Annotated in this window: 46 protein-coding genes and 5 pseudogenes (1 of these 51 running past the window's edge); 17 read left to right on the top strand and 34 right to left on the bottom strand. The window is 68.3% G+C overall.

What is annotated here, in order from left to right:
• Positions 1-142: 142 nt before the first annotated feature.
• Both fixT and ABIC66_RS24310 read left to right on the top strand, forming a co-directional pair.
• A pseudogene (gene fixT, locus ABIC66_RS24030) lies at positions 143-424 on the top strand (oxygen-responsive sensory/signaling system negative regulator FixT); the annotation flags it as partial.
• Positions 422-572, top strand: a pseudogene (locus ABIC66_RS24310) (hypothetical protein); the annotation flags it as partial. The pseudogenes fixT and ABIC66_RS24310, both read left to right, overlap by 3 nt.
• A gap of 6 nt (positions 573-578) precedes the next feature.
• Here the strand turns inward: ABIC66_RS24310 and fixJ are convergent.
• From fixJ to cydD, 4 genes are all read right to left on the bottom strand, one after another.
• Positions 579-1,193 carry a response regulator FixJ gene (gene fixJ, locus ABIC66_RS24025; RefSeq protein ID WP_354073843.1) on the bottom strand — a complete coding sequence of 205 codons (615 nt, stop codon included), beginning with the start codon at positions 1,191-1,193 and terminating at the stop codon, positions 579-581.
• Complete coding sequence (locus ABIC66_RS24020; protein ID WP_354073841.1) at positions 1,186-2,673, bottom strand: PAS domain S-box protein; 1,488 nt, start codon at positions 2,671-2,673, stop codon at positions 1,186-1,188. The genes fixJ and ABIC66_RS24020 overlap by 8 nt, the downstream gene beginning before the upstream one ends.
• Positions 2,674-2,981: 308 nt before the next feature.
• Complete coding sequence (locus ABIC66_RS24010) at positions 2,982-4,565, bottom strand: amino acid ABC transporter ATP-binding/permease protein (protein WP_354073837.1); 1,584 nt, start codon at positions 4,563-4,565, stop codon at positions 2,982-2,984.
• A gap of 64 nt (positions 4,566-4,629) precedes the next feature.
• On the bottom strand, positions 4,630-6,261 hold the full coding sequence (gene cydD, locus ABIC66_RS24005; protein ID WP_354073835.1) for a thiol reductant ABC exporter subunit CydD: 1,632 nt from the start codon (positions 6,259-6,261) through the stop codon (positions 4,630-4,632).
• Between the two features lie 123 nt (positions 6,262-6,384).
• Between cydD and ABIC66_RS24000 the strand changes: the two genes are divergently transcribed.
• From ABIC66_RS24000 to ABIC66_RS23985, 4 genes are all read left to right on the top strand, one after another.
• Entirely contained in the window at positions 6,385-7,950 is a 1,566-nt protein-coding gene (locus ABIC66_RS24000) for a cytochrome ubiquinol oxidase subunit I (RefSeq protein WP_354073833.1), read from the top strand.
• Positions 7,951-7,963: 13 nt separating this feature from the next.
• Positions 7,964-9,115, top strand: a complete 1,152-nt coding sequence (cydB, locus tag ABIC66_RS23995; protein ID WP_354073831.1) for a cytochrome d ubiquinol oxidase subunit II — start codon at positions 7,964-7,966, stop codon at positions 9,113-9,115.
• Between the two features lie 14 nt (positions 9,116-9,129).
• Positions 9,130-9,249, top strand: a complete 120-nt coding sequence (cydX, locus tag ABIC66_RS23990; protein WP_035043223.1) for a cytochrome bd-I oxidase subunit CydX — start codon at positions 9,130-9,132, stop codon at positions 9,247-9,249.
• Positions 9,250-9,500: 251 nt separating this feature from the next.
• Positions 9,501-9,953, top strand: coding sequence for a chemotaxis protein CheW (locus ABIC66_RS23985; RefSeq protein ID WP_354073829.1), 453 nt, complete (start codon positions 9,501-9,503; stop codon positions 9,951-9,953).
• Between the two features lie 34 nt (positions 9,954-9,987).
• Here ABIC66_RS23985 and ABIC66_RS23980 read toward each other — a convergent pair whose 3' ends face one another.
• Together ABIC66_RS23980 and ABIC66_RS23975 are read right to left on the bottom strand one after the other, a co-directional pair.
• A complete protein-coding gene (locus tag ABIC66_RS23980; RefSeq protein ID WP_354073827.1) occupies positions 9,988-10,437 on the bottom strand; it encodes a nuclear transport factor 2 family protein in 450 nt (149 codons plus the stop codon).
• Positions 10,438-10,516: 79 nt separating this feature from the next.
• Entirely contained in the window at positions 10,517-10,993 is a 477-nt protein-coding gene (locus ABIC66_RS23975) for an ASCH/PUA domain-containing protein (protein ID WP_354073825.1), read from the bottom strand.
• A 101-nt stretch (positions 10,994-11,094) separates the two neighbouring features.
• On the opposite strand from ABIC66_RS23975, the pseudogene ABIC66_RS23970 reads away from it, so the two are divergent.
• Positions 11,095-11,214: pseudogene (locus tag ABIC66_RS23970) on the top strand (hypothetical protein); the annotation flags it as partial.
• Positions 11,215-11,230: 16 nt separating this feature from the next.
• Here ABIC66_RS23970 and yihA read toward each other — a convergent pair.
• The 13 genes and pseudogenes from yihA to tet form a co-directional block, all read right to left on the bottom strand.
• Positions 11,231-11,908: a ribosome biogenesis GTP-binding protein YihA/YsxC gene (gene yihA, locus ABIC66_RS23965; RefSeq protein WP_354073823.1), complete on the bottom strand. Its 678-nt coding sequence runs from the start codon at positions 11,906-11,908 to the stop codon at positions 11,231-11,233.
• The gene (yidC, locus tag ABIC66_RS23960) at positions 11,908-13,755 is read right to left on the bottom strand and encodes a membrane protein insertase YidC (protein ID WP_354073821.1); all 1,848 of its coding nucleotides are present in this window, start codon (positions 13,753-13,755) and stop codon (positions 11,908-11,910) included. The genes yihA and yidC overlap by 1 nt, the downstream gene beginning before the upstream one ends.
• Positions 13,756-13,762: 7 nt before the next feature.
• Entirely contained in the window at positions 13,763-14,221 is a 459-nt protein-coding gene (gene rnpA / locus ABIC66_RS23955; protein WP_502910405.1) for a ribonuclease P protein component, read from the bottom strand.
• Between the two features lie 93 nt (positions 14,222-14,314).
• Entirely contained in the window at positions 14,315-14,449 is a 135-nt protein-coding gene (gene rpmH, locus ABIC66_RS23950) for a 50S ribosomal protein L34 (protein ID WP_004622337.1), read from the bottom strand.
• A 229-nt stretch (positions 14,450-14,678) separates the two neighbouring features.
• A complete protein-coding gene (locus tag ABIC66_RS23945; protein ID WP_354073817.1) occupies positions 14,679-15,674 on the bottom strand; it encodes an NADPH:quinone oxidoreductase family protein in 996 nt (331 codons plus the stop codon).
• A 122-nt stretch (positions 15,675-15,796) separates the two neighbouring features.
• Positions 15,797-16,849: pseudogene (locus ABIC66_RS23940) on the bottom strand (alpha/beta hydrolase); the annotation flags it as partial.
• A gap of 166 nt (positions 16,850-17,015) precedes the next feature.
• Complete coding sequence (locus tag ABIC66_RS23935) at positions 17,016-17,651, bottom strand: TetR/AcrR family transcriptional regulator (protein WP_354073813.1); 636 nt, start codon at positions 17,649-17,651, stop codon at positions 17,016-17,018.
• A gap of 206 nt (positions 17,652-17,857) precedes the next feature.
• The gene (locus tag ABIC66_RS23930) at positions 17,858-18,109 is read right to left on the bottom strand and encodes a DUF2164 domain-containing protein (protein WP_354073812.1); all 252 of its coding nucleotides are present in this window, start codon (positions 18,107-18,109) and stop codon (positions 17,858-17,860) included.
• Positions 18,110-18,235: 126 nt separating this feature from the next.
• Complete coding sequence (locus ABIC66_RS23925; protein WP_354073810.1) at positions 18,236-19,636, bottom strand: flavin-containing monooxygenase; 1,401 nt, start codon at positions 19,634-19,636, stop codon at positions 18,236-18,238.
• Between the two features lie 113 nt (positions 19,637-19,749).
• A complete protein-coding gene (locus tag ABIC66_RS23920) occupies positions 19,750-19,896 on the bottom strand; it encodes a hypothetical protein (RefSeq protein WP_354073808.1) in 147 nt (48 codons plus the stop codon).
• Positions 19,897-19,947: 51 nt separating this feature from the next.
• Positions 19,948-20,250, bottom strand: a complete 303-nt coding sequence (locus tag ABIC66_RS23915) for a hypothetical protein (protein ID WP_354073806.1) — start codon at positions 20,248-20,250, stop codon at positions 19,948-19,950.
• A gap of 57 nt (positions 20,251-20,307) precedes the next feature.
• Positions 20,308-20,637 (bottom strand): hypothetical protein, encoded by a 330-nt coding sequence (locus tag ABIC66_RS23910; protein ID WP_354073805.1) that lies wholly within the window; start codon positions 20,635-20,637, stop codon positions 20,308-20,310.
• Between the two features lie 79 nt (positions 20,638-20,716).
• The gene (gene tet / locus ABIC66_RS23905; RefSeq protein ID WP_354073803.1) at positions 20,717-21,928 is read right to left on the bottom strand and encodes a Tet(A)/Tet(B)/Tet(C) family tetracycline efflux MFS transporter; all 1,212 of its coding nucleotides are present in this window, start codon (positions 21,926-21,928) and stop codon (positions 20,717-20,719) included.
• Positions 21,929-22,022: 94 nt separating this feature from the next.
• On the opposite strand from tet, the gene tetR reads away from it, so the two are divergent.
• A complete protein-coding gene (gene tetR / locus ABIC66_RS23900) occupies positions 22,023-22,646 on the top strand; it encodes a tetracycline resistance transcriptional repressor TetR (RefSeq protein WP_354073801.1) in 624 nt (207 codons plus the stop codon).
• Here the strand turns inward: tetR and ABIC66_RS23895 are convergent.
• Positions 22,630-23,958, bottom strand: a complete 1,329-nt coding sequence (locus ABIC66_RS23895; RefSeq protein WP_354073799.1) for a PQQ-dependent sugar dehydrogenase — start codon at positions 23,956-23,958, stop codon at positions 22,630-22,632. The two genes, tetR and ABIC66_RS23895, sit on opposite strands and share 17 nt — an antisense overlap.
• Positions 23,959-24,034: 76 nt before the next feature.
• On the opposite strand from ABIC66_RS23895, the gene ABIC66_RS23890 reads away from it, so the two are divergent.
• A complete protein-coding gene (locus ABIC66_RS23890; protein ID WP_354073797.1) occupies positions 24,035-24,703 on the top strand; it encodes an arylesterase in 669 nt (222 codons plus the stop codon).
• Positions 24,704-24,821: 118 nt separating this feature from the next.
• On the opposite strand, the gene ABIC66_RS23885 is transcribed toward ABIC66_RS23890, so the two are convergent.
• The 12 genes and pseudogenes from ABIC66_RS23885 to ABIC66_RS23830 all read right to left on the bottom strand — a co-directional run bounded on the left by ABIC66_RS23885 (position 24,822) and on the right by ABIC66_RS23830 (position 38,227).
• Complete coding sequence (locus tag ABIC66_RS23885; RefSeq protein WP_354073795.1) at positions 24,822-27,911, bottom strand: efflux RND transporter permease subunit; 3,090 nt, start codon at positions 27,909-27,911, stop codon at positions 24,822-24,824.
• A gap of 11 nt (positions 27,912-27,922) precedes the next feature.
• A complete protein-coding gene (locus ABIC66_RS23880) occupies positions 27,923-29,023 on the bottom strand; it encodes an efflux RND transporter periplasmic adaptor subunit (protein ID WP_354073794.1) in 1,101 nt (366 codons plus the stop codon).
• Between the two features lie 199 nt (positions 29,024-29,222).
• Entirely contained in the window at positions 29,223-29,696 is a 474-nt protein-coding gene (locus ABIC66_RS23875) for a hypothetical protein (RefSeq protein WP_354073792.1), read from the bottom strand.
• Positions 29,697-29,905: 209 nt separating this feature from the next.
• Positions 29,906-30,262, bottom strand: coding sequence for a hypothetical protein (locus tag ABIC66_RS23870; RefSeq protein WP_354073790.1), 357 nt, complete (start codon positions 30,260-30,262; stop codon positions 29,906-29,908).
• A gap of 195 nt (positions 30,263-30,457) precedes the next feature.
• Entirely contained in the window at positions 30,458-30,823 is a 366-nt protein-coding gene (locus ABIC66_RS23865; protein WP_354073788.1) for a hypothetical protein, read from the bottom strand.
• Between the two features lie 208 nt (positions 30,824-31,031).
• A pseudogene (locus ABIC66_RS23860) lies at positions 31,032-31,085 on the bottom strand (hypothetical protein); the annotation flags it as partial.
• 165 nt (positions 31,086-31,250) lie between these two features.
• On the bottom strand, positions 31,251-32,303 hold the full coding sequence (mgrA, locus tag ABIC66_RS23855; RefSeq protein WP_354073787.1) for an L-glyceraldehyde 3-phosphate reductase: 1,053 nt from the start codon (positions 32,301-32,303) through the stop codon (positions 31,251-31,253).
• A gap of 133 nt (positions 32,304-32,436) precedes the next feature.
• Positions 32,437-33,165, bottom strand: a complete 729-nt coding sequence (locus ABIC66_RS23850; RefSeq protein ID WP_354073785.1) for a FadR/GntR family transcriptional regulator — start codon at positions 33,163-33,165, stop codon at positions 32,437-32,439.
• 197 nt (positions 33,166-33,362) lie between these two features.
• Positions 33,363-34,934: a sodium/sugar symporter gene (locus ABIC66_RS23845; protein ID WP_354073783.1), complete on the bottom strand. Its 1,572-nt coding sequence runs from the start codon at positions 34,932-34,934 to the stop codon at positions 33,363-33,365.
• A gap of 25 nt (positions 34,935-34,959) precedes the next feature.
• Positions 34,960-35,571: a 2-dehydro-3-deoxy-6-phosphogalactonate aldolase gene (locus tag ABIC66_RS23840; protein WP_354073781.1), complete on the bottom strand. Its 612-nt coding sequence runs from the start codon at positions 35,569-35,571 to the stop codon at positions 34,960-34,962.
• A 5-nt stretch (positions 35,572-35,576) separates the two neighbouring features.
• Positions 35,577-36,491, bottom strand: a complete 915-nt coding sequence (locus ABIC66_RS23835; protein WP_354073780.1) for a 2-dehydro-3-deoxygalactonokinase — start codon at positions 36,489-36,491, stop codon at positions 35,577-35,579.
• The gene (locus ABIC66_RS23830; protein WP_354073779.1) at positions 36,491-38,227 is read right to left on the bottom strand and encodes an IlvD/Edd family dehydratase; all 1,737 of its coding nucleotides are present in this window, start codon (positions 38,225-38,227) and stop codon (positions 36,491-36,493) included. The genes ABIC66_RS23835 and ABIC66_RS23830 overlap by 1 nt, the downstream gene beginning before the upstream one ends.
• Positions 38,228-38,553: 326 nt before the next feature.
• On the opposite strand from ABIC66_RS23830, the gene ABIC66_RS23825 reads away from it, so the two are divergent.
• The 4 genes from ABIC66_RS23825 to ABIC66_RS23810 all read left to right on the top strand — a co-directional run bounded on the left by ABIC66_RS23825 (position 38,554) and on the right by ABIC66_RS23810 (position 47,954).
• The gene (locus tag ABIC66_RS23825; RefSeq protein WP_354073777.1) at positions 38,554-41,484 is read left to right on the top strand and encodes a TonB-dependent receptor; all 2,931 of its coding nucleotides are present in this window, start codon (positions 38,554-38,556) and stop codon (positions 41,482-41,484) included.
• A gap of 99 nt (positions 41,485-41,583) precedes the next feature.
• Positions 41,584-43,101 carry a tryptophan halogenase family protein gene (locus ABIC66_RS23820; protein WP_354073775.1) on the top strand — a complete coding sequence of 506 codons (1,518 nt, stop codon included), beginning with the start codon at positions 41,584-41,586 and terminating at the stop codon, positions 43,099-43,101.
• A gap of 354 nt (positions 43,102-43,455) precedes the next feature.
• Positions 43,456-45,090, top strand: coding sequence for a GH35 family beta-galactosidase (locus tag ABIC66_RS23815; protein ID WP_354073773.1), 1,635 nt, complete (start codon positions 43,456-43,458; stop codon positions 45,088-45,090).
• Positions 44,991-47,954: a glycoside hydrolase family 31 protein gene (locus ABIC66_RS23810; protein ID WP_354073771.1), complete on the top strand. Its 2,964-nt coding sequence runs from the start codon at positions 44,991-44,993 to the stop codon at positions 47,952-47,954. Before ABIC66_RS23815 ends, ABIC66_RS23810 begins: the two co-directional genes overlap by 100 nt.
• 147 nt (positions 47,955-48,101) lie before the next feature.
• Here the strand turns inward: ABIC66_RS23810 and ABIC66_RS23805 are convergent, their stop codons facing one another.
• Positions 48,102-49,001, bottom strand: coding sequence for a LysR family transcriptional regulator (locus ABIC66_RS23805; protein ID WP_354073769.1), 900 nt, complete (start codon positions 48,999-49,001; stop codon positions 48,102-48,104).
• 140 nt (positions 49,002-49,141) lie between these two features.
• On the opposite strand from ABIC66_RS23805, the gene wrbA reads away from it, so the two are divergent.
• Positions 49,142-49,741 carry an NAD(P)H:quinone oxidoreductase gene (gene wrbA, locus ABIC66_RS23800; RefSeq protein WP_354073767.1) on the top strand — a complete coding sequence of 200 codons (600 nt, stop codon included), beginning with the start codon at positions 49,142-49,144 and terminating at the stop codon, positions 49,739-49,741.
• Between the two features lie 565 nt (positions 49,742-50,306).
• Positions 50,307-51,128, top strand: a complete 822-nt coding sequence (locus ABIC66_RS23795; RefSeq protein ID WP_354073765.1) for a flagellin — start codon at positions 50,307-50,309, stop codon at positions 51,126-51,128.
• A 69-nt stretch (positions 51,129-51,197) separates the two neighbouring features.
• Here ABIC66_RS23795 and ABIC66_RS23790 read toward each other — a convergent pair whose 3' ends face one another.
• Positions 51,198-52,787: an alpha-L-fucosidase gene (locus ABIC66_RS23790; RefSeq protein WP_354073764.1), complete on the bottom strand. Its 1,590-nt coding sequence runs from the start codon at positions 52,785-52,787 to the stop codon at positions 51,198-51,200.
• 233 nt (positions 52,788-53,020) lie between these two features.
• On the opposite strand from ABIC66_RS23790, the gene ABIC66_RS23785 reads away from it, so the two are divergent.
• Both ABIC66_RS23785 and ABIC66_RS23780 read left to right on the top strand, forming a co-directional pair.
• Entirely contained in the window at positions 53,021-55,486 is a 2,466-nt protein-coding gene (locus tag ABIC66_RS23785) for a glycoside hydrolase family 3 N-terminal domain-containing protein (RefSeq protein WP_354073762.1), read from the top strand.
• Between the two features lie 141 nt (positions 55,487-55,627).
• A protein-coding gene (locus tag ABIC66_RS23780; protein ID WP_354073760.1) for a sialate O-acetylesterase crosses the window boundary here: on the top strand, positions 55,628-57,259 show its 5' portion. It continues 297 nt past the right edge of the window; only the first 1,632 of its 1,929 coding nucleotides appear in the window; the start codon lies at positions 55,628-55,630; the stop codon falls past the right edge of the window.

The following is a 57,259-nucleotide window of genomic DNA, read 5'->3' as shown; positions in this document are numbered from 1 at the left end:
TGTTGCTAGGGTCTTGCGCCTTTTCCGGCCGCCGCGACATTCGGGAGCCGCGCCTAAGGAAACCCCCTTACGCGGGCATGCGGACGACGCGGGCTTGAGGCGGATCAAGGTGTTGGCGAGCGCTCTGGCCCACCGTTGTGTCATGTCCAACCGCCCCCTGATCCTGCTGCTTGTCGAGGACGAGCCCCTGCGCGAGGCCCTGCGCTTCTCGCTGGAGACCGAGGGCTACGCGGTCAGCGCCCGCGCCGACGGCCGCGCGGTGGCGGCCGTGGTGATCGACGACGACGCGGCGGACTGGCCCGACCTCGGCGAGCGCCCGACCATCGTGCTGACGGGAGACGTGGAGCGCTTCCTGCGGCGCGGGGTGCGCGGCGTGTCCATCGTGGAAAAGCCGCTGCTGGGGGATGTGTTGGGAGAGCGGTTGGGCCAGGTGCTCAACAGGCCCTTACAAAAACCGTGTCATCCCGGCCGCAGCGCGTAGCGCGGAGAGCCGGGACCCAGGGCCGCCGCACCGCGCTTGGCTCCTGGGTCCCGGATCGACCTTGCGGGCCGTCCGGGATGACACGGATTTCCGCGATTTACGCGGGCCCCCGCACCGACAGCGTCATTCGCACCAGGGCGGCCAGATTGTCGGCCTGCATCTTGGTCATCAGCTTGGCGCGGTAGATCTCCACCGTCCTCGGACTGATGCCCAGCTCGCGGGCGATGACCTTGTTGGCGTGGCCGGCGACGACGCCGTCCAGCACCTGGCGCTCGCGTTCGGACAGGGTCTCCAGCCGGTGGAGAACGGCGGCCTGATCGTCGGTGACCGGCGCCGCCTCGGTCGCCTTCAGGGCGCGGGAGAGGGCGTCCAGCATCCGGGCTTCCGAGAACGGCTTCTCGATGAAGTCGACGACCCCCGAGCGCATGGCCTCGACCGCCATCGGGATGTCGCCGTGGCCGGTGATCATGATGATCGGCATGCGGACCTTCAGGGCGGCGAGGCGGGCGACCAGCTCCTGGCCGCTCATCTCGGGCATGCGCACGTCGGTGATCACCACGCCGGGCCGGGCGTCGGCCAGGGCGTCCAGGAAGGCCGGGGCGCTGGCGTAGGTCACAACCTCGAAGTCGGCCGACTCCAGCAGGAAGGCCAGGGACTCGCGGGCGCTTTCGTCGTCGTCGACCACATGCACGACGGGGGGAGCGTCACTCATCGACGGAGTCCTTCTGATAAGCGGGGTTGTCGGCGGGCGGCAGGGTGAAGCGGAACAGGGCCCCGCCGCCGGGATTGGCCTCGGCCCAGATGCGCCCGCCGTGCGCCTCGATGATCGAGCGCGAGATCGACAGGCCCACCCCCATGCCCTGCGGCTTGGTGGTCATGAACGGCTGGAACAGGCGCTCGCGCACCTCGTCGGCGATGCCGGGGCCGGTGTCGGCGACGCTGACCCGCGACCAACCCTCCTCGGTCACCTCGCTGGTGATCAGCAGGGCGCGGCGGCGGCTGGCGCCGTCATGCATGGCGTCGATGCCGTTGCGGATCAGGTTCAGCAGCACCTGCTGAACCTGCACCCGGTCGGCGAACACCGCGTCGGCGGCGGGATCCAGGGCCAGGCGCACGTCGACCTGGCGGTCCTTCTCGCCGATCAGGGCCAGGGCCGAGGCTTCCTCGATCAGCTTGGACAGGCTCTCGACGTCGCGCTCGCTGGCTCCGCGGCGGACGAAGTCGCGCATCCGGTGGATGACGTCGCCGGCCCGCAGCGCCTGGGCCGCGGCCTTGTCGATGGCCTCACGCACCTTGACCTGGTCGGCTTCGCGGCCCCGGTCGATCAGGCGGCGCGAGCCGGTCAGCAGGTTGGCGATCGCCGACAGCGGCTGGTTCAGCTCGTGGGCCAGGGTCGAGGCCATCTCGCCCATGGCCGTCAGGCGTGAGACGTGGACCAGTTCGTTCTGCAGCTCCTGCAGGCGGGTCTCGGTCTCCTGCGTCTCGGTCAGGTCGCGGATGAAGCCGGTGTACGAGGGCGCGGCGCCCTTGGTCTCGCCGACCGCCAGCTCCATCGGGAAGGTGGAGCCGTCCTTGCGCTGGCCGACCACCACGCGGCCCATGCCGATGATCCGCTTGTCGCCGGTGCGGTGGTAGCGCTGGATATAGCCGTCGTGGGCGGCCGCGTGCGGGTCGGGCATCAGGATGCTGACATTGCGGCCGATGGCCTCGGCGGCGGTCCAGCCGAACATCCGCTCGGCGGCGGGGCTGAACGAGGTCATGATCCCGGCGCGGTCGATGACCACCACCCCGTCGGGCACGGTGTCGAGGATCGAGCGCAGGTGGTCGTTGATCGCCGCCGCCCGCCGTCGCGCGGCGTGGAACCAGCCGCCGCCCACGGCCATGCCGAAACCGACCGACAGGAAGATCGCGGCGCTGAGGCCGCTGACCAGATCGAACGGGATGTCGCGCGTCACCCACCAGACGCTGCCCCAGGCGAAGGTGGTGGCGAACACGCCGGGGGCCAGGCCGCCCAGCGCGGCGCTGACCAGCACGGCGGGCACGAACAGCAGGAACGACGATGGCGCGGTGAAGGCTTCCGGCAGGTACAGGCGCGCCACCGCCGTCGCCATCACGGCCGCGAAGGCCGCCAGATAGGCGGTGGGGTGGGGGTCGCTGAACAGGGTCGAGGACAGGCCTCGGGCCGGCTTCATGGGTGCTCCAGATCGTAGGCCCTTATAGCCGTCGCCGTTTGAGCGAGGTCAAGGACGGGCCATTGCGTAGGTTCGATGCTCCGCTCGCCAATCAAAGGGAGAACCGCGATGTCGGGTGGGCAAATGGCGTATCTGGGTCTGGTGGTCACGGCGTTCACGGCGTTCGCCGTGGTGCTGTTCGTGACCTATGTGCGGGTGAACATGAAGTAGCTGGGGCGGCGCGGCTGTTTCCCTGTCATCCCGGAAGCCTCGCAGAGGCTATCCGGGACCGCCGGAAGCGCCGAGCATGCCGCGGTCCCGGCTCTACGCTACGCTTCGGCCGGGATGACACGGTTATTGACCGGCGCGCCCATCACAACCCTAACCCCACACACCGCCGCCGGCGCCGCGCGGTGGCTGACCAGCACGAGGCCCTGGCCGGTGCGGTCCAGACGGCGCTCCAGCCGTTCCACGACCAGCGCCTCCGTCGCCGCGTCCAGCCCCTCGGTGGGCTCGTCCAGCAACAGCCAGGGGGCGTCGCGCAGATAGGCTCGGGCCAGGGCCAGACGCCGCCGCTCGCCGCCGGACAGGCGCTCGCCGTCGTCGCCGAGATAGGCGGCTAGGCCTCCTGGCGCGGCGCGGACGCGGTCGGCGAGGCAGGCGTCTTCCAAGGCTTGCCAGAGCTGCGCGTCGGTCGCGTTCGGCGCGGCCAGGCGCAGGTTGTCGCGCACCGTCCCGGCGACCAGGCCAGCGTCCTGCGGCAGCCAGGCGAAGGCCGATCGGGGATAGGACGACGGCGCGCCGCGAAGGCCCAGCAAAGCCTCGATCGCTGTGGTCTTGCCGCAGCCCGACGGACCGAGGACGGCCATGCGCTCGCCCGGCGCCAGGGTTCTGCCGAGGATGGTCAGGGCGGGCGCGGTCTCCGGCTTGCGTTCGGCGGCGCGAGGCGTATGGCGCAGGATCGCGTCCAGCCGGGCGCGGGCCTCCGTCGCCGCGCCGTTTTGGTCGAAGGCCTGGGCGAGGCCCGAAAGCGCATCGATGCTCATGGCGGCGGCCAGGCCCGCGAGCGCGGCCAGGGGCGCGCCGGCCGGGGCGGCGCAGCCCACGGCGGCGGCGACCGCGACGCCGAGGATCGCCGCCTGGCCGGCGACGATCAGGCCCTGGGCGTGGGCGGCGGCCAGCCGCGCGGCGTCCAACTCGGCGGCCTTGGCGTTCAAGGTCTCGCCGGCCCAGGCGTCCAGGCCGTAGGCGCGCAGCTCGGACGAGGCGGCGACCAGCGCGGCGGCGGCCTCCTTCAACGCGCCGACCTTGGCCTGGACGGCGGCGCGGGCGGGGGCGGAGAACCGCCTGGCCAGGGCGCGGGCCGTGACGATCGCGATCCCGGCCGCGACCAGGATGACGACGGCCGGGACCCAGCCGGCGAGGGCGGCCAAGGCCACGCCCGACCCCAGGCCGGCGACGGCGCTCCACGGCGCGGACAGCCGGACGAAACGGGTCTCGATCGCGTCGACGTCCTGCACCAGCCGGGCCGAGGCCTCGCCGCGCGACAGGGCCAGGGCCTGCTCTGGCGGAGCGGCGGCCAGGCTTTCGAACACCGCCGGGCGGATCGTCGCGAGCGCGCGCAGGGCGGCGGCGTGACCGGACAGGCGCTCGCCGTAGCGGGCGGCGGTGCGCAGGATGGCCAGCAGGCGGATCATGGCGCTGGGCAGCAGCACGTTGAACGCATGGGCCGTCGCCAGCCCGGCCAGGCCGGCGGCGGCGCTGGCGACGATGAACCAGCCCGACAGGCCCAGCAGCAGCGTCGAGGCCGCCCCGACCCCGACGGCGCTGACGATCGCCAGCAGCAGGGCGCCGGCCCGCTCGCGCTTCTGGGCGCGGATCAGGGTGTCGAGGGGGGAGGGACGGGGAGGCATCAACTCACACCCATAAAGCGCGGGATGACGGTTGAAGTTGGAGGTTGAACACCAGAAAGCACCATCACAGCCGCACCACCTTGTCCGCCAGCGCCGCCACTGCTTCCGAATGCGTCGCGATCAGTGTCGTGCGACCTCCGGCGGCTTTGCGGATCGCACCCAGAAGCGCAGCCTCAGACGCGGCGTCCAGATTGGCGGTCGGTTCGTCCAGCAGCAGGATCGGGGCGGGCTTCAGCAGGGCGCGGGCCAGGGACAGCCGCCGGCGCTCGCCGCCGGACAGGCCCGAGCCGCGCTCGTCGAGCACGAAGTCGAGGCCGCCGGGCCGGTCGAGCAAGAGGCCCACGGCCTGGGCCGCCGCCGCGATCTCGGCGCGGCTGGCGTCACGGCGCGACAGGGCGAGGTTGTCGGCGATCGAGGCCGGGAGGATCAGCGGCGACTGACCGGCCCAGGCGATCTCGGTCGATAGATCCGTATACGGATTACCATCGACCAGGATGCGGCCGCCGGTCAGCGGCGCGAGGTCCAGCAGCAGGTTCAGGATCGAGCTTTTGCCCGCGCCGCTGGGGCCGAGCAGGGCGGTGATGGTCCCGGCCGGGACGGTGAGATCGAAGCGTTCCAGCGCCGGCGCGTCGGCGTCGGCGTAGCGGACCGTGACCCCCTCGAAGCGGATCGTCGGAGCCTTGCTCAGCGGCGTCGCGGCCGGCCTCGGCGCCGGGGCCTCGAACGTCGCCAGGCTGGCGGTGGCGGCCTCGGCGGCCTGGCGGTCGTGATAGGCGGCGGCGAGGCGGCGCATCGGCGCGTAGATCTCGGGCGCCAGGGCCAGGACGAAGAAGGCGCGCTTCAGGTCCAGGGTCTCGGGAACGGGGAAGGGCAGCAGGCGCAGCAGGTTGAAGCCGCAATAGACCGCGACCAGGGCCACCGACAGGGCCGCGAAGAACTCCAGCGCGGCCGACGACAGGAAGGCCACGCGCAGCACCCGGATCGTACGCTCGGCTAGGTTCGAGGCCGAGCGGCGCAGGGCCGCCGTGGTCGCCGCTTCGGCCTGGAAGGCCAGCACCACGGGCAGGGCGCGGACGCGGTCGAGGAACAGGCCCGACAGCCGTTCCAGGGCCACGAACTGGGCGCGGCTCTCGGCGGCGGCGGCCGTCCCGGCCAGGACCATGGCGACGATGAACGGGATCAGCGTGGCCAGCAGGATCGCCGCGCAGATCGGGCTGGCGATCGCGGCGACGGCGATCATCGCCAGCGGCAGGACGGCGGCGGCCAGCCGGGCGGGCAGGAAGCGGGCGACATGGCCGTCCAGCGCCTCGACGCCCTCGACCAGGGCGGTGGTCGCCTCGCCGGCCGGCCGGCGTCGACCGCCGAAGATGGCGCGCGCCAGATCGGCTCGGACCTTGACCTTGGCGTCGGCGGCGGCCCGCGCCCCCGCCGTACCGGCCGCGCGAGCGAGTAGGCCCCGCGCGATCATGGCGCTGGCGATGAGAAGCAGCCAGAGGGCGAGCGTCGGGGCGCCGCGCCGCCCGGCGATCGCGTCGATCCCGAACGCCAGTCCCGCCGCGAAGCCGATCGCGGCCAGGCCATCCAGCAGGACGAACAGCCGCGCGCGGCCCGCGGCGGAGCCTCGCGTCCGACCGATTTGGTCCAGCCACGCCTTGGGCGCCGAGAAACGATCGATCTGTACTATGCCGGAGCCCATAAGTTGAGTGTAGGCTGGTTTCGTCCGGAAACCTTGATCCCGATCAAGGACTGGGCGGTCGGGTCGGTCCAGAGCTTGGCTCTCGAGCGGCGTGATCATCGGCCGTTCGTCTCGGAGCTGTCCATGGACCCCGCCGTCATCGACCTGTCGCGCCTCCAGTTCGCGCTCACAGCCCTGTACCATTTCCTGTTCGTGCCGCTCACCCTGGGGCTCAGCTTCATGCTGGTCATCATGGAGAGCATCTATGTGATGACCAAGCGGCCGATCTGGCGGACCGTCACCCGGTTCTGGGGCGTGCTGTTCGGCATCAATTTCGCCCTGGGCGTGGCCACCGGCATCACCATGGAATTCCAGTTCGGCATGAACTGGTCCTACTACTCGCACTATGTCGGCGACATCTTCGGCGCCCCGCTGGCGATCGAGGGGCTGATGGCCTTCTTCCTGGAGGCCACCTTCGTCGGGCTGATGTTCTTCGGCTGGGACAAGCTCAGCCGCGTGGGCCACCTGGCCGTGACCTTCCTGGTCGCCCTGGGCACCAACCTGTCGGCCCTGTGGATCCTGGTCGCCAACGGCTGGATGCAGAACCCGATGGGCGCGGCGTTCAACCCCGACACCATGCGCATGGAGGTGACCAGCTTCCGCGACGTGCTGTTCAACCCGGTGGCCCAGGCCAAGTTCGTCCACACCGTCAGCGCCGGCTATGTGATCGCCTCGGTGTTCGTGCTCGGGATCTCGGCCCTCTATCTGCTGCAGGGCAAGCACATCGGCGTCGCCAAGCGCTCGCTGACCGTGGCCGCCGCCTTCGGCCTGGCCTCGTCGCTGTCGGTCGTCGTGCTGGGCGACGAGAGCGGCTACGCCCTGACCGACAACCAGAAAATGAAGCTGGCGGCGCTAGAGGCCATGTGGGAGACCGAGCCCGCCCCGGCCGGCCTGACCGCGTTCGGCATTCCCGACCTGCAGGCGCGCAAGACCCACTACGAGGTCAAGATCCCCTATGTCCTGGGCCTGATCGCCACCCGCAGCCTCGACAAGCCGGTGGAGGGCATCTTCCAACTGGTCGCCAAGGCCGAGGACCGCATCGAGTCGGGGATCGTCGCCTATGGCGCGGTCGAGGCCCTGAAGGCCAATCCCGGCGACATGACCGCCCGCGCGACCTTCGAGCAGCACCGCCGCGACCTGGGCTACGCCCTGCTGTTGAAGCGCTACGTCCCCGACCCGCGCCAGGCCAGTCCGGACGTGATCAAGAAGGCGGCCTGGGACGCGGTGCCCAACGTGCCGGTGATGTTCTGGGCCTTCCGGATCATGGCCGGCATCGGCCTCCTGATGATCGCCCTGTTCGCCACGGCCTTCGTGCTGGTCACCCTGCGCCGGCACGAGACCAAGTGGTTCCTGTTCATCGCCGTGGCCGCCCTTCCGCTGCCCTGGATCTCGACCGAGCTGGGCTGGGTGCTGGCCGAGGTCGGGCGCCAGCCCTGGGCGGTGGACGGCGTGCTGCCGACCTTCCTGGGCGCCTCCAGCCTGTCCGTCCCGCAGCTGATCACCAGCATCGCGGTCTTCACCCTGCTGTACGGCGCGCTGGCCGTGGTCGAGGTCGGCCTGATCGTGCGCGCCGTCAAGAAGGGCCCGTTCGCTCAGCACGACCCCGTCCCGGACGGCGCGTCGCCCGAGCCCGAACCCATGACCGCCTAAGGAGACCAAGATCATGGAACTCCCGATCGACTACGCCTCGCTCCGCGTCATCTGGTGGGCCCTGGTGGGCGTGCTGCTGATCGCCTTCGCCCTGACCGACGGCTACGACATGGGCGTCGGCGCCCTGCTGCCGTTCGTGGCCAAGGACGACAGCGAGCGACGCATGGTCATCAACACCGTCGGCGCGACCTGGGAAGGCAACCAGGTGTGGTTCATCCTGGGCGGCGGCGCGATCTTCGCGGCCTGGCCGTTTGTCTACGCCATCAGCTTCTCGGGCTTCTATCTGGCCCTGTTCGTGGTGCTGGCGGCGATGATCCTACGGCCGGTCAGCTTCAAGTACCGGTCCAAGCGGCCGCATCCGAAGTGGCGGGCGTTCTGGGACTGGGGGCTGTTCGTCGGCGGCTTCGTGCCGGTGCTGTGCTTCGGCGTGGCCCTGGGCAACGTGCTGCAGGGCGCGCCCTTCCGGCTGGATAGCGACCTGCGGGCCTTCTACGAGGGCTCCTTCATCGGCCTCTTCTCGCCGTTCGCCCTGCTGTGCGGCCTATTGTCGGTGGCCATGCTGGTGCTGCACGGCGCGGCCTGGCTGACGGTCAAGGCCGAGGAAGGCCCGGTCACCGAGCGCGCCCGCCGGATCGGCGAAATCGCCGGCCTGGCCAGCATCGTGCTGTTCGCGGCCGGCGGCTTCTGGGTGGCGTTCGGCGGCCTGGGCTTCCGGATCGAGGGCCTGGCCGACGCGGCTGGTCCTTCGAACCCCCTACGCGGCGCGTCCGCCGTCCGCGCTCCAGGCGCCTGGCTGGACAACTACGGCCGCCACGGCTGGATGATCCTGGCCCCGGTGCTGGGCTTCGCCGGCGCGGGCCTGGCCCTGATCGGCATGCGGTACAACAAGGCCTGGGCCGCGTTCGCCGGCTCCTCGGCCTCGACCGCCGGCATCGTCGGGACCGTGGGCCTGTCGATGTTCCCGTTCATCCTGCCCAGCAGCTTCGACCCGCGCTCCAGCCTGACGGTGTGGAACGCCTCGTCGACCCACCTGACCCTGTTCGTCATGCTGATCGTCACAGCGGTCTTCCTGCCGCTGGTCATCCTCTACACCGCCTGGGTCTACCGGGTGCTGTGGGGCAAAAGCACGACCGGCGCCCTCGCCACCAACCCCGACCTGTACTGAAGGACGCTAAAGCCATGTGGTACTTCACCTGGATCCTGGGCCTGGGCCTGGCCGTCGCCTTCGGCGTGCTGAACGGCGTCTGGTACGAGTTCAACCTGTCGGACGACGGCGACGAAGGGCTGTCGGAGCCCTGAGCTACCCTGTCATCCCGGCCAAGCGCGAAGCGCGCCGAGCCGGGACCGCCGGAAGCGCCGAGCCCGTGGCGGTCCCGGGTCTGCGCTGCGCTTGCCCGGGATGACAACCGTGTCAGGCCGCGACATTCGACCGCGCCCTGCCAACCCCAGCCTTAACGCTTGTTAAAGACGGTCTAGGCTCTTCTGGCGGCCGGTCGAAGCGCGACGAAACGCGGCCTCGACCACGCACATTCTACCCGGGGGACTTCGCCATGACCGACAACACCGCGCCCGCGCTGGAGCTGATCTCGTTCTGCATCGGCGAGCAGGAGTTCTGCATCGACGTGAAGACGGTGCGTGAAATCCGCGGCTGGACCCCGGCCACGCCGATCCCGCACGCCCCCAGCTACATGCGCGGGGTCATCAATCTGCGCGGCGCGATCATGCCGGTCATCGACCTGCGCAACCGCCTGGGCCTGGGTGTGACCATCCCCGAGACCCGTCACGTGATCGTCGTCGTCGAGTGCCGCGACCGCCTGGCCGGCATCCTGGTCGACGCCGTGTCGGAAACCTTCACCGTGCCGCGCGACAGCCTGCAGCCGGCCCCGGACGTCGGCGTGGAAGAGCTGCGCTACATCCAGGCGATCATCTCGATGGAAAACCGCTTGATCACCTATCTGCGCATGGACGACGTGTTCCCGACCGTGGTCAGCGAAGCGGCCTAAGCCTCGCGATGCTCCCCCGCGGGCGGGGGAGGCTCTAGAGCTTGTTGGCCTGGGTGTAGACTACCAGCCAGCGCCCCGCGCGCTTGGCCCAGACATCGACGAACCGGACCTTGACCGTGAAGGGCTTGCCCTTGTCCAGGCCCGTGGCGTCGGCCGTGCCGGCCAGCACGGCGCCGTCGTCCCACACCTTCTGCACATCGACATCGAGCGACAGCGTCAGCGTCTTGCTGCCGGGCGCGGTCTGTTCGGCGATGAACTGGGCCTTGGTCTGGTTCCTGTTCTGGGTGTCGGCCAGGACGTAGTCGTCGGCCAGCAGCCGCTCCAGCTCGGCCTTGTTGGCGTAGAACTGGGCGGCGTCATAGGCGGTCGCCGCCTCGGCCAGGTCCTTGGGCAAGGTATGGTAGTCGCCGAACTTCTGTTCGGCGTGAACCGGCGCCGCCAGCAAGGCCGCGCCGATGACGAGACAGGCTTTCAGTGACCGCATGACCCTCTCCGACCGCATTGGACGCGGCGGAGCCTAGCGGGCTTCGGCGGGCAGGCAATGACCTGGGAGGTCAGACGGCTCAGCTTTTGCGGACGATCCGGGCGGCCGCCGCGTGGAAACCGGCCTCGGCCGCGGCCAGGTCGGCCACCGCGCCGTGACGGTCGGCGGCGACGCTCATATTGTTGGCGGCGTAGCTTTCCGAGACCTTGCGGGCCTCCTGGGCGCGCAGGGCGGCGTTGGAGGCGGCGGTCTCGTGCCACTGCGCCAAGCTGTCGGCGGTGACCTCGGCGGCCGCGTCCGGATGCGGGGCGACCTCGCCGAAACCGATGGCCACGAAGCCGTGGATCACGCCGTAGTCCTCTTCCGACAGCAGGAAGGTGATCTGGCGCTCCTCGACCTGGCCGGTATAGGCGTCGTCCTCCGGATCGAACTCGCGCAGCACCAGGATGTCGCCGACCTTGAACTCGCGGTCGTTGCGGCGGATCTCGAAACGCTTCTGACCCGAGCGGACGGCGGCGAAGTATTTGGGCCAGGTCTTGAGTTCGTGGCGGGTCATGGGCGGGGCTTTTCTAGGAACGGAAGCGGGCGGTTCTGGCGGTTGGAACCTAGCGCGGGGTTAATGGACGACAAGAGGGCTGTGGAAAGGCCCGAAAGCCGATCTTCCTAGTGTGTCATCCCGGCCGCAGCGAAGCGGAGAGCCGGGACCCAGGGGCAACCGCAGTGCGCCGACCCCTGGGTCCCGGATCGGCCCCGCGGGCCGTCCGGGATGACACGATAGGGGTTGGGCGTCAGTCTACTCGTCGATGCAGAGCCGGACGATCTCGGCGCGCAGTTCCGGCATGCCCAGGCCCTTTTCGGACGAGGTGGCCAGCACGCGCGGGAAGGCCGCGGCGCGCTTGGCGATCGCCTTCTGGGTCTCGGCCACGACCTTGTCGACTTCCGCCGGCTTGATCTTGTCGGCCTTGGTCAGGACGATCTGGTAGCTGACCGCCGCGACGTCCAGGGCGTCCAGGGCCTCCAGGTCGACCTTCTTCAGGCCGTGGCGGGCGTCGATCAGGACGTAGACGCGCTTCAGGTTCGGCCGGCCGCGCAGATAGGCCCGGCCCAGGTCCTGGAACTTGTCGGCGATCGAGCGTGAGACGCGTGCGAAGCCGTAGCCAGGCAGGTCGACCAGGCGCACCTGCTCGGCCAGCAGGAAGAAGTTGATCTCCCGCGTGCGGCCCGGCTCGTTCGAGGCGCGGGCCAGATACTTCTGGCCCACCAGCCCGTTGATCAGGCTGGACTTGCCGACGTTGGAGCGGCCGGCGAAGGCCACTTCCGGCAGGTCGGACGGCGGCATGGCGTCCATCCGCACCGCGCCCATGATGAACGACACCGGCTGGGCGAAGAACACGCGCGCCGTCTCGATCTGCTCGTCCGTGAAGTCGGCCGCGCCGGGCAGGATCGCGGGAAGGGGCTTCTCGTCGCTCATCAGGTCGCGCTAACGGGTTTGCCCTGCAGGCGCGCGAGGAGCTTGTCGATCGGGTTCTCGACGCCATAGCGGCGCATGATCACATACTGCTGGATGATGGTCAGGACGTTTGACCAGCACCAATAGATCACCAGGCCGACCGACATCCCCGACAGGGTGAAGGTGAAGATGATCGGAAACAGCTGGAAGATCTTTTGCTGCACCGGATCGCCGGCCGGCGGGTTCATCGAGGTCGTCAGCCACATGGTGAAGCCATACAGCAGCGGCCAGATGCCCACGTGGGCGATCGAGGCGCCCACCACCGGCAGGGTGGCGGGGTCCCAGGGGATCAGGCCGAACAGGTTGAACAAGGTGGTCGGGTCGGGCGACGACAGGTCGTGGATCCAGCCGAAGAACGGCGCGTGGCGCATTTCGATGGTGACGGTCAGCACCTTGTACAGCGAGTAGAAGACCGGGATCTGCACCAGCATCGGAAGGCAACCCATCATCGGGTTGATCTTCTCTTTGGCGTACAGGGCCATCATCTCCTGCTGCTGCTTGGCCGGATCGTCCTTGTGCTTGGCCTTCAGCTTCTCGACCTCGGGGGAGATCTTCTTGATCTTGGCCATGCTCTCATAGCTCTTGTCCGCCATCGGATAGAGGATGAGCTTGAGCAGAACGGTCAGCGCCATGATGGCCAGACCGAAGTTGCCGACCAGCTTGTAGAAGATCTCCAGGATGTTGAAGATCGGGCGGGTGAAGAAGCGGAACATGCCCCAGTCGACGGCGTCGTCGAAGCGCGGGATCTCGGCCTTGGCGGTGCTCCAGAACTCCCAGATGGCCGGCGGGGTCGTCGCGCCGTACTCGTACTTGCGCAGCAGCGGCACGGTCTTGGCGCCGGCGAACAGGCGGGTCTTCTGCGTCAGGGTCGCGCCCGGGTTCAGGGCCTGGGTCGGGCCGACGAAGTTGACGTCATAGACGTCGGTGCCGCCGACATTGGTCATGCGGTACTGCGCCTTGATCGTCTGGTCCTGGCCGGGGATCAGGGCCGCCAGCCAGTACTTGTCGGTGATCCCGGCCCAGCCGCCGACCGAGTCGAAGGTCGTCAGCGGCTTGTCCTTCTTCCACTTGCCGTACTTGTTCAGCTCCAGCTTCTGGTCCTTGCCCGCGCCCAGGACGCCGATGGCGCCCTCGTGGACGATCTGGGTCTTGCCCAGCTTGTCGGTGATGCCCTGGCGCTGGACGGTGGCGTAGGGGGCCAGTTGCAGGCCCTGGGTCCCGACGTTGCGGACACTGTCGGTGACGGTGAACATCGTCTGGTCGTCGACGGCGATGACGCGGGTGAAGATCAGGCCCGCGCCGTTGTCGTAGGTCAGGGTGACGGGCGAATTGGGGCGCAGCACCTGGCCCGGCGCGGCGGTCCAGACGGTGCGGCTGTCGGGCAGGCCCGGCAGGTTGGCGCCGGCCCAGCCGAAATCGGCGAACCAGGCGTGCTCGGCGCCCTCGGGGCGGAACAGCTCGACCGGCGGCGAATTCTTGTCGATCGTCTCGGCGTACTTGCGCAGATAGAGGTCGTCGATGCGGCCGCCCTTCAGGGCGATCGAGCCCGACAGGGCCGGGGTGTCGACCACGACGCGCGGGCTCTGGGCCTTGGCCTGATCGCGCGACAGGCGCAGCGGGGCCGGATTGCCGTTGGCGTCCAGGGTCACGCCCTGCTGGGCGGCGACCTGTTGCTGGGCGGCCTTCTTGGCGCGCGCCTCGGCCTCGGCCTTCTTCTGCTGCGGACCCAGGATGAAGAACTGGTACCCGATCAGGATCACGAACGCGCTGACGATGAACATCAGCGTGTTTTTGTTGTCGTTCTGCATGGAGCGCTTAACCGGAAACTTTGAGATCGGGTTGTTGGGAAGAGGCGTCTTTAGGGGCGGCGCCGGACGACGGTTGCGGGAGTCTGGCTCCCGCCCGATCGTGCTCGGCGGCGAGGCTTATCAGCGCGGTTTTGACATCGTCAAGCAAACGCCCCCATTCGCGCGTCGTGGTTCCGCCGCGCGCGATGAACACATAGTCGTGCGAAGGGCGCGCATGAAGGGGCAGGACCAGCCGGGCGGCCTCTCGGAGGCGGCGCTTGGCGCGGTTGCGATCGACGGCCCCGCCGATCTTCTTGGTGGCGGTGAAGCCAACCCTGACCACGGGATCCTGGTCGGGGCGCTTGCGCATCTGGACGAACACCGCGCCGCGCGACAGGGCCGGAGCCTTGGCCGCCAGCAGGAAGTCGGGGCGCTTACGTAAGCGCTCGAACTTGAGCATCTGGGGCTCAGGCCGGGGTTCAGGCATGAAAAAAGCCGCCTTTCCGGCGAGAACCTGAAACCAGGTCTGTGGAAAAGGCGGCTTTGATCATCGTCTTACCTCCCGAGGGAGGTAGAGAAATTAGGCGGTCAGGCGCTTGCGGCCCTTGGCGCGGCGACGCGCGACGACCTTTTGGCCGTTCTTGGTGGCCATACGCGCGCGGTAGCCGTGACGGCGGGCACGCACGAGCTTCGACGGCTGGAAGGTGCGCTTCACGACGTGGCTCCGAAATGCAAAACGTTGAACGCGAGACGGTGGCCCCGCGAGTGAGGGGCGGTGGATAAAAGAACGGGGCGGGGATGTCAACCTGAGTCGGTTCAGGGACTTAGAGAACTTGCCCCCTCCGGGCCTGCGGCCCTCCTCCCCCGGAGGGGGAAGAGGAAATGTCGCGACCTTCTTCCCCCTCCGGGGGAGGAGGATGCGTAGCATCCGGAGGGGGCCAGTGTCAGGGAACGATCACCGCCTTGCCCACCACCTTCCGTTCGGCCAGCAGTTCGAACGCCTGGCGCCACCGCTCCAGCGGCAGCTCGGCGTGGACGTGTGGCCGGATCACGCCCTCGTCGGTCATTCTCCACACCGCCTCGGCGTTCTCGCGGCCCTTGTCCGGAAACTGGCGGCCGTATTCGCCGGCTCGGACCCCCATGACCGAGAAGCCCTTGATCAGCGGCATGTTGACCGAGACCGTCGGGATCCGCCCCGAGGTGAAGCCGATGACCAGCAGCCGCCCGTCGAAGGCGATGCAGCGGACGCTCTCGTCGAACACGTCGCCGCCGACCGGGTCATAGATCACGTCGGCCCCGCGGCCGCCGGTGATCGCCTTCACCTGGTCGCGGAAGCCCTCGGTGACGTTCACGGCCGCGTCGGGGGCGTAGAGGGCCTGGATACGCGCCAGCTTGTCGTCCGAGGCCGAGGCGGCGATGACCCGCGCGCCCAGGGCCTTGGCCAGGTCGACCGCCGCCAAGCCCACGCCGCCGGCCGCGCCGTGGACCAGCACCCACTCGCCGGGCTCGACCCGCGCGCGGCGGACCAGGGCGACATAGGCGGTCAGATAGGCCGCGCCATAGGCGGCGCCTTGCGCGAACGACAGCCGCGCGGGCTTGGGCTTGAGGGCCTCGGCGGAGAGCACGGCGTACTCCGCGAACCCGCCCAGCCGCGCCCCGCCGACCACGGCGTCGCCGACCTGGAAGCCGGTCACGCCCTGGCCCAGCGCCGCGACCTCGCCCGCGAGGTCCAGGCCGGGCGTGAAGGGCAGGGGCGGTTTGAACTGGTACGCGCCGCGCGTCATCAGCAGGTCGGGGAAGTTGACGCTGGCCGCGCGGACGCGGACCAGAACCTCGCTGGGGCCAGGCTCGGGCGTGGGGATCTCGCGGACCGCGCAGCCGGCGAAGTCGGGGGCCAGCGCCTCGACGACGAGGGCGCGCATGGTGGGGGGACGGGTCATCCTAATCCCAAAAAGCTTGTCATCCCGGCCGCAGCGAAGCGGAGAGCCGGGACCGCGGCAGGCTCGGCGCTTCCGGCGGTCCCGGGTCGGCTACGCCGCCCGGGATGACAGGAAAGGGGTGTCTAACCCCGCGTCTCGAACATCTCCCGCACCAGCCCCGCGATCTCGCGACAGGCCCCGTCCGCCGCCGGGATCGCGCCGGTGAAGGCCGTGAACCCGTGCGCCAGGCTGTCATAGCAGCGGTACAGCACCGGGACGCCGGCGGCCTGCAGGCGTTGGGCATAGGCCTGGCCCTGGTCGACCAGGGGATCGAAGCCGGCGGTGGCGATGACGGCGGGGGCCAGGCCCGACAGGTCGGCGGTCTTGTCCGGCGACAGGCGCGGATCGGCCGGATCGGCGTCGGCGCCCATATAGTGGCCCATGAACCAGTCCATGGTCGCCCGGGTCAGAGGATAGGCGTCGGCATAGGTGGTCATGGACGCGGTCTCGCTGGCCACGTCGACGGCGGGATAGATCAGGATCTGGACGGCCGGCTGGGGCTCGCCCTTACGCTTCATCTCCTGGGCGACGATGGCCGCGAAATTGCTGCCCATGCTGTCGCCGCCGATGGCCGGCGGGGCCGAGCCGGCGCCGAAGCGGCCGGTGTTGTCGCGCGCCCAGCGATAGGCGGCCAGCACGTCCTCCAGTCCGGCCGGGAACTTGTGGTCGGGAGCCAGACGGTAGTCGACCGAGATCACCGCCGTGCGGGCGATCCGGGCCAGGATCGAGCAGAAGGCGTGGCAGGTCTCCAGATCCCCGATCACCCCGCCGCCCATGTGGGCATAGACGATCAGCGGGGCGCCCGAGTCCTGGTTGTCGGGGCGATAGGCGCGGCAGGGGACCGGTCCGTTCGGGCCCTCGATCGACAGGCTCTCGGTGCGCACGCCCGGCTCCAGAGGCCCCTGGACGGCGGCCAGGCCCCGGGCGCTGCCGGCCACGGCCTCGGCCGGGCTCAGCGTCGACAGGGCCGGCAGCTTCTTGGCCGCGTGGGCGAAGAACTGAAAGCGCGGGTCCAGGGTGCGGCCGCCCTTGTAGACGACCCCGCCGCCCGACATGGCCCGCAGGATCGGGCTGGGCAGCGACAGGATCAGTTTCAGTATGGCTTTCTGGGCGGCGTCCGAGGCCATGGTTTCCCCCACTAGTCTTTGTTGTTGGTTGATCCTAGAGCCCGCTTTTTGCTGTCATCCCGGCCGTAGCGTAGCGGAGAGCCGGGGCCGCAAGAAACTCGGCGCTTTCGGCGGTCCCGGATCGGCGCGCTGCGCGCTTGTCCGGGATGACAGGGAAGTTGGCCATCTCGCGCCCCTACAATCTCGGCAGGGCGGGGAGGCCGCCCAGGATCAGCTTGACCGCGAAGTCCGCCGCGCCCTGGGTGTCGATGGGGCGGCGCTCCAGCATCTTGTCGCCGATCTCGCGGGCCACGGCGATGCAGGCCGAGGTCAGGTAGTCCAGATCCACCGGCGGCGCGTGCTCGCGCTCCAGCACCCGGGCGAAGGCCTCGCGGACCTCGTCGAACACCGCCGCCACCTCGGGCGTCAGGCGGGCGTGCGGGATCTGCTCGCCGGGCGGCCGGTTCAGGCGCCAGCTCTCCTGCTCAAGGGCCACGAAATTGAAATAGGCCAGGATCGCCCCGCGCAGGAACGACTCGAAGTCGGTGGCCTTCTCGGACTCGACGCGCAGCAGTGGCCGGAAGCGGCGGGCGCCGTCGTCGGCCAGGGCGTCGAACACCTCCTCCTTGGATTTGTAGTAATTGTAGAAGGTGCCCGAGGCCAAACCCGTGCGGCGGATGATGTCGCGCACCGTGGCGGCGTCGTAGCCCAACTCGCCGAATACCTCGCGCGCGGCGTCCAGGATCGCCTGGCGATTGGCGACCTTGGTGCGTTCCCGCTTGCCCGGCCGCTGATCGATGTGGGGCTTGGGAAAGTAGGCGATGTTCGACATGGACGGCGACTCGACAGCGGGACGATGGTGACGCCCCGTCACGATCACAGCCTTACTCTGGGGCGGGTGGCAAGAGGCTTGGCGTCGGAGCCTCCCCAGCGCTGTCATCCCGGGCGCAGCGCAGCGGAGACCCGGGACCGCCCGAAGCGCCGAGCTTTCCGCGGTCCCGGATCGGCGCGCTTCGCGCTTGTCCGGGATGACAGTTTTCAAAGCGGCTGCACCGGCGCCTCGATCTCCCACACCGCCTCGCTGATCGCCTCCAGCTTCTCGCGGTACAGCGCCGAGGCGTCGTGGAGGCCCTGGTTGTAGTAGTACGGCCCCAGCCGCTCGCTGATGAAGTCGAGCAGGAACTCGGCGTCGAAGCCCTTCACGTCGAGATCGAGCTCGGTCCGCAGATAGTCCGAGAGCCCGCCGATCAGCTTGGCGCGGGTGTCCTTGTCGAAGGTGATCTTGGGCATGGGAATCCTTTGGCCGAAGGGGTATCGCACTTGCCCCCTCCGCGCCTACGGCGCTCCTCCCCCGCAGGGGGAAGAGGGACGACGCGCGTCTTCCGCCCCCTCTGGGGGCGGACGATCGCGAAGCGATCAGGTGGGGGCCAGCAGCGGCTCCGTCTTGATCTCCGCGAGAGCCGCCACCGGCAGCTTGCCGCCCTGGCTTCGCGCCCGCGCCGCGCCCTTGGCGATCTCCTTCCTGAGGTCGGCGCAGTAGAGGTTGAAGTCGACCTGGATCGTGTGCCGCGCCGAGTCGTAGAACTGGCCCGTGTGGCGCTCCTCGTCCTTGGCCATGATCTTCACCATCTCCGCCTCCGGCGGCGGCGCGTAGGTTCCGGCCAGGTACGAGGCCGCCAGCTTGGCCTGCTGCTCGGCGAAATTGACCAGGGTCGGCAGCGGCTGGGCCAGGCCCATGAAGAACAGGTTCGGGATCCCCGGCTTCATCATCCGCTTGAACAGCGGGAAGCGGTGGTCGGCGCCCGGCTTCAGGTCGGGATCGTCGAAGAATGGGAAGCTGATCTTGTAGCCGGTGGCGAAGACGATGGCGTCGACGTCCTCGACGCTGTCGTCGGCGAAGCGCACGCGCTTGCCCTCCAGCGCCTTGATCGCCGGCTTGAACTTGATGTCGCCGCAACCGGCCCGGGTCAGGAACTCGCCCGACACCGACGGATGGGCCTCCAGCGGCTGGTGATCGGGCTTGGGCAGGCCGTAGTCCTCCATCCGGCCGACCGTCTTGACGATCAGGTTGCGGACGATGGCCAGGCCCAGCTTGCGCGGCATCCAGGCCGGCATGGCCGACTTGTCCGCCGGCTTGCCGTGCAGATATTTCGGGAACACCCAGACCCCGCGCCTAGCCGAGACCCAGAGGTTTTTGGCGATCGGCCGCTGGGCCAGCTCGCTGGCGATGTCCATGGCCGAATTGCCCATGCCGACCACCACGACGTTCTTGCCGCGCATGTCGACCGGATCGAACGGGTCGCTATAGGCGTGGGCGTGGAAGGCGGGGCCGTCGAACTCGCCGGGATATTCCGGGACGCGCGGATCCCAATGGTGGCCGTTGCAGACGAACAGGACGTCGTAGAGCCGCGTCTCGCCCGTCGAGAGCGTCACCGACCACAGACCCTCGTCCGTGCGCTGGGCGCGCTCGACCCGGGTGTTGAAGGTGATGGTCTCGCGCAGGCCGAAGTGGTCGACATAGTCCTTGAAGTACTGGAACAGCTGCGCGTGGTGCGGGAAGTCGGGCCAGTCCTTGGGAACCGGGAAGTCCTCGAACGCCAGCCGCCACTTCGAGGTATCGATGTGCAGGCTCTCGTAGCAGGCCGACATGCCGTTGGGGTTCTTGTAGTACCAGTTGCCCCCGATCTCGTCGGACATCTCGAAGCAGTCGTAGGGGACGCCGAAGTCCTTCAGCCGCTTGATCGTGGTGAAGCCGCTGCAGCCCGCGCCGATGACGCACGCTTTCGGGAGCTTGCCCCTGGGGGACTTGGCCGACATTCCACCCTCCTGACTTATCGTTGTTCAGGTGAGTGTAACGGCGTTATGCGGGGCGACAAGCGGCCGCTGGGTGAAGCGCCCGCCTCTTTCGAGACGGGCGCCCGGCCTTCACCCTAGCAGCAAGGGCCGCCGTTGCAGCAGGCCGCGCCCAGGGCGCAGCAGGCTTCGACGGCCTTGTGGACGGCCTCCGGCGCGGCGGCGTAGGCGGCCGTGGCGGAAGCGAGCAGCGCGAAGGCCGCGATCGAGACGATGCGTTTCATGATTTGAGTATCCGATTTCAGGTTGATGGAATTGGTCCTGGAATGCGGGTCTCAACGGGGCGGAGGCGGCTCCGGCGTGATGCTGCGGCCGACGAGGCGCGGCGCGGGGCGTTGCTCGGGCGGCGCGGTCTCGAGGCGGACCGGTTCGGCCTGGGCCTCGATCGGCGCGGGGACGACGATGCAGGTCGTCGCGCAGACCTGCGGGCACGTCGACTTGTCGAGATCGCGGCAGGGCGCGTCCGGGCAGCAGTCGAGCGGCTTGGCCATGGCCGGCGCCAGCGGCGACACGGCCAGCAGCACGGCCGCCAGCAGGGACAGCAGTCGCGCGACGATGCGGGCCGGACGGCGGATCATGCGACTACCCTAGCCGAGCATGGCGGGGTGGCAACCGGCCACGATCCCTTAGGGAGCTCAGTGTCCAAAACGCGCCGGCGAATAGGTGGCCGTGCAAGCGGCGTTGCACTGGGCCCAGCGGCCGCCGCAACCGTCGTCGTCACCGCCCGACTGACAGAAATAGAGGGTCTTCGAGCAGGTCGCCTTGCACTGCTGAGTGTCGCCGGCCGGCCGGCCGACGGCCAGCGGGATGGGCGCGGGCAGGACGAAGCTGGGCATGTCGAGCGGCGCCTGGATCGTCGCGGCCGGCTTGGCCTTCGGCTTCGGCTGGGCCGGGATCGTCGCCTGGCCGGCCAGGGCCGGACCGGCGATGGCGATCAACAGCAAGGCGAGGAGAGCGCGGCGCATGGTCCGCAGATTAGCGCGGCAGGGTGAAGGGGCCGTTAACCATGTTTCACCCTATTCCCCCGCCGCAACCCTCCCCGCGTCAGTCCTGCTGCGCGAGTGTCTCTTCGCGGCGGCTCAGGAAGATCGGCAGGCACATCAGGCCCAGTACCGCCCCGGCCGCCCAGACCAGGCCGGGGAACCAGCCCCGGCTGGCGAAATAGACCTGGGCGATGACCACGGGGCCGACGATCGAGGCCAGGCTCGCCAGGCTGGCCAGCACGCCCTGCAGCCGACCCTGCTGGTCCTCGCCGACCTGGCGCGACAGCAGGGACTGGATCACCGGTTGGCCGACCCCGCCCAGGCAGAACATCGGCAGCAGCAGGAAGGCCATCCAGCCCTTGGTCGCCAGGGCGATGGCGACATAGGCGAAGGCGTCGCAGAGGATGCCGAAGGTCAGGGCCCGGCGCTCGCCGAACCGCTCGGCCAGCGGTCCGGCCACGAAGCCCTGGGTCAGGGCCTGGAAGACGCCGAAGCCCGCCAGCGAGAAACCGACCGTCCAGGGATCCCAGGCGAACTTGTCCTCGCCATAGACCACCCAGATCGTGCCGCCGACCTCGCCGACCACATTGAGGATCGCGAACGCGATCAGCAGCGGCAGCAGGGCCGGGAAGGCGGCCGCCCAGCGCAGCGACGAGAACGGATTGAAGGCCTTGCGGTCGAAGGTCCAAAACTTGCCTCTCGCGGAGCCCTTGTGCGACTCCGGCAGGATGAACAGCGCCATCAGGAAGTTCACGCCGTTCAGCGCCGCGGCGGCCAGGAACGGCGCGCGCACCCAGGCCGCGCCCAGGAACCCGCCCAGCACAGGGCCCAGGATGAAGCCGATGCCGAACATGGCGCTGAACAGGCCATAGCGCCGGGCCCGCTGCTCCTCGGGGGTGATGTCGGCGATATAGGCCTGGGCGACGGCCAGGTTGGCGCCGGTGATCCCGGCGATGGCGCGGCCGACGAACAGCCAGGCCAGGCTCGGGGCCAAGGCCATGAACACATAGTCGATCGCCGCGCCGGCCAGCGAGACCAGCAGCACCGGGCGTCGCCCGACCTTGTCGCTGATCGCCCCCAGCACCGGGGCGCATAGGAACTGCATCAGGGCGTAGAGGCCCAGGAACGCCCCGAACCGCCAGCCCAGGTCGCCGGTATGGCCGACCTCGCGCAACAGGCGCGGAATGATGGGCATGACGAGGCCCAGCCCGGCGATGTCGAGGGCCACGGTGGCGAGGATCAGGCCGAAGGCGGTCTTGGAGCGGTCACGCATAAAATTTATCATCGATAAAGTTCCTTATCGGCGATAAAGTCCGGATCGGCCGCGCGGTCAAGCGATTCATGTAAGCGCGGCCGAAAGGAATGACATGAAGGTCGATCGCCGGCGCATCCTGGAGACGGCGCTGGAGCTGCTGAACGAGGTCGGGGTCGACGCCCTGTCGACCCGGGTGATCGCCGAGCGCCTGGGCGTGCGCCAACCGGCTTTGTATTGGCACTTCAAGAACAAGCGCGCCCTGCTAGACGCGATGAACGGCGAGATCCTGGCGCGCGCCCACGAGGCCCGCGTGCCTCGCGAGGGCGAGGCGTGGCAGGACTTCGTGCGGCGCAACGCGCGCAGCTTCCGCGCCGCCCTGCTGAGCTATCGCGACGGGGCGCGTGTGCATGCCGGCACCGAGGCCGAGCCGGGCGACCTCGACCACGTCGAGGCGCAGGCCATGGCCCTGGTGCGGGCCGGGTTCTCGCCGGCCCAGGCGATGCACCTGTTCATCGCCGTCAGCCGCTATGTGGTCGGCTGCGTGCTGGAGGAGCAGGCCTCGCCCATGGACGGCGCGATCGAGCAAGCCCAGCTGGACGAAGCGGCCAAGGCCTATCCCGTACTGGCCGAGGGCATCGCCCACTACCGCCAGAGCGGCCATGCGGGCCTTTTCGAGCGGGGGATCACGCTGATGATCAAGGGCGCGGAGGCGGAGCTGGCTAGCCCGCCGGACTGACCCGCCAGACCGCGTTCCCCACATCGTCCGCCACCAGCAGCGCGCCGGTCGCGTCCACCGTCACGCCCACGGGCCGCCCCTGGGCCTTGCCCCCGGCGTTCAGGAAGCCGGTCAGGAAATCCTCGACGCCGCCGGCTGGCTTGCCGCCGCTGAACGGCACGAAGATCACCTTGTAGCCGGACTGGGGCTTGCGGTTCCACGAGCCGTGCTGGCCGATGAACACTCCGCCGCGATAGTGCGGCGGGAAGCTTTGGCCTTCGTAGAAGGTCAGGCCCAGCGAGGCGGTGTGGGCGCCCAGGGCGTAGTCGGGGACGATGGCCTGCTCGACCAGGTCCGGACGGCGGTCGGCGTCCTTGACCCGTTTGTCGACGTGGCGGCCGTAGTAGCTGTAGGGCCAGCCATAGAAGCCGCCCTCGCGCACCGAGGTCATGTAGTCGGGCACCAGGTCGTTACCCAGCTCGTCGCGCTCGTTGACGGCGGTCCACAGCTCGCCATTGGCCGGGTTCCAGCCCAGGCCGTTGGGATTGCGCAGGCCAGAAGCGAAGACGCGCTTGGCGCCGGTGGCCAGGTCGACCTCGAGGATCGCGGCGCGATCGGTCTCGGCCGGGATGCCGTTCTCGCCGACATTGCTGTTGGAGCCGACGGTGGCGAACAGCTTGGTCCCGTCCTTGCTGGCGATGATGTTCTTGGTCCAGTGGTGGTTGATCGGCCCGCCGGGCAGATCGGTCACCTTGCGCGGCGCGGCGGTGATGCTGGTCTGCCCCTCCGTGTAGGGGAAGGCGACGATGGCGTCGGCGTTGGCCACGTACAGCGTGTCGCCGACCAGGGCCATGCCGAACGGGGAATAGAGGTTGGTCAGGAACGGCGTCTTCAGCTCGGCCACGCCGTCGTGGTCGGCGTCGCGCAGCAGGGTGATGCGGTTGGCGCTGGGCACGCCGGCCCCGGCCTTCTTCATCAGCATCTTTTCGAAGAAGCCCTTGAGGCCGTGCGGCGGCTCCTTCTTGGGCGGGGCGTTGCTTTCGGCGACCAGCACGTCGCCGTTGGGCAGCACCAGCAGCCAGCGCGGGTGATCCAGACCCGTCGCGAACGGCTGCGCCTTGAAGCCGGCCGGCGCGCGGGGCGTGACGCCGGCGGGCCAGCCGACCACGTCCGAAACCTTAACGGTCGGCAACAGGGCGTGTTCTGGCGCGGGCAGGACGGGGTTGGGGCCATAGCCGACGGCGGAGCCTTGCTGGCCTTGGCTTTGGTCGCAGGCGGCCAGGGCCGTGAAGGCGGCGCCGATGATCAAGATCTCGCGAAACCTGCGACGCATAGCCGCTTTCCTCCTTCATCCAGCGTTCAACGCAAAGGGGCTCTACTCGGCCATGGTAGTTGATACGGGTTCGACCATGTTGAAGTTCCCATCCGAGGCCATCGACCGTCGTCGTCTTCTCGCCAGCCTGCTGGCCCTGAGCGCGCCGAGCGCCGCCTTCGCATCACCCCACAAAAAGGTCGCGTTCAAACCGTCCGCGCCGCCGCTGGTCACCGTGCTGGGCGATTCCATAACCGCGGGCCTTGGCGTGGCCACCGACCTGGCCTTGCCCGCGCGGCTCCAGTCGGCGCTGGGCCAGATGAGCGTGAACGCCCGCGTCTTCGGGTTCGGCGTGATGGGCGACACTACCCTGGGCGGGCTGTCGCGGGTCGAGCGGGTGCCGGCGGGGACCACGGTTTGCGTCGTGGCCCTGGGCGGCAACGACCTGCTGCAAGGCGCCGACCCGTCCTGGACCCGCGCCAACCTGCGGGCCATCGTCCAGCATCTGAAGGAGCGCAACATCCGCGTGGTGCTGGCGGGCATGCGAGCCCCGGCCCTGCTGGGCGTTGACTACGCCCGCCGCTTCACGGCGATCTATCCGGACCTGGCGCGCGAGCTGGGTGTGTTCTACGCGCCGGACTTCTTCACCGGCGTGATCGGCGTCTCGCGGCTCATGCAGCGGGACGGCATCCATCCGAACGCCGAGGGCGCGCGGATCATCGCCGAACGGCTGGCGCCGGTGGTGGCGCAGGCGCTGCGCGGGTAGAAGAACCTGTCATCCCGGGCGAAGCGCAGCGGAGACCCGGGACCTCGGAAAGCGCGGCGCTTCCGGCGGTCCCGGCTCGGCGCGCCGCGCGCTGGGCCGGGATGACAGTTTTAACGGTCTACTCCGCCGCTTCCTTCAGTTCCGGCTTCTTGGCCGCCACGTGGTGGTGGCCGCCGAAGATGCGGCGCGTCAGGCGTTCCGAGCGGGTCTTGAGGCCATCCATCAGGATGAAGACCACCGGGATGTAGAGCAGCGACAGCAGGGTCGAGGTGATCAGGCCGCCGATGACCGCGATGGCCATCGGAGCCCGGAACTCGACTTCCGCGCCCAGGCCGATGGCGGTGGGCAGCATGCCCGCGCCCATGGCCACGGTGGTCATCAGGATCGGCCGGGCCCGCTTGTGCGCGGCGTCGATGATCGCCGTGCGCTTGTCCATGCCGTGTTCCTTCATGGCCATGATCGCGTACTCGACCAGCAGGATCGAGTTCTTGGCCGCGATGCCCATCAGCATCAGGATCCCGATCAGGGTCGAGATCGAGAAGCTGGAATGGGCCAGCACCAAGAGGCCGAAGGCGCCGCCGATGGCCAAGGGCAGGGCCACCATGATGGTGATCGGGTGGGCGAAGCTGCGGAACAGCAGCACCAGCACGACGTACATCAGGAGGATGCCGGTGATCAGCGCGCCCAGGAAGCCGCTGACCATCTCGGCGATGAACTCGGCGTCGCCGGCGGCCACTTCCTTGACGCCATTCGGCAGGTTCTTGACCGAGGGCAGGGCGTGGACGCGCTTGGCCGCCTCGCCGACGACGATGCCGTCGAGCTCGGCGGTGATCGTCGCCACCCGCGAGCGGTCCTGGCGGTCGATCTGCGAGGGACCCGCGCCGAAGCGCACGTCAGCCACCGCGTTCAGCGGCACCGAGCCCGAGGCCGACGGCACCTGCAGGGTCTGCAGGACGGCGATGTCCTCGCGGGCGTCGTTGTCCAGGCGCAGGCGGATCGGCACCTGGCGGTCGCCCAGATTGTACTTGGGCAGGTTCTGGTCGACGTCGCCGATGGTGGCGACGCGCACGGCCTGGGAGATCGCTCCGGCCGAGACGCCGGCGCGGGCGGCCTGATCGGGCTTGGGCGTCACGACGATCTCGGGACGGGCGATCGAGGCGGTGTTGACCACGTGGGCCAGGCCCGGCACGGCGCGCATCTCGGCTTCGACCTTGCGGGCCGCGGCCTCCAGGGCCGGACCGTTGTCGCTGAGCAGGCGCAGGGTGTAGCTGCCGCCGCTGGACGGGCCGCCGCCGTTGTTGCTGCCCGCGCCGATCCGGGCGCCGGGGATCTGGGCGAACTGGTCGACCATCTGGCGGCTGAAAGCCTGCTGGCTGATCCGCTTGCCCTTTTCGGTCAGGTCGGCGGTGATCTGGCCCTTGTTGACGGCGTTGCCGCCGACCGAGGCGTAGACGCTGACCACTTCGGGGCGGGCGCGCAGCTCGCGGGTCACGCGCTGCACGACGGCGTCGGTCTCGTCCAGGGTAGCGCCCGGCGGCAGCTCGACCGAGAACTCGGCCCGGCCGCGGTCGGCCTGGGGCTGGAACTCGAACGGCAGGCGGGTGGCCAGGAAGATCGAGACGATGAACATCGGGATGCCCATCGCCAGCACCTTCCAGCGATTGCGCAGGCCCCAGTTCAGGCTCTTGAGGTAGGGACCCATCCAGGGCGGATCCTTGTCCTCGTGCTTGTGGTCGGCCTTCAGCATGTAGGCGCCCATCAGCGGCGTCAGCAGGCGGGCGACCACCAGCGAGAACAGCACCGAGATACAGGCGGCCAGGGCGAAGGCCTTGAAGAACTGGCCGATGATGCCGGGCATGAAGCCGACCGGGGCGAACACCGCGACGATGGTGAAGGTGGTGGCCACGACCGCCAGGCCGATCTCGTCGGCCGCCTCCATGGCCGCCGCATAGGGGCTTTTGCCCCCGCGCATGTGGCGGACCATGTTCTCGATCTCGACGATGGCGTCGTCGACGAGGATGCCGACGGTCAGCGACAGGGCCAGCAGCGTCACGCCGTTCAGCGACTGGTTCATCGGCGCCAGCACCGCGAACGTCGGCAGCAGCGACATCGGGATGGCGACCGCCGACAGCAGGGTCGCGCGCCAGTCGCGCAGGAACAGCAGCACCACCAGCACGGCCAGCACCGCGCCGATGATCAGGGCTTCCATCGAGGCGACATAGCTTTCCTCGATGTATTTCACGTTCGAGGTGATCTCCTCGATCGTCAGCTCGGGGTGATCCTTGTCGAGCTTCTCGATGGCCTTGCGGACCTTCTCGGCGGTCTGCACCTCCGAGGCGCCGCGCGAGCGGACCATGTTGAAGGTCACGACTTCCTGGCCGTCGTAGCGGGCGCGCGAGCGGGGCTCGGCCCAGTGGTCGGTGACCTCGCCGAGATCGGCCAGGCGCACGGTGCCGCCGTTGCCGACGGGGACGCGGGTCTCGCGCAGCTGCTCGACCGAGCCGGCCGCGCCCAGGGTGCGGATCGCGCGCTCGGAGCCCGAGATGGTCACCCGGCCGCCGGGCAGGTCGGCGTTGGACGAGACCAGGGCCTGGCTGACCGCGGCGGCGGTGACGCCCCGCGCGGCCAGGCGGTCGGGATTGAGGGCGACCTCGATCTCGCGGCTGACGCCGCCCTGGCGGTTGACCTCGCCGACCCCGCGCAGCGCCAGCAGGGCGCGGCTGACGTCGTTGTCGACGAACCAGCTGCGCTGCTCGGGCGTCAGGGTCGGGGCCTTGACGACATAGGTGATCAGCGGGTCGCCCGAGATGTCGATCCGGGTGACGATCGGCTCCTGCATGTCCTGGGGCAGGGAGCCGCGCAGGTTGGACATGGCGTTGCGCACGTCGTTGGTGACGCGCTCGTGGTCCACGCCCAGCTCGAACTCGATGAAGGTGGTCGAGGCGCCGTCGACGACGGTGGAATTGATGTGACGCACTTGGCCCAGGCCCGCGATCGAGTCCTCGATCAGGCGGGTGACCTGGGTCTCCAGCTCACTGGGCGCGGCGCCGGGGCGCACGGCCGTGACGACCACGAACGGCAGGTCGACGTCGGGATTGTTGTTGATCCGCATGCTCTTGAACCCGGCGACGCCGGCGATCGTCAGCAGGATGAACAGCAGGATGACGGGGATCGGGTTCTTGATCGCCCAGGAAGAGATGTTGCGCATCGGACGCGTCCTCAGCGAGCGGGCTTGGAAGCGACTTGGGGCGCGGGCGCCTGGCCCACGCGGACCAGATCGCCTTCGCCCAGGAAGCCGGCCCCCTCGACCACGACCCGCTCGCCGGCGGTCAGGCCGCTGGCGGCGATACGGTCGCCGGTATTGGCCAGGATGGTGATCCGACGGAAGTGGACCTTCTTGGCGGAGTCAACCACGAACACGCCGGGCCGGTTCTCGCGATACAGCACCGCGGCGCTGGGCACGACCAGGGCCGGCTGGTCACCGGCGTCGATCGTGGCGCGGGCGAACATGCCCGGACGGAAGCCGCCCATCGACGACAGCGCCACGCGCGCCATGCCCAGGCGGGTGGTGGTGTTGACCTCGGAGGTGACGATCCGGACGCGGCCAGTCATCTCGCCGACCTTCTCGGAATAGATCTTGGCGGGCATGCCGGCCTTGACCGAGGCGAGGTCGGTTTCCGGGATCTCGGCGTCCAGCTCCAGGCGGCCGTCGCGGACGATCCGGAACAGCTCCGAACCGGCGCTGACGATCTGGCCCTTGGTGACGCTGCGGCGGCTGATCAGGCCGCTGACCGGCGCGCGGATCGCGGTCTGGGCCAGGCGCGCGGCCGTCTCGCCGCGCGCGGCCTCGGCGGCGGCCAGGTTGGCGGCGGCGGTGCCTTGCTTGGCGGTGGCCGTGTCGAGGCCAGCCTGCGAGAGGTAGCCCTTGGCCTGCAGGTCGCGGGCCCGGTTCAGGGCGGCCTGGGCCTCGGCCAGGGTGGCCTTGGCGCTGGCGACGCTGGCCTGCTGCTGGCGCAGCTGGGCGGCGATCACGCTGTCGTTCAGCTTGACCAGCACCTGGCCGGCCGAAACGACCTGGCCTTCCTCGGCGTTGACGGCCACGGCGGTCAGGCCGCCGGTCTCGGCGCCGACCGGCACCTCTTCCCACGGCGAGATGGTGCCCGTGGCGTTGATCTGGCGAGCGATCGGCTGGCTGGAGGCCAGGGCGACGCTGACGGTCGCCGACGCGGTCGGCGCGGCCTTTTCCTTCTTCGGCTTCTTGTCGCCGCATCCCGAGAGCGCGAGCGCGCTCACACCCAGGACCAAGACCAGCGCGCTCAAGTTCGGGCGGCGCCCATTGATCCGGTAAAGCACGATCATCCCCAGCACAGTTGAAAGCCCGTCGGCCTTCTAGCCGACAAACCCACGGTTGCTGAGTTAATTTGCCGTAAGACGATAAAATGGAGCCGCCGCCCATCTCCGCCCATGAGGAGAGGGGACGCCCCGGGCGGTCCGCCGGGGACGTGAGACAGGGTCGAAGCTATGTCAGAGGCGGCGCGGCGTCAGGCGGCGCGGCGTCAGGGGGCGAGGCGTTCGGCGCGAGCCGCCGGCCCGGCAGGGCGCCGCAGAACAGCGCGGCCATGGTCAGGTAGCTGAAGACGCCGCCGCCGGCGATCAAGCTGGCGCGATTGGGAATCTTGGGATCGACCAAAGTGGCCAGCATCAGGATCAGGCTCAGGCCGTGAAAGCCGCAAGCCCACATCGGCCACCAGCGGTTCGACCGCATGGCGATGAACAGCAGCACCAGCATCAGGACCACGTCCACCAGGAACACCGCCGTCTGCGGCCCGAACCGCTGATGGCTGTTGTAGAGAAAGCCGGTGGCGAACCAGGCGAGGATCATGGCGGCGCCGGCCAGGCGTTCGGGCCAGCCGCCACGCCATAGCGCCACGCCGGTCGCGATCAGCAACGCGGCGAGACTGGCCCACTGATAGAGGTAGCTGAGCGGCGACATCGCGTCAGGGTGGCGTCTTTCCGCCAGATTGCAACGCTCCTCGCTAATCGGGATCGGCGAGGATCTGGGGGCTTTGCGCCCTGGAGCGCGGCCTCTAGAGCGCGTCGGGCGAAAGCGTGACCGGTTTCGCCCTTAAAACGCGCTATAAACTATTGAATCTATGGCCTGTTTGTCGAGTTCAGATGATTTCCGCCTGAACTCGACAGGCGCTAGGCGGCGATGGTCAGGCGACCGCTGGTCTTGGTCATGCCCTCCGGCTTGACGGGCGCCTCGCCGAAGCCGTCGTCGAAGGACACGGCCGAAAGGCCGATGTCGTGCTGGGCGACGGTCAGGTGCTTATGGGTGGTGACGATGCCTTCGCGCGCCACGCCAAGGGCCTGCATCGTATTGATGGCCGACATGATGGCGTCCTGGCCGATCAGGGCCGACAGGTTGGCGGCCTGGCGACTACGGGGCATCAGGGCGGCGAGGGTGGCGGTCGTGGCGATGGCGGCGTCGATGGCCTTTTCGGCGGCGAACAGGGCTTCGGCCACGGTTTCAGCGGCCGCACGGCGTTGCTTGAGCATACGAAGTCTCCCTCACGCCGACGGTGTCGACGCGTTGCCAGATGTTGATGGTGTCGGATTGCTCGCCCGGGTTCGCGGGCGGCGGGTCTTAGGGGAAGAGGCTTTCCAGGGCGTGGAGCCCCGCCAGGATCGAACCGAACGCGAAAGCGGTCACGATCATCACGGCCGCGATGAAGGCCAGCCTCAGGGGCAGGCTCAGATGATTGGGTCTTGCTCCTCCAAGTCCGATGAGGAGGAGTCCGACAGGAACGTCTCGTCCATCACCGCGCTGGCGATGCACAGGATCTCGCGCATCACCAGTTCGTTGGGCTTGAACGAAGCCTGCTTGCGCGTGGCCGCCACCAGGTCGTGGACCATCATCGCGCCAGCCGGGGTGACCGAGAGGCTCTGCAGCTGGCGCTCGAGCTCGCTCCAGGTGATCGGGGGCAGCATCTCGGCCGAATTCAGTCGGGGCCACGTATGCTGGAAGCTCGTCACTTCCTGGCGAAGGTGGGCGGCGCGACCGATCGCGTCCTTCTGGTAGGGGGTCAGCTCGCTCGGGTGGGGGGTCAATTCGTTCACTGGAAACTCCTTCCTCGATGCGGTCAGCTGACCGTGAAGAAGGGCGTTCGCCTAGCCGGGCCGGATCGGACCCCGACGCGATCGGAGGGGGGGCGCCCCCCTGATAGGGGCCCTGATGGACCCCCTGGTGGGCTCTGTCGAAGACCCGGCGCGCGGCGTCATAACGGTCGGCCGCGCCGAGGCGCCGGCGGGCCTTGTCCAGATGCCAGTCGACGGTGTGCTTGGAGAGGCCCAGCTCGCGGGCGATCTCCTTGGAGCTCATGTGGCGATCAACGAGTCGAAGGCACTCACGCTCACGTTCGGTGAGGCGGTCGAGGCCTTCGACCTGATCAGAAAGGGAAGGGTCGCCCTTATCCATCGCAAGGGAACTTTAGGCGAACATTTCGGTTCGGCAAGCCGCCGGAACATTAAACCTTTGCTATTATGGTTACGGCAGATCCTCTCCAGCGAGTTTCGAGGACACCTTCCAGAGGTCGACGCCGCCTTCCGAGGCATGGCGATCGATCTCGGCCAGCTCCTCGGCGGAGAAGGCCAGGCCGTTCAGCGCCGCCAGGGAATCCTCCAGCTGAGCCACCGTCCGGGCCCCGATCAGGGCCGAGGTGACGCGCGGATCGCGCAGCACCCAGGCCAGGGCCAGCTGGGCCAGGGTCTGGCCGCGCCGCTGGGCGATGGCGTTCAGGGCCTTGATGCGCTCGATATTGTCGGCGGTCAGCAGGTGGCCGCCGAACGAGCCGTTCTTGGCGGCGCGCGAGTCCGCCGGCGCGCCGTTCAGGTATTTGCTGGTCAGCAGGCCCTGGGCCAGCGGCGAGAAGGCGATGCAGCCGACGCCCAGGGCGTCCAGCGTGTCCAGCAGCTCGTCCTCGATCCAGCGATTGACCATCGAATAGGACGGCTGGTGGATCAGCAGCGGCACGCCCTCGCTCTTCAGGATGGCGTGGGCCTGGCGAGTCAGCTCGGGTGAATAGGACGAGATCCCGACATACAGCGCCTTGCCCTGGCGGTGCAGGTGGGCCAGGGCGCCCATGGTCTCTTCCAGCGGCGTCGTGGGGTCGACGCGGTGCGAATAGAAGATGTCGACATAGTCGACGCCCATCCGTTTGAGGCTCTGGTCGCAGCTGGCGATCAGATACTTCCGCGAGCCGCCGATGCCGCCATAGGGGCCCGGCCACATGTCCCAGCCGGCCTTGGTCGAGATCACCAGCTCGTCGCGATGGGCGGCGAAATCGGATCCCAGGACCTTGCCGAAGTTCTCTTCCGCCGAGCCGTAGGGCGGGCCGTAGTTGTTGGCGAGGTCGAAGTGGGTGACGCCCAGATCGAAGGCCCGGCGTAGAATGGCGCGGCCGGTCTCGAACACGTCCGTCCCCCCGAAATTCTGCCAGAGGCCCAGCGAGATCGCCGGCAGATCGAGGCCGCTGCGGCCGGTGCGGCGGTAGGGCATGGACGCGTAGCGATCGGCGGCGGCGACGTAGGGGGTCTGCATGGGGGGCTCCTTGGAGGCCGTCATCCCGGACGAGCGCGCGGCGCGAAGATCCGGGATCGCGGCAGGCTCGGCGTTTCCTGCGGTCCCGGCTCGGCGCGCTGCGCGCTTGGCCGGGATGACAGTTTTTAACGGATCACGCCTCGCGGCGGGCCGCTTCGCTTTCGGTCGCCGGCGAGGCGGCGCGGATCAGTTCCAGCACATCGACGATGATCTCGCGCATGGCCGACGACGCCTTGTCGGCGTCGCGGGCGATGATCGCCTCGGCCACGTCCTCGTGCGAGGGGATCGAGGCGGTGCGCCCCTTGATGCGGTTGGTGAAGCGGATCGAGATGCGCAGGGCCGTGTTCACCAGCTCGTGCAGCTCGCGATAGAACGGATTCTTGGTCGCGCTGAGGATGGCGATGTGGAAGGCGATGTCGGCCGACAGCGGATCGTCCTCGCCCTCGGCGGCGGCCTTCATCCGGCGCAGGCCCTTGCGGATCTCCTCCAGCCCGGCCTCGTCGGCGTTGCGGGCGGCCAGGGCGGCGGCGGCCGGTTCGATGCCTAAGCGCATCTCGGTGAAGTCGGCCAGCAGACGCAGGCTGAACTTGCGCTCCAGCAGCCAGCGCAGCACGTCGGGGTCGAGCATGTTCCACTCGGCCTCGGGCTCGACCACGGTGCCGTGGCGCGGGCGGGCGCTGAGCAGGCCCTTGGCGGTCAGCATCTTGACCGCCTCGCGGGTGACGGTGCGGCTGGCGCCGAACTGCTTGGACAGCTCGCCTTCGGTCGGAAAGCCCACGACGGCGTACTCGCCGGTCACGATGGCCTGACCAAGTTGCTCGACCAGGCCGTAGGTCAAACTCAGACCAGGCTGAGTGCGCATCGGCGAATCTTCTTTCCTGCGGCGACGAAACAAAGGGATTCGCCGCTGTGTGCCTAAATTCCGGACCGTTCGCGACGCGAACGGTTCAGGGTGAATACAGCTGCGCCGCGCCTTTTCGGCAAGAGCGTTCAGGCATGTGGTCTGACCAAAACCGAAAAAATGGGCGACCCAGCACAAGTGGGGTCGCCCATCCTGGTTCACCACCAGGTGGCGTAGAGCGCGATCAGGATCAGGATCACCCCGACGCCGGCGATGTTGAAACCGGTCGAGGTCTTGTAGCTGACCCCTTCCAGCGTCACGACGCTGACCGGCGTCTTCTGCGGCGCGACCAGCGAGACCAGCACGGCCCCGGCCAGCGACAGCAGGAAGACGACGCCGACGCGGTTCATGAACGGCATGGTGTAGATCGCCTGTTCCTGCAGCCACCAGAACACCGCCGACAGGACCGCCGAGCCGATGGCGGCGGTCAGGGCCCCGGCGGTGGTCGCCTTCTTCCAGAACATGCCCAGGATGAAGATCACCACGATCCCCGGCGTGAAGAAGCCGGTGAACTCCTGGATGAATTGGAACGCCTGCTCGGCCCCGCCCAGCAGGGGCTTGGCGGTCAGGACGCCGATGATCACCGCCAGGACGGCGGTCAGGCGGCCGACGGCGACCAGCTGACGCTCGCTCGTCCCCGGGCGGGCCTTGGCGTAGACGTCGAGGGTGAAGATGGTGGCGATCGAATTGATCTTGGCCGCCAGCGAGGCGACGATCGCCGCCACCAGCGCCGCGAACACCAGGCCCAGCAGGCCGGGCGGCAGCAGCTTCATCATCTCCGGATAGGCCTGGTCGGGCTTGATGCCTTGCGGGGCCAGGACCAGGGCGGCGATGCCCGGCAGCACCACGATCACCGGCATCAGCAGCTTCAGATAGGCCGCCATGGCGATGCCCTTCTGGGCTTCCTTCAGGTCCTTGGCCCCCAGGGCGCGCTGGATGATGTACTGGTTGAAGCCCCAGTAGCTGATGTTCATGATCCACAGGCCGCCGACCAGCACCGCGATCCCGGGCAGGTCCTTGTAGTGCGGGTTGTCCTTCGAAAGGATCATGTCGAACTTGTCGGGGAACTGGGTGGTCAGCTGGTGGAAGCCGGCCAGCACGTCGCCGCCGCCGATCTTGCCCAGCGACAGCCAGGCGATGATCAGGCCGCCGGTGACCAGCAGGGCCACCTGGACGATGTCGGTCAGGGCCACGGCCTTCAGCCCGCCCCAGATCTGATAGGCCAGGGCGAAGGCGCCGATGGCGGCGAGGGCCCACATCTGGTCCAGGCCCGTGACGGTGTGAATGGCGATCGAGCCCAGCCACAGGATCGAGGTCAGGTTCACGAAGACGTACAGGCCCAGCCAGAAGACGGCCATCAGTGTCCGCACGCTGGGCCCGTACCGCTGCTCCAGGAACTGCGGCATCGTGTAGACGCCGTTCTTCAGGAACACCGGCAGGAAGAACTTCCCGACGATCAGCAAGGTCAGGGCCGCCATCCACTCGTACGAGGCGATGGCCAGGCCGATGGCGTAGCCCGAGCCGCTCATGCCGATGATCTGCTCGGCCGAGATGTTGGCGGCGATCAGCGAGGCGCCGATCGCCCACCAGGGCAGGGCCTTGCCGGCCAGGAAGTAGTCGGTCGAGTCCTTCTGGTGGCCGCCCTTGTCGCGCGACACCCACTGGGCCAGGCCGAAGATGGCGACCGCGTAGATCGCGAGCACCGCGATGTCGATGGCGGCTAGGTTCATGGTTTCCTCCCCCGTTCTGTGACGGTTATTTTTGGTTCCAGGCCGCGACCAGGGCGGCGGCGCGCTCGCCGACCTCCTGGGCCGTGTAGCCGGGTCTATAGAGCTCGCCGCCGACGCCGATGCCGGCGACGCCGGCCGCGCGCCAGGGCTCGAGATTGGCCGCGCCGACCCCGCCGACGGCATAGACCCGAACGTCCTTGGGCAGCACGTCCTTGACCGCCTTGATGTGACCCGGCCCGAAGCTGCCCGCGGGGAAGAGCTTCAGGTTGCGGGCCCCGGCCTTGACGGCGGCGAAGGCTTCCGAGGGCGTGGCGAAGCCCGGCATGGCGGTCAGGCCCAGCGCGACGGCGCGGGCGATGACCTCTGGATCGGTGTTGGGCGTGACGATCAGCTTGCCGCCCACGCCGGCGACGTCGTCGACGGCCTTGGGCGTCAACACCGTGCCGGCCCCGCACAGGGCCTTGTCGCCAAAGGCGGCGCACAGCTTCTCGATGCTTTCCAGCGGATAGGGCGAGTTCAGCGGCACCTCGATCGCCTGGATCCCGGCCGCGACCAGGGCGGCGGCGATGTCCACGACCTCGTCCGGCTTCACGCCGCGCAGGATGGCCACGATGGGAGGCGGGGCGGCGTCGGTCATAAGCGTCACTTCTGTTGAGATCTGGAAATCGTCGAGAGGCCGGCCAGGACCGCCGCGTCGCCGTCGACGACGGTCGCGTCGACATGGACTTGGCCCAGGGCCTGGACATAGAGATCGCTGAGCGCCCCCGCGCCGATCACGGTCACGGCGTCCATCGGCCCGAACCAGTCGCGGGCGGCGGCCACGTCGGCGCCGACCAGCAGGCCGGACAGGAAGCCCATAGCGTCGGCGGGCGACAGGCCTTCCAGCAACTGCCGCGAGCGGGTCTCGAACATCAGGTGCGGCAGGCGCGCCGCGCCATGCTCGGCGATCCGGGCCAGGCCCTTGGCGAAGCCCTCGGCCGAGCCGTCGGCCTGGGATCCGCCACCAGCCGCGAGGGTCGAGTGCTGCTTCAACAGGGCGAAGGTCTCGCCGACGGGGGCGGTGACGAAGCCCATGATCCTGCCGTCCTCGACCACGGTCCACTTGTTGTGGGTGCCGGGCAGGACCAGCAGGCGCCGGCCGGCGCGCAAGGCGCCGTCCAGGGCCAGGGCGCCGAAGACTTGCGTCTCCTCGCCGCGCATCACGTCGGGACCGCCCAGCGGGTTGGCGCACGAGAGGCCCGGGACCAGGGTGATCGGCAGGCCGTCGGCCGCGAAGCGCAGGGCCTTGTCCGCCACCTCGGCGGGACCGGCCGGGCAGGCGGCGTAGGGCGCTTCCTTCCAGCCGATCCGCGAGCCGACCATGCCGCACAGCAGGGCGCCGGTCGGCCCCGCCTCGCGCCAGTCGCCGACCAGGTCGAGGAAGGTCTTTTCGGGGCTGTCGGTCAGGGCCGAGACGCCCGGGCCGTCGCGGCGATGGATGACGCTCTTGCCCTGGCGCAGCCAGAGTCTGAGGCGCGAGGTGCCCCAGTCGCCGACGATGACGATGTCCTGGTCCATCAGTGGCTTTCGCGCGTCACGACCGAGCCCGAGGCCCCGACCAGGAAGTCGAGGTCCGCGCCCTGGTCGGCCTGCAGCACGTGGTCGACATAAAGCTTGGCGTAGCCGCGCGTATATTTCGGAGCCGGAGGGTCGGCGCGCCAGGCGGCGATGCGGGCCTCCAGCTCGGCGTCGCTGATCGACAGGTTGAGCGAGCGCGAAGGACCGTCGAGCACGATCTCGTCGCCGTTCCGCACCACGGCCAGCGGGCCGCCAGCGTCGGACTCGGGCGAGACGTGCAGGATGACCGCGCCATAGGCGGTGCCGCTCATCCGAGCGTCGCTGATGCGCAGCATGTCCTTGACGCCCTTTTCCAGCAGCTTGCGGGGAAGCGGCATGTTGCCGACTTCGGGCATGCCCGGATAGCCCTTGGGACCGCAGCCCTTCAGCACCAGGACCGAGGTCGCGTCGACGTCGAGGTCCGGGTCGTCGATGCGGGCGCGGAAGTCCTCGATGGTCTCGAACACCACCGCCTTGCCGCGATGGCTGAGCAGCTCTGGCGACGCCGCGCTGGGCTTCATCACCGCTCCACCGGGGGCCAAGTTGCCGCGCAGCACCCAGATGCCGCTGTCGGGCTTCACCGGATCGGCCATCGTGCGGATGACGTCGGCGTTGAACACCTCGGCGGCTTCGTACTGCGCGCCGATGCGGTGGCCGGCCACGGTCGGCGCCTCGGGATCGAGGACCTTTTCCAGCTGCTTCATCACCGCCGGCAGGCCGCCGGCATAGTGCAGGTCCTCCATCAGGAACCGGCCCGATGGCTGCAGGTCGACCAGCAGCGGCACGTCGCGCGACAGGTGATCGAAGTCCTCGAGGTCCAGCTTCACGCCCAGGCGCCCGGCCAGGGCCAGCAGGTGGACGACGGCGTTGGTCGAGCCGCCGATCGCGGCGTGGACGCGCAGGGCGTTTTCGAAGGCCGCGCGCGTGGCGACCCGCGACAGGCGGCGGTCTTCCTTGACCATCTTGACGATGGTCCGGCCGGTCTCGTGCGACATGGCCCGGCGGCGAGCGTCCACGGCGGGGATGCTGGCGTTGTAGGGCAGGGACAGGCCCATGGCCTCGATGATCGCGGCCATGGTCGAGGCCGTGCCCATGGTCATGCAGGTGCCCGGTGAGCGGCTCATGCCGCTCTCGGCCGACATGAAGTCCGCCAGGCTCATCTCGCCGGCCCGGACGGCCTCCGAGAACTTCCAGACGTCGGTGCCCGAGCCGATGTCCTTGCCGCGGAACTTGCCGTTCAGCATCGGCCCGGACGAGACGACGATGGTGGGCAGGTCGACGCTGGCCGCGCCCATCAGCTGGCCCGGGGTGGTCTTGTCACAGCCGCCCAGCAGCACGACGCCGTCGATCGGATTGCCCCGGATCGACTCCTCGACCTCCATGGCCAGCAGGTTGCGGAACAGCATGGCCGTCGGCCGCATCTGGGTCTCGCCCAGCGACATGGCCGGGAATTCCAGCGGCAGGCCGCCGGCCTCCCAGACGCCGCGCTTCACGTGCTCGGCGATCTCGCGCAGGTGGGCGTTGCAGGGCGTGATCTCGGACCAGGTGTTGCAGATGCCGATCACCGGGCGACCGTCGAAGGCATCGTCGGGCAGCCCCTGGCTCTTCATCCAGGATCGATGGATGAACCCGTCCCGATCCAGCTTGCCATAGGTTCCGCCGCTGCGCAGGCGCTTGCCCGCGTTCCCGTCGCTCATATCCGTCCCTAACGCCGGCCGCGGGGGCCGATCCGCACCGTATGGACGGGCATTTATAGTATAATAATGACCGACGCAACGCCGGGAAACATGGAAGCGCTTCCCGACTTTTCGCGCGCAAAGCCCTCAAATCACAACCTTGGTTTAAAGGTGTGACCGAAAAATCGCGTTTCGCCAGTGAAATGATAGCGCTATCAATTTCGTCTTGAAGGTCCCAATTATACGATTATAGCTATCGAACATGGAGCGAGCGGCATGAGCGGCCGCACGTCACCGGACGCCCTAGAACGGACCGGGACGGCTCTCAACAGGGGAAGGGAACCGGCATGCAGCGCCTCAATCCATCTTATCGCAAATTCATGTACGCCAGCGCCTCGGCACTGGTGCTTTGCGCTGTCGCGCCAGCGGCCTTCGCCCAGCAGGCGCCAGCCAAGGACGCCGACGTCGTCGAAGAGGTCGTGGTCACCGGCCAGCGCGCCGCGATCCAGTCGGCCCAGAAGCTCAAGCAGAACGCCGAGCAACTGGTCGACTCGATCACCTCGACCGACATCGGCGCCCTGCCGGACCGCAGCGTCACCGAAGCCCTGCAGCGTATCTCGGGCGTCACCATCGGCCGCACCTCGGATCCCCGCGACGCCGACCGCATCTCGGTCGAAGGCAGCGGCGTGCAGGTCCGCGGCCTCTCGTGGGTCCGTGGCGAACTGAATGGCCGCGACAGCTTCTCGGCCAAGGCCGGCCGCACCCTGAGCTTCGAAGACGTGCCGCCCGAGCTGATGGCTGGCGTCGACGTCTACAAGAACCCGTCGGCCGACATCATCGAAGGCGGCGTGGGCGGCACCGTCAACCTGCGCACCCGCATGCCGTTCGACAGCAAGAAACGCGTCATCGCCTATTCGCTCGACGCGAGCTGGGGCGATCTGGCCCGGAAGTGGAAGCCCAGCGGCTCGGTCCTGTACAGCGATCGCTTCGACACCAGCATCGGCGAGATCGGCTTCCTGGTCGACCTGTCCGACTCCAAACTCGCGAGCCGCACCGACACCATGTCGGTCGACCCATACAACGTCCGCACCGACCTGGTTCCGGGCAAGACGGTCTATGTCCCCGGCGGTTACGGCTATCGCAGCCTGGACTTCGAGCGCGAGCGCAAGGGCATCGACGCCGCCGTGCAATGGCGTCCCAACGAGCAATGGGAAGCCACTCTGCACTTCCTGCGCTCGTCCGCTTCGCAGGCCTCGACCGAGCGCGCCAACGGCTTCAATCCGGGCACGGGCAACGGCCCGATGGCCGGGACCAGCTTCACCTATAGCGACAGCGGCCACTTCCTGAAGGGCACGATGGCCGACTCGCCCGGCGGCACGGGCCTGGGGTCGTCCCTGATCGACACCCGCTTCGCCGAGCGCGACTCGGTGACCTCGGACTACTCGCTGAACCTGAAGTACAACCCGAACGACAAGTGGTCGTTCACCGGCGACGTCCAGTACATCTACGCCAAGACGAAGGTGGTCGATAACACCGCGTTCAATGCCCTGAACGGCTCGACCCTGCCGGCCACCCTGGACCTGACCGGCGATCTGCCCAGGATCACGGCCAACAACGACAAGGCCTTCCTGGCCAATCCCGCCAACTACTACCTGCAGGCGGCGATGGATCACCATGATCGCAACGACGCCGCCGAGTGGGCCGAGCGCTTCGACGGCAACTACGACTTCGACGAGGGCGGCTGGCTGAGGTCGTTCCGCTTCGGCGTCCGCCACACCTTCCGCCAGGCGACCACGCGCGAGACCACCTATCGCTGGGACTCGGTGGCGCCCAGCTGGTCGGCGACGGGGCCGATCACCACGCTGAAGGACTACCAGGGCAACTACGGGGTCTTCGCCTTCGACAACTATTTCCGCGGCAAGACCACGCTGCCCGCGGCCTTCGTGATGCCGAACGCAGACTTCGTGAACAACTACGGGGTCAACTCGATCCCGCTAGGACGGATCGCGGCGGCGAATGGCGGCGGTTGGCGTCCCTTCAACGGCGATTTCGAGGACCAGACGCAGTTCGGCGGCAAGGGCAGCACCAACCACCAGAAGGAGGAGACGCTGGCCGCCTACGGCCTGCTGCGGTTCGGCCACGACGTCTCGCTGTGGGGCGGCGAGCGGGAGATCGACGGCAACATCGGCCTGCGTGTCGTCAAGACCGAGACCAAGAGCCAGGGCCTCCAGGTCTTCACGGCGAACAACGGCAGCACCAGCTCCGACATCCCGGCCGCCGACCAGGCGTTCGCGAACGGCGCCAAGAGCCCGTTCAAGGGCGGCCGCGACTATGTCAGCCTCCTGCCCAGCCTTAACGTGCGCCTGAAGATCACCCCGGACATGTTCGTCCGCTTCGCGACGGCCAAATCCATCGTCCGTCCGGACTTCCAGCAGCTGCAGCCGAACTACACGATCAGCGCCACCAACGGCTTCCTGATCGGCGGCGCCTGCAGCAGCTCGATCCCCAGCGGCGCGCAGGCCAACTGCGTCTATCAGTACAAGGCCAACGCCGGCAATCCGGACCTGAAGCCGATCCGCTCGACCCAGTACGACCTGTCCTGGGAGTGGTACTTCAACTCGACCGGCAGCGTGACGGCGACGGCGTTCTACAAGGACGTCTACAACTTCATCGCCAACAGCCCGACCAACCTCAGCTTCACCAACAACGGCGTGACGCGTACGGCCCTGGTGACCCAGCCGTACAATGCCGGCCACGGTACGGTTAAGGGCTTCGAAGTCGCCTATCAGCAGTACTACGACTTCCTGCCCGGCGCGCTGCGCGGCCTGGGTCTGCAGGCCAACTTCACCTATATCGACAGCAAGGGTACGCAGAATGCGTCGGCCAACCCTTACGACAACACGCAGATCACCAACGCCGCCGCCGTGAGCCTGCCGCTCGAGGGCATGTCGAAGACCAGCTACAACATCGCGGCTCTGTACGACCTGGGCAAGGTCTCGGCGCGGCTGGCCTACAACTGGCGTGAGCGTTACCTGCTGACCACCACGGCCGCGAACATCAACATTCCGGCCTGGTACGACGACTACGGCCAGCTGGACGGCTCGGTGTTCTACACCGTCAACGACGCCCTGAAGATCGGCTTCCAGGCGGCGAACCTGAACAACGCCAAGACCAAGATCCTGGTCAGTTATCCGGGGCGGCCCGAAGAGGGTCTGACGGCTCACAACTGGGTCACGGCGGACCGTCGCTACTCGATCGTCCTTCGCGGGACCTTCTGATCCTGATCTGTCGTCCCGGCCGGAGCGAAGCGTAGAGCTTCGCCCTTGGCCGGGATGACAGGGATTTCTAAGGTTGGCGCTTTGAACGACGAGACATCCATGGCCGCCCAACCCTATCGCAAGTTCGTGGTGGTCGGCGGCGGCACGGCCGGCTGGATCGCCGCGGCGACTCTGATCCAGGCGCTCAAGGGCAAGGTGGCCGAGATCGAGCTGATCGAGTCCGACGAGATCGGCACGGTCGGCGTCGGCGAGGCGACCATCCCGCCGATCCAGTTCCTCAACGAGGTGCTGGGCATCGACGAATTCGACTTCATCAAGAAGACCCAGGCGACCTTCAAGCTGGGCATCCAGTTCCGCGACTGGGGCAAGCTGGGCGACCAGTACTTCCACCCGTTCGGCGCCTATGGCGAGGCCTTCGAGGGCGTCGGTTTCCACCATTACTGGCTGCGCCTGCGCGCCCAGGGCGAGGGCGGGGCGCTGGACGCCTATTCGATGGCGGCGGTGACGGCCGGGATGGGCAAGTTCGCCGTGCCGCCCAAGCAACTGCCGTCGGGCGTACCCGGCCTGGGCTACGCCTACCACTTCGACGCCGGCCTCTACGCCAAGTACCTGCGGGCCTATTCCGAGGCGCGGGGCGTCAAGCGCACCGAGGGCAAGATCGCCGACGTCGAACTGCGTCCCGAGGACGGCTTCGTCTCCGGCCTGACGCTGACCGACGGCCGTCGGATCGAGGGCGACTTCTTCGTCGACTGTTCGGGCTTCCGAGGCCTCTTGATCGAACAGGCCCTGGAGGCCGGCTTCGAGGATTGGTCGCATTGGCTGCCCTGCGACCGCGCCCTGGCCGCGCCCTGCGAGAGCGTCTCGCCGATGACGCCCTACACGCGGGCGACGGCGCGGGCCGCCGGCTGGCAATGGCGCATCCCGCTGCAGCACCGGATCGGCAACGGCCACGTCTATTGCAGCAGCTTCATCAGCGACGACGAGGCCGCCAAGGTGCTGATGGAAAACCTGGACGGCAAGGCTCTGGCGGATCCGCGTCCGCTGCGCTTCACGGCCGGCCGCCGCAAGAAGAGCTGGAGCAAGAACGTCGTCGCCCTGGGCCTGGCCGGCGGCTTCATGGAGCCGCTGGAATCGACCAGCATCCACCTGGTGCAGTCCGGCGCGATGCGCCTGCTGTCGCTGCTGCCGACGGGCGGCTACGACGCCGCGGTCGAGGCCGAATACAATCGTCTCACCCAGATCGAATACGAGCAGATCCGGGACTTCATCATCCTGCACTACCACGCCACCCAGCGGGACGATTCCGAGCTGTGGAACCACTGCCGCACCATGACGATCCCCGACAGCCTGACCCACAGGATCGAGCTGTTCCGGGTGCGCGCCAAGATCGCCCGCTACGACGACCAGCTGTTCGCCGAGCCCAGCTGGCTGGCGGTGTTCCTGGGGCAGGGGATCCAGCCGCGCGACTACGACCGCCTGGCCGATGTGCCGGCCTATGCCGACGTGGCGGCCAAGCTGCACGGCCTCGGCCGTAAGATCGCGGGCGTCGCCTCCGGCCTGCCGAGCCATGACGCCTTCATCGCCGCGACCTGCCAGGCCGATCCGGTGGCTCTGTAGGCCGTGGACGTTCCGCCGACCCACCTTTGTCGAAAAATGACAACGCTATCAAAAGCCCTTGTTAGTCTGAATAATATGATTATACTCAGACAAGTGCAGTCGAGCCGGAGCCATTGCCGGATCGGCGGCGCGCAGGGGGTCTCATCACCTTCCTCGCGTTGCGCGCGGCATCCTCTCCCCGAGGCCGCGCGGCCTCTTTTCCCGCGCATCGTCACCTGCGACGGTGCGCGGATTTTTTTGACTGGTCAGAACCGTCCATCAGGACTTGTCGTCGCCGCTCAGCGGGGCAATCGTCCGACAAATAAAACTGGTAGCGCTACCAAGAATGGCGCTCCGCGTTTGGGAAGAAGCGGAATGGGATTTTCACGCTTTGCGGCCGCTGTGGCGGCCACCTCGATCTTCGCGCTCTGCGGCGCGGGCGCTGCGCTCGCGGCCGATCGCGCCATGCCGCGCGTGGTCGCCAAGGACGGCCGTCACGCCCTGCTGGTCGATGGCGCGCCGTGGCTGCTGCTTGGCGCCCAGGTCAACAATTCCAGCGCCTGGCCCTCGCAGATGCCCAAGGTGTGGCCGGCCATCGACAAGATGGCCGCCAACACGGTCATGGTCCCGATCGCCTGGGAGCAGATCGAGCCGGTCGAGGGCAAGTTCGACTTCTCGTATCTCGACCAACTGCTGGTCCAGGCCCGCGAGCACAAGGTCCGCCTGGTGCTGCTGTGGTTCGGCACGTGGAAGAACTCCTCGCCGTCCTACGCCCCCGAATGGGTCAAGCTGGACGACAAGCGCTTCCCGCGCCTGAAGAAGGAGACCGGCGAGCGCTCTTATTCGATGTCGCCGCTGGCCCCGTCGACGCTCGACGCCGACCGCAAGGCCTTCGTCGCCCTGATGACCCACCTGAAGGCCAAGGACTCGGCCGACAAGACGGTGATCATGGTCCAGGTCGAGAACGAGACCGGCACCTACGGCACGGTCCGCGACTTCGGTCCGGCGGCGCAGAAACTGTTCGACGGTCCCGCGCCGGCCGCGCTCGTGAAGGCCGTCGGCGCCAAGCCCGGGAGCTGGTCCCAGGCGTTCGGCAAGGACGCCGACGAGTACTTCCATGCCTGGCACATCGGTCGCTTCGTCGACCAGGTCGCCGCGGCCGGCAAGGCGGTCTATCCGCTGCCGATGTACGTCAACGCGGCCCTGCGCGACCCGATCAAGCCGGGCGAGCCCAAGAGCTATTCGGCCGGCGGCCCCACCGACAACGTGCTGGACGTCTGGAAGGCCGCGGCGCCCTCGATCGACCTGATCGCGCCCGACATCTACATGCGGGAGTCGGTCAAGTACGAGGCGGTGCTGAACCACTACAAGCGGCCCGACAACGCCCTGCTGGCGGCCGAGACCGGCAACGACCAGGTCTATGCCCGCTACGTGTTCGAAGCGCTCGGCAAGCAGGCCATCGGCTTCTCGCCGTTCGGCATGGACTATACCGGCTACGCCAACTACCCGCTGGGCGCGGCCAAGCTGGACGAGGCCGCGATCGAGCCGTTCGCCGCCAATTATCGCCTGCTGGGGAGCATGGCTCGCGAATGGGCCAAGCTGTCGTTCGAGGGCAAGGTGTTCGGCGGCGCCGAGCCCGACGACCGCGCGCCCCAGACGACCACCATGGGCGCCTGGACCGTCACCCTGCGCTACGGCAAGTGGCAGTTCGGCGCCTCGGACTGGGCCTGGCTGAAGGATCGGCCAGTGGGCCCGCAAGGCCCCGACGGCGGCGGGATCATCGCCCAGCTGTCCCCCGACGAGTTCCTGGTCACCGGCCGCAACGTCCGCTTCGACTTTGGTCGGGCTATCCAGGATGGCAAGCCCATGATGGTGGCTCGTGTCGAGGAAGGTCACTTCGAGAACGGCCAATGGGTCTTCGACCGTCTGTGGAACGGCGACCAGACCGACTACGGCCTCAACTTCACCGGCGGCGCGCAGATCCTGCGGGTCAAGCTCGCCACCTACTGACGGAAGCTCGCATGCGTATTCTCGCCCTCCCCTCCTTAAGTTTGGCCGTCTTCAGCCTCGCCCTGATGGCCTCGACCTCGGCGCTCGCCCTCGACGGCGGCTTCGAGAAGATCGCCGACGGCGTGATCGTCACCCCGGCCTCGGGCCCGGCCAAGAAGATCCGCCTGCAGGTGATGAACGACCGGACGATCCACGTCACGGCTTCGCCCACCGACGCGATCGACGTCCCGCCCAGCCTGCAGGTCGTCGCCCAGCCCAAGACCGGCGGCTTCACGGTCGAGCAGGCCGCCGGCAAGGTGGTGCTGAAGGCCGGCAAGGCGAGCGCGGAAGTGGCCCTGGCCACCGGCGCGGTCTCGTTCAAGGACGCCCAGGGCAAGACCGTCTTGGCCGAGCAGGGGCGTCAGGCCTTCAAGCCGCTGACGATCGACGGCAAGGGCTTCTACGCCGTCACCCAGCGATTCAATCCGTCAACGGATGAAGCCTTCTACGGCCTGGGCCAGCACCAGAACGGCCAGATGAACTACAACGGCCAGGACGTCGAGCTGGCGCAGTACAATCGCGACATCGCCATCCCGTTCGTGCTGTCCACCCGCAACTACGGCCTGCTATGGGACAACAACGGCATCACCCGCTTTGGCGACCCGACGCCCTACGCCCTGGCCTCGCGCGACCTGAAGCTCTTCGACGTGAACGGCAAGGCCGGCGGCTTCACGGCCAAGTACTATGTCGGGGGGCAGCTGAAGCTGACCCGCACCGAGGCGGACATCGACTACCAGTACCTGGACGACCTGCCCAAATGGCCGGCCGAGCTGACCGGCGCCGACAAGAAACCGGTCAAGGGCGCGACCGTGGTCTGGGAAGGCTTCGTCGAGCCCAAGACGACCGGCGTTCAGAAGTTCAAGCTGTACTCGTCCAGCTACGCCAAGCTCTATGTCGACGGCCAGCTGAAGATCGACCGCTGGCGGCAGAACTGGAACCCGTGGTTCCACAACTTCACCGCCCCGATGAAGGCCGGGACCCGGCACAAGGTCCGCGTCGAGTGGGATCCCAACGACGGCTACATCGCCCTGCTGCACAACGATCCGATCCCGGCCGCGCAGCAGAAGTCGCTGACCCTGACCTCGGACGTGGCCCACGCCATCGACTACTATTTCGTCTCGGGCGACAACCTGGACCAGGTGGTCGGCGGCTATCGCGAGCTGACCGGCAAGGCCGAGGCGATGCCGCGCTGGGCCTATGGCTTCTGGCAGAGCCGCCAGCGCTACAACACCCAGGACGAGCTGGTCGGGGTGGTCAAGGAATACCGCAAGCGCCAGCTGCCGCTGGACAACATCGTGATGGACTGGCGCTACTGGAAGGACGACAGCTGGGGCAGCCACAAGTTCGACGAGACCCGCTTCCCCGACCCGAAGAAGATGCTGGACGACATCCACGGGATGAACGCCCACTTCATGATCTCGATCTGGCCGAAGTTCTACCCGACGACCGAGCACTTCAAGGAGCTCGACGCCAAGGGCCACATGTACAAGCGCAACATCGAGCAGGGCGCGCTGGACTGGGTCGGTCCCGGCTATCTGAACTCGTTCTATGATCCCTATTCGAAGGAAGCGCGCGACATCTACTGGCGCCAGGTCAAGGACAGCCTGAAGGGCTTCGGTGTCGACGCCTGGTGGATGGACAGCGACGAGCCGGACATGCACTCCAACCTCGACATCCCCGAGCGCACCCTTCGCATGGGCCCGACGGCGATCGGCCCGGGCGCGGAGTTCTTCAACTCCTACCCGCTGATCCACACCACCGGCGTGTTCGAGGGCGAGCATCAGCTGAACCCGGACAAGCGGACCTTCATCCTGTCGCGCTCGGGCTTCGGCGGCATCCAGCGCAACGGCGTGGCCCTGTGGAGCGGCGACGTCGTGGCCCGCTGGGACGACTTGAAGGACCAGATCTCGGCCGGGGTGAACCTGTCGATGGCCGGCGTGCCCAACTGGACCACCGACATCGGCGGCTTCTCGGTCGAGGACCGCTACACCAACAGGGAAGCCGCTCACTGGCCCGAATGGCAGGAGCTGAACCTGCGCTGGTTCCAGTTCGGCGCCTTCAGCCCGCTGTTCCGCAGCCACGGCGAGGAGCCCTTCCGCGAGATCTGGAACCTCGCCGACGAGGGGACCGAGGTCTACAAGAGCCTGACCTGGTACGACCAGCTGCGCTACCGGCTGATGCCCTACACCCTGACCCTGGCGGGCGAGACCTATCACCGCGACGGCAGCATCATGCGCGGTCTGGTCATGGACTTCCCGAACGACTTGAAGGCCCGGGAGGTCAATGACGAGTACCTGTACGGCTCGGCGTTCCTGGTCGCCCCGGTGACCAGCTTCAAGGCCCGCTCGCGCGACGTCTATCTGCCGGCCGGCGCGACCTGGTACGACTTCGCGACCGGCCAGGCCCACGCCGGCGGCCAGACGATCAAGGCCGACGCGCCGCTGTCGCGGATGCCGCTGTTCGTGAAGGCCGGTTCGATCGTGCCGACCACCGAGGTCCAGCAGTATGTCGGCGAAAAGCCCGACCTGCCGATCACCCTGGTGATCTATACGGGCAAGGACGGCAAGTACGAGCTCTACGAGGACGACGGCCTGTCGATGGCCTACAAGCGCGGGGCCTACAGCCGCATCCCGATCAGCTACGACAACGCCACCGGCCGCGTTGTGATCGGCGCCCGCTCGGGCAAGTTCGACGGCATGCGCGAGACCCGCGTGTTCAAGATCCGCTTCATCGGATCGGGCGCCAAGCCGGCCGACTTCGACGCGGCGGTCGATGCGACCGTGGACTATGCGGGCGAGCCGGTCGTGGTGGCGCGGAAGAAGTAGGCTCCTCACCGAACATCACTGTGTCATCCCGGCCAAGCGCGAAGCGCGCCGAGCCGGGACCGCCGGAAGCGCCGAGCCCGTGGCGGTCCCGGCTCTCCGCTACGCTGCGGCCGGGATGACACGGATATTTTGGGGTTTTCGCGCCCCCTAGTCCGCCTGCGCCCTGAACCGCTCGATCAGGAACCCCGTCGCCGGCCCCGGCGGGGTGTCTCCGCGGTAGATCGCGTGCAGGGCGTAGGGCGCCTCGACCAGTTCGGGCATGGCCAGCCTCACCAGCCGGCCGGCGGCGATGTCCTCGCGGACCATCGGTTCGGGCATGTTGCCCCAGCCCAGACCCTCCTTCAGCAGGATGTGCTTGGCCCCCAGGTCGCCGAGCCGCCAAGTGTGGGCGCTGGCGACGGCGAAGTCGCGGCCCTCGGTCAGTTTCGAACGGTCGGTCAAGACCAGCTGTGTGTGGTTGCGACCCGCGCCCGGCGGGTTCGGTCCCCGGGCCAGCGGATGGTCCGGCGCGGCGACCGGGATCAGCAGGGTCGAGCCGATGGCGATATAGTCCAGTTCGTCGCCGCCGTTGACGACGTCCAGCGGCCCGGCGATCCCGACCGTGGCGCGACGGTCCAGCACCATCTGGGTCACGGCCCCCAGGCCCTCGACGTGCAGGCGCAGGGTGACGGTCGGGAAGGCCTCGCGGAAGGCGCGCAGGGCGTCGACCACCCGCGCCGTGGGCAGCATGACGTCCAGCACCAGATGGACCTCGGCCTCCAGCCCCTGCAGCAGGCCCTTGGCCTGGGCCCGCAGGGCGGCGACGTCGCCAGCGATCACCCGGGCCTGGGCCAGCACGACCTTGCCGGCCTCGGTCAGCACCGGGGTCTTGGCGGCGGCGCGGTCGAACAGGGCCAAGCCCAGTTGGGCCTCGAGATTGGCGATCGCGTAGCTGACCACCGAATTGGCCCGGTTCAGCCGCCGCGCGGCGCCGGCGAAGCTGCCGGTTTCGACGATCGCCAGGAAGACACTCAGCTGGTCGAAGGTCGGCGCGCCTGGCTCTCTCATGTCGCCCTCCATTATTCGAAAATATCGAACATAACGAACGATTTTATTCGGATATCGCGCAAAGCCAAGCGGCGCCAAAAGACCCGCCAACGACGGGAGCATCGCGCTCTCGCCTCCGATCTCAAGACAAGGAGGCCGTCATGGCCAAGGTTCTGGTGCTCTACTATTCGTCCTACGGTCACCTGGAGACGATGGCCAAGGCCGTCGCCGAGGGCGCCCGCGAAGCCGGCGCGAGCGTCGACATCAAGCGCGTGCCCGAGACCGTGCCGCTGGACATCGCCAAGGGCGCCCACTTCAAGCTCGACCAGGACGCCCCGGTCGCCTCGGTCGAGGACCTGGCCAATTACGACGCCATCATCGTCGGCGCCCCGACGCGGTTTGGCCGCATGGCCTCGCAGGTCGCGGCCTTCTTCGACGCGGCCGGCGGCCTGTGGGCCCGCGGCGCGCTGCACGGCAAGGTCGCCGGCGCCTTCACCTCGACGGCGACCCAGCACGGCGGCCAGGAAACCACCCTGTTCTCGATCATCACCAACCTGCTGCATTTCGGCACGACGATCGTCGGCCTGGACTACGGCCACGCCGGCCAGATGACCTTGGACGAAGTCACCGGCGGCAGCCCCTACGGCGCCACCACCATCGCCGGCGGCGACGGCTCGCGTCAGCCCAGCGCCAACGAGCTGACCGGCGCCCGCTATCAGGGCCGCCGGATCGCCGAGACCGCGATCAAGCTGCACGGCTGACCGGTTGTAACCGGTCACGCTCCCCCCAGCGACCGGCTGTAGGAGGCCGGCCGGCTCCTTTCCCTCCCTCTCTTCGGGACCGGGATGGGAGCCGGTCGGCCTTTTCTTCGTTGGCTATGAAAAGGAGTCTCTCTCGATGCGTCGTCGTTCCGGTTTCCTGTCCGAGCTCTGGAAGACCCTGGTCTTCCTCGTGACCATTCGCGCGATCGCCAAGCACTATCGCTCGCGGCGCCTCTACCTGGCCGAACGCTGAGCGGCGAGCAGCGGTCTCCGCGCCCTTGAATCTTCTAGACTCTGGGTGGGTAGTCGATCCGATTCGTATGAGTCAAAGCGCGAGGGAGATCATAGAACAGTTGTGCCATTTTGAGACAAACCTGGCGACTGAGCAGGTTGAATCTCTATCTTGAACTCACTTCGTTGTTAACGAATTTGCCCTGTATCTTAAGGACGTATTGTCGATTCCTTCAACGAAGTAGAAAGCCTGATGCGCGATACTTGCCGTGGGTAAAACGCCCGCCGGCAGTCAAAACGACGCCGGAATACCTCGAATAGGAGATATTTCGTAATGGCGCTGAACAGCATCAACACGAACAGCGGGGCCCTGATCGCCCTGCAAAACCTGAACTCGACCAACGCCGAACTGCAGACCGTCCAGCAGCGCATCAACACCGGCAAGAAGGTGGGCAGCGCCAAGGACAACGGCGCCATCTGGGCCATGGCCAAGGGCCAGACCGCCACCGCCAACAGCCTGAACTCGGTGAAGGACTCGCTGCAACGCGGCCAGTCGACCATCGACGTGGCCCTGGCCGCTGGCGACACCATCACCGACCTGCTCGGCAAGATGAAGGAAAAGGCCCTGGCCGCTTCCGACACCTCGCTGAACACCGCCTCGTTCAGCGCGCTGAAGGCCGACTTCGAATCGCTGCGCGACCAGATCGAGAAGGCCGCCAGCAACGCCAAGTTCAACGGCGTCAGCATCGCCGACGGCAAGACCGCCAAGCTGACCTTCCTGGCCAACACGGACGGTTCGGGCTTCACGGTCAACGCCAAGAGCCTGAACTTGACCGGCATCGGCCTGTCGGCCGCCTTCACCTTCACCTCGGCCGCCAACGCCAAGTCGCAGCTCCTGCAAATCGACAAGGCGATCGGCACGGCCACCAACAAGCTGGCCTCGCTGGGTACGTCGTCGACGGGCCTCGACACCCACCTGACCTTCGTCGGCAAGCTGCAAGACAGCCTGGAAGCCGGCGTCGGCAACCTGGTGGACGCCGACCTGGCCAAGGAAAGCGCCAAGCTGCAGTCGCTGCAAACCAAGCAGCAACTGGGCGTGCAAGCGCTGTCGATCGCGAACTCCTCGAGCTCGTCGATCCTGAGCCTGTTCCGCTAAAAACGACGTCGTCGACCTTCAGGTCGGCATTGGGGGCGGGTCTTCGGACCCGCCCCTTTTCTTATGTGTCTAGACCAGTCCGGGGCCTTCGATTTTCAGAGCCGGCGTGAACGTCGGGCGCCGTGACGGCAGCTCCACCACCAGGCCGCCCGCCTCGCGGCGGAAGGGCAGGGGATCGCTTCCGCCTAGCAGGGTCACGCGCCGCGCCTCGCCGGGCGAACCGGCCAGGCTCTCGATCCGCAAAGACCCTTCCGGCCACGCCATCGGCAGGGCGTAGAGCGACCCGGCCTTGGTGGTGAAGCGGATGTCGGCCGCCTCGAACGGCTTGGCGCCGCCCTCGTTCATCACGCCCTCGACCAGCTTGGTCGGCCCTTCGCCATAGACCCGCCAGGGCCGGGTGGCGTAGATCGCCTCGCCGTTGACCGCGATCCAGCTGGCCATGTCGGCCAGCACCTTCTCTTCCTTGTCGTCGATCGAGCCGTCGCCGCGCAGCGGGATCGACAGCAGCAGGCAACCGTTCTTGCTGACCACGTCCAGCAGTCGCTGGATCACGTCGCGGCCCGACTTGTAGCCGTCGCGCTCGTAGAGCCGCCGGTCGTAGTGCCAGTTGCCGATGCAGGTGTCGGTCTGCCAGGGCTCGTCGCGCAGGCGATCCGAGAAGCCGCGCTCGACATCCTCGACGATGCCGCGCCGCTGCAGAGGCGACAGCTTCTTGCCCGTGACGACCGCGTCCCCGCCGCGCAGATTGTAGTAGTGCGCGGTGGCGTCCAGACCCGCCTGGCCCAGCGGCAGCGTCGTGTTGTCGAAATAGACGAGGTCCGGGCGATAGCGATCGACCAGGTCGTTCTGGCGCAGCAGCCAGTTGCGCACGAAGCCGGGATTGTTCGGCGGCGGCGTCTCGATCCATTCGCCGTCGTGCTGGTCGTGCCAGGCGTTGGCGGCCTTGATGCTGTCGATCCCGTCGGGGATCGGCATGTTGGGGCCGGTATAGAGGGCCTGCGGATCCAGGCCTTGCCACCACTGGCCCTTGCCGTCGGCCTTGGTCAGGCGGAAGGCGTCGTAGCGCTGGCCCTTGCGCGGGCCCTCGGCGTCGTAGCCATAGGCCGTCTGCCACCAGTGCCAGGCGTGGGCGCTGTGGTTCGAGACCCCGAACTTCAGGCCATGGGCGCGGGCGACCTTGGCCCAGGTCCCGACGATGTCGCGCTTGGGGCCGAGCCGCGTGGTGTTCCAGGCGTGGTGACGGCTGTCGAACATGTCGAGGTTGTCGTGGTGGTTGGCCATCGACATGAAGTATTTGGCGCCCGCCGCGACGTACTTCTTCATCAGGCTGTTCGGATCCCAATTCTGGGCCTTCCAGCGCGGGATGAACTGCATGAAGCCGAAGTCGGCCGGGTGGCCGTAGGTCTTCAGGTGGTGCTTGTAGGCGTCGCTGCCCTGGACATACATGAGCCGGCCGTACCAGTCGCCGTACTCGGGCACGCACTGCGGCCCCCAGTGCGCCCAGATGCCGAGCTTGGCGTCGCGGTACCAGTCGGGGACCTTGTAGCCGGCGGCCAGCGACTCCCAGTTCGGCTGGAACGGGCCCTTCGCAGCGGCGAGGGCGGGGGTGGCGGCCATGGCGGCGCCGGCGGCCATCAGGTCTCTGCGGGTGAAGGTCATCAGCGCGATCCGTAATCCATGAAATCCGCCCTCGGGGCCTCATCGCGCCGGAGTGATCCCCGCCACGCCACCGCCGATGCCAGCGCTGTCAAAAAATTGCTCAACAACCCCATTTGAAGTTTCCAACCCCATTCATTCTGAGTATTTGTCCTACAAAATAGACCGGCTATGGATCGTCGTCGAGGGGTATGACAACGTTGTCCGCGCGGTGCGTGGCCGTTGAGTGAAAAGAGTTGGGGAGCATGAACACCAGGATCCTTTGCGTCGCGCTGCTGGCGTCGACCTGTCTGGCCGGCGCCGCGGCAGCCGCCGAGACCCCGCAAGCGACCGCGCACGCGGCCCAGTGGCCGGCGGCCAAGAGCCAGGGCCTGGCCGATCCCGCGACCGAGGCCTTTGTCGACGACCTGCTGGCCAAGCTGACGCTGGAGGAGAAGGTCGGTCAGGTCATCCAGGCCGACATCAGCCAGATCAAGCCCGAGGACCTGAAGGTCTATCCATTGGGCTCGATCCTGGGCGGCGGCAGCTCGCCGCCGATCGGCGCGCCCGACCGTTCGCCGCAAAAGCCCTGGGTCGACACCGCCCGCGCCTTCCGCGAGGGCGCGGCCCAACGGCCGGGCGGGACGCACATCCCGCTGATGTTCGGCATGGACGCCGTGCACGGCAATAACAACGTCGTCGGCGCGACCCTCTTCCCGCACAACATCGCCCTGGGCGCGGCCCACGATCCCGAACTGATCCGCCGCATTGGCAAGGCCACGGCGCTGGAGACCTCGGCCGCCGGCTTCGACTGGGCGTTCGGCCCGACCCTGGCCACGCCGCGCGACGACCGCTGGGGCCGGACCTATGAGGGCTATTCCGAAGATCCGGCCATTGTCCGCGCCTATGCCGGCCAAATGATCCTGGGCCTGCAGGGCGCGGTGTCTCAAGGCAGTGTCATCCAGCAGGGCCACGTGGCGGCCAGCGCCAAGCACTTCCTGGGCGACGGCGGCACCGAGAACGGCCACGACCAGGGCGACACGAAGGTCTCGGAAGCCGACCTGATCCGCCTGCACGCCCAAGGTTACGTCCCCGCGATCAACGCCGGGACGATGACGGTCATGGCCTCGTTCAACAGCTGGAACGGGACCAAGATGCACGGCAACAAGAGCCTGCTGACCGACGTGCTGAAGGGCAGGATGGGCTTCGACGGCTTCGTGGTCGGCGACTGGAACGGCCACGGCCAGGTCCCGGGCTGCAAGCCCACGGACTGCCCGACCTCGCTGAACGCCGGCCTCGACATGTTCATGGCCCCCGACAGCTGGAAGGCGCTGTTCGACAACACCCTGGCCGAGGTGAAGTCGGGCGTGATCCCGATGGCCCGCCTCGACGACGCCGTCCGCCGCATCCTGCGGGTCAAGGCCAAGCTGGGCCTGTTCCAGGCCGCTCGGCCCTACGAGGGCCGCGAGGGCGTGATCGGCAATGCCGAGAACCGCGCCGTCGCCCGCGAGGCGGTGCGCAAGTCGCTGGTTCTGCTGAAGAACAACGGCGTCCTGCCGGTGAGGAGCTCGGCCAATGTGCTGGTCGCCGGCTCGGGCGCCGACGACATCGGCAAGCAGTCCGGCGGCTGGACCCTGTCGTGGCAGGGCACGGGCAACACCAACGCCGACTTCCCCAACGCGGAGTCGATCTGGAGCGGCCTGAAGACCGCTGTCGAGGCCGGCGGCGGCAAGGCGACCTTGGCCGTCGACGGCGCCTTCGACAGGAAGCCCGACGTCGCCATCGTCGTGTTCGGTGAAAATCCGTATGCGGAAGGTGTCGGCGACCTGAAGACCACGCTGGAATACCAGCCCGGCGCCAAGACCGACCTGGCCTTGCTCAAGAGCCTGAGGGCCAAGGGCGTGCCGGTGGTGGCGGTGTTCCTCAGCGGCCGTCCACTGTGGGTCAATCCCGAGATCAACGCCTCGGACGCCTTCGTCGCCGCCTGGCTGCCGGGCTCGGAAGGCGGCGGGATCGCCGACGTGCTGATCGGTGACAAGGCCGGCAAGCCGCGCCACGACTTCCACGGCAAGCTGTCGTTCAGCTGGCCCAAGCGCGCCGACCAGTTCACGCTGAACAAGGGCGACAGAGGTTACGACCCGCTGTTCGCCTACGGCTACGGCCTGAGCTACGCCAAGCCCGCCAAGCTCGGCAAGCTGTCGGAGGTCTCGGGCGTCAAGCCGGTGGCCGAGAACGCCGCGAACTACTTCGTCGGCGGCAAGACCCCGGCGCCGTTCGAGTTCCGCGCCTCGCCCTCGACCGCCGTGCAGCTGACCCCGGTCGACGCCGGCGGCGTGCAGGAGGCGGGCCGCCAGGTCACCTTCGCCGGCGACAAGCCGAGCAAGCTGTCGATCGTCGGCGACAAGCCGCTGGACCTGTCGTTCCAGACCAACGCCGACATGGCGCTGAGCTTTGACTACCGCCTCGACGCGGCGGCGGCCAAGCCGGTGACCCTGGCCATCGGCTCGGGCCGCCTGGACGTCACCCCGCCGCCCGGGACGCCGACCGGCCAATGGGCCAGCGTCAAGATCCCGCTGAAGTGCTTCCAGGCCGCCGGGACCGACGTCACCAAGGTGGTCGCCCCGTTCGAATTGGCCACGGCCGGCGCGTTCCAGGTGTCGATCGCCAATGTGAAGCTGACGACGGATCCGGCCGGCGCCGTGTGTCCGCCCAGGGCGCAATAATAATTCCGCTCTCCCCGGCGAAAGCTGGGGCCCAGATCGTAAGGCCGAGCGGAGCCGGGCTGGCTCAAGGCTCAGGCTGAATCTGGATCCCGGCTTTCGCCGGGAAGAGCGGATTTTAGGGTGTTGAAAGAGGAAGGTCCCATGCGACTGAAGACCCTGATCCTGGCCGCCGCCTTGGGCCTTTCCACCCAGGCCGCCGCCGCGCCTTTGGCCTCGGTGTTCAGCGACCACGCGGTGCTGCAGCGCGACCAGCCGATCCGGGTCTGGGGGCAGGCCGCGCCGAACGCGGCGGTCGCCATCGATCTTTCCGGGTCCGGCGCGACCGCCACGGCCGACGCGCAAGGCCGGTGGAACGCCATGCTGCCGGCCCGGCCCGCCGGCGGCCCCGCCCTGACCCTGACCGTGCAGGCGGGCGGCGAGCGCCAGGTCGTCTCCGATCTCCTGATGGGCGATGTGTGGCTGTGCTCGGGCCAGTCGAACATGGAATATCCGCTGCGTCGCGCCCTGGCCGGCGACAGCGAGGTGGCCAGCGCCACCGACCCCAATGTTCGCCTGTTGCAGACCGGCAAGATCAGCAGCCCGACGCCGCGCGCCGAGCTGCCGGCCGGGGTGACCTGGAAGGTCTCGACGCCGGAGACCGCGGCCAATTTCAGCGCCGCCTGTTTCTTCATGGGCCGCGAGCTGCGCAAGACCACCGATGTCCCGATCGGCCTGATCGACGCCACCTGGGGCGGTTCGGTGATCCAGGACTGGATCAGCCGCGAGGGCCTGACGGCGCTGAAGACCTATGACGAAGGCCTGGCCGTGCTCGACGACTATGCCCGCGACCCGGCCCTCGGCCAGGCCAAGTGGGCCGCGATGCTGGACCGCTGGGCGGCCGCCAAGCTGGGCGCGGGCAATGACGGCCAGCGTCCCGACCTCGACGACCGGGCGTGGAAGACCATGCCGATGGGGGGGTTCTGGGAAGACGCCACGCCCGACCTCAAGGGGTTCGACGGGACCGTCTGGCTGCGGACCGAGATCACCCTGACCAAGGCCCAGGCCGCCCAGGGCGCGACCCTGGCCCTGGGGCCGGTCGACGACATGGACGCCACCTTCGTCAACGGCCGCGCGATCGGCGCGACGCAAGGCTGGGACACGCCGCGGAACTACCGCCTGGCGCCCGGGACCTTGAAGGCCGGCCGCAACGTCATCGCCGTGCGGGTCACCGACACGGGCGGCGGCGGCGGCGTCTGGGGCAAGGCCGCCGACAAGGGCCTGAAGCTGGACGACGGAAGCTTCGCGCCGCTGGACGGGACCTGGCGCTACAAGGTCGCCGCGCCGCTGTCGGAGACCCCCCTGCCGCCCAAGGCGCCGTGGCAGGGCGCCAGCGGTCTCTCGACCCTGCGCAACGGCATGATCGCGCCGCTGGTCCCGTTCGGGGTCAAGGGCTTCGCCTGGTACCAGGGCGAGGCCAACGCCGCCGAGCCGAACGAGTACGCCCGCCTGATGCCGGCCATGATCGCCGACTGGCGTAAGGCGTTCGGGAACGGCGACCAGGCCTTCCTGCTGGTGCAGCTGGCCGCCTACGGGACCCAGGTCTCGGCGCCCGGCAAGTCGGACTGGGCCGCCCTGCGCGACGTCCAGCGGCGCACGGCGGCGGCCGACCCCAAGGTCGGCATGGCCTCGGCGGTCGATGTCGGCTCGCCCTACGACATCCATCCGGCCGACAAGCTGCGGGTCGGCCAGCGCCTGGCCCTGCTGGCCCGCAAGCTGGCCTATGGCGAGACGAGC

It is taken from the genome of Caulobacter sp. 1776 (assembly GCF_040545685.1).
Lineage (GTDB): Bacteria > Pseudomonadota > Alphaproteobacteria > Caulobacterales > Caulobacteraceae > Caulobacter.
The sequence above is the reverse complement of the archived record's forward strand: the minus strand, read 5'-3'. Positions and strand labels throughout refer to the sequence as shown.

Excerpts from the sequence above, each read along its gene's own strand:
- rnpA (WP_502910405.1), bottom strand. The coding sequence starts at position 14,221 with ATGCCTGAACCCCGGCCTGAGCCCCAGATGCTCAAGTTCGAGCGCTTA.
- ABIC66_RS23985 (WP_354073829.1), top strand. The coding sequence starts at position 9,501 with ATGACCGACAACACCGCGCCCGCGCTGGAGCTGATCTCGTTCTGCATC.
- ABIC66_RS23810 (WP_354073771.1), top strand. The coding sequence starts at position 44,991 with ATGGGTCTTCGACCGTCTGTGGAACGGCGACCAGACCGACTACGGCCT.
- ABIC66_RS23845 (WP_354073783.1), bottom strand. The coding sequence starts at position 34,934 with ATGAACCTAGCCGCCATCGACATCGCGGTGCTCGCGATCTACGCGGTC.
- ABIC66_RS23925 (WP_354073810.1), bottom strand. The coding sequence starts at position 19,636 with ATGTCGGCCAAGTCCCCCAGGGGCAAGCTCCCGAAAGCGTGCGTCATC.
- ABIC66_RS24000 (WP_354073833.1), top strand. The coding sequence starts at position 6,385 with ATGGACCCCGCCGTCATCGACCTGTCGCGCCTCCAGTTCGCGCTCACA.
- ABIC66_RS24010 (WP_354073837.1), bottom strand. The coding sequence starts at position 4,565 with ATGCCTCCCCGTCCCTCCCCCCTCGACACCCTGATCCGCGCCCAGAAG.
- ABIC66_RS24020 (WP_354073841.1), bottom strand. The coding sequence starts at position 2,673 with ATGAAGCCGGCCCGAGGCCTGTCCTCGACCCTGTTCAGCGACCCCCAC.
- tetR (WP_354073801.1), top strand. The coding sequence starts at position 22,023 with ATGAAGGTCGATCGCCGGCGCATCCTGGAGACGGCGCTGGAGCTGCTG.
- ABIC66_RS23910 (WP_354073805.1), bottom strand. The coding sequence starts at position 20,637 with ATGCGCCGCGCTCTCCTCGCCTTGCTGTTGATCGCCATCGCCGGTCCG.
- ABIC66_RS23980 (WP_354073827.1), bottom strand. The coding sequence starts at position 10,437 with ATGCGGTCACTGAAAGCCTGTCTCGTCATCGGCGCGGCCTTGCTGGCG.
- ABIC66_RS23850 (WP_354073785.1), bottom strand. The coding sequence starts at position 33,165 with ATGCGCACTCAGCCTGGTCTGAGTTTGACCTACGGCCTGGTCGAGCAA.
- ABIC66_RS23920 (WP_354073808.1), bottom strand. The coding sequence starts at position 19,896 with ATGAAACGCATCGTCTCGATCGCGGCCTTCGCGCTGCTCGCTTCCGCC.
- ABIC66_RS23915 (WP_354073806.1), bottom strand. The coding sequence starts at position 20,250 with ATGATCCGCCGTCCGGCCCGCATCGTCGCGCGACTGCTGTCCCTGCTG.
- ABIC66_RS23830 (WP_354073779.1), bottom strand. The coding sequence starts at position 38,227 with ATGAGCGACGGGAACGCGGGCAAGCGCCTGCGCAGCGGCGGAACCTAT.
- ABIC66_RS23835 (WP_354073780.1), bottom strand. The coding sequence starts at position 36,491 with ATGGACCAGGACATCGTCATCGTCGGCGACTGGGGCACCTCGCGCCTC.
- ABIC66_RS23890 (WP_354073797.1), top strand. The coding sequence starts at position 24,035 with ATGTTGAAGTTCCCATCCGAGGCCATCGACCGTCGTCGTCTTCTCGCC.
- wrbA (WP_354073767.1), top strand. The coding sequence starts at position 49,142 with ATGGCCAAGGTTCTGGTGCTCTACTATTCGTCCTACGGTCACCTGGAG.
- ABIC66_RS23820 (WP_354073775.1), top strand. The coding sequence starts at position 41,584 with ATGGCCGCCCAACCCTATCGCAAGTTCGTGGTGGTCGGCGGCGGCACG.
- ABIC66_RS23945 (WP_354073817.1), bottom strand. The coding sequence starts at position 15,674 with ATGACCCGTCCCCCCACCATGCGCGCCCTCGTCGTCGAGGCGCTGGCC.
- ABIC66_RS23875 (WP_354073792.1), bottom strand. The coding sequence starts at position 29,696 with ATGTCGCCGCTCAGCTACCTCTATCAGTGGGCCAGTCTCGCCGCGTTG.
- mgrA (WP_354073787.1), bottom strand. The coding sequence starts at position 32,303 with ATGCAGACCCCCTACGTCGCCGCCGCCGATCGCTACGCGTCCATGCCC.
- ABIC66_RS23885 (WP_354073795.1), bottom strand. The coding sequence starts at position 27,911 with ATGCGCAACATCTCTTCCTGGGCGATCAAGAACCCGATCCCCGTCATC.
- ABIC66_RS23870 (WP_354073790.1), bottom strand. The coding sequence starts at position 30,262 with ATGCTCAAGCAACGCCGTGCGGCCGCTGAAACCGTGGCCGAAGCCCTG.
- ABIC66_RS23840 (WP_354073781.1), bottom strand. The coding sequence starts at position 35,571 with ATGACCGACGCCGCCCCGCCTCCCATCGTGGCCATCCTGCGCGGCGTG.
- ABIC66_RS23825 (WP_354073777.1), top strand. The coding sequence starts at position 38,554 with ATGCAGCGCCTCAATCCATCTTATCGCAAATTCATGTACGCCAGCGCC.
- ABIC66_RS23895 (WP_354073799.1), bottom strand. The coding sequence starts at position 23,958 with ATGCGTCGCAGGTTTCGCGAGATCTTGATCATCGGCGCCGCCTTCACG.
- ABIC66_RS23975 (WP_354073825.1), bottom strand. The coding sequence starts at position 10,993 with ATGACCCGCCACGAACTCAAGACCTGGCCCAAATACTTCGCCGCCGTC.
- tet (WP_354073803.1), bottom strand. The coding sequence starts at position 21,928 with ATGCGTGACCGCTCCAAGACCGCCTTCGGCCTGATCCTCGCCACCGTG.
- fixJ (WP_354073843.1), bottom strand. The coding sequence starts at position 1,193 with ATGAGTGACGCTCCCCCCGTCGTGCATGTGGTCGACGACGACGAAAGC.
- yihA (WP_354073823.1), bottom strand. The coding sequence starts at position 11,908 with ATGAGCGACGAGAAGCCCCTTCCCGCGATCCTGCCCGGCGCGGCCGAC.
- cydD (WP_354073835.1), bottom strand. The coding sequence starts at position 6,261 with ATGGGCTCCGGCATAGTACAGATCGATCGTTTCTCGGCGCCCAAGGCG.
- yidC (WP_354073821.1), bottom strand. The coding sequence starts at position 13,755 with ATGCAGAACGACAACAAAAACACGCTGATGTTCATCGTCAGCGCGTTC.
- ABIC66_RS23935 (WP_354073813.1), bottom strand. The coding sequence starts at position 17,651 with ATGTCGAACATCGCCTACTTTCCCAAGCCCCACATCGATCAGCGGCCG.
- ABIC66_RS23795 (WP_354073765.1), top strand. The coding sequence starts at position 50,307 with ATGGCGCTGAACAGCATCAACACGAACAGCGGGGCCCTGATCGCCCTG.
- cydX (WP_035043223.1), top strand. The coding sequence starts at position 9,130 with ATGTGGTACTTCACCTGGATCCTGGGCCTGGGCCTGGCCGTCGCCTTC.
- ABIC66_RS23930 (WP_354073812.1), bottom strand. The coding sequence starts at position 18,109 with ATGCCCAAGATCACCTTCGACAAGGACACCCGCGCCAAGCTGATCGGC.
- ABIC66_RS23805 (WP_354073769.1), bottom strand. The coding sequence starts at position 49,001 with ATGAGAGAGCCAGGCGCGCCGACCTTCGACCAGCTGAGTGTCTTCCTG.
- ABIC66_RS23790 (WP_354073764.1), bottom strand. The coding sequence starts at position 52,787 with ATGACCTTCACCCGCAGAGACCTGATGGCCGCCGGCGCCGCCATGGCC.
- cydB (WP_354073831.1), top strand. The coding sequence starts at position 7,964 with ATGGAACTCCCGATCGACTACGCCTCGCTCCGCGTCATCTGGTGGGCC.
- ABIC66_RS23815 (WP_354073773.1), top strand. The coding sequence starts at position 43,456 with ATGGGATTTTCACGCTTTGCGGCCGCTGTGGCGGCCACCTCGATCTTC.